Here is a 57671-nt window from a genome sequence, read left to right as displayed (position 1 = left end):
TGCACGACCAGCGACGCATCGGCAAGGACGCCTCGCTCGCGGTGCTGCGCGAACTCTTCCACGTCGTCGTCTGGGCCTCCTACCACCACTCGCCGCGGCCCGACGCGGCGCCCCTGCGCGCCGCGTTCGACCCGGCACTCGCGCGCCGCGCCGCCCCGCTCACGCGCGAGGAGGTGCTCGCCCTCGCCGCGAAGTTCACCGAGCAGGACGAGAACCATGCCCGGGCGCTCGCCGAGAAGGACGACCTGCTCGCCGAGCGCGAGGCCCAGATCGCCGAGCTCCGCGCCCGGATCGCGGCCGCGCAGGCGGGCGCCGCCCCCGACGAGCGCGACTACTCCGAGGCCGAGGCCCGGGTCGCGTTCATCGACGTGCTCCTGCGCGAGTCCGGGTGGCCGCTCGAGCACGAACGCGACCGGGAGTACGAGGTCTCGGGCATGCCGAACGCCCAGGGGCGCGGCTACGTCGACTACGTGCTGTGGGGAGCGGACGGCCTGCCGCTCGCCCTCGTCGAGGCCAAGCGGACGTCGTCCTCACCCGAGATCGGCCAGCACCAGGCGAAGCTGTACGCCGACTGCCTCGAGCACCAGTTCGGACGGCGCCCGGTCATCTTCTGCTCCAACGGGTACGAGCACCGCATCTGGGACGATGCGGGCGGCTACCCGCCGCGCGAGGTCCAGGGCTTCTACACCGCCGGCGAACTGGAGCTGCTCATCCAGCGCCGGCGCAGCCGACTCCCGCTCGCCACCGCCGCGATCGACACCGGCATCGTCGACCGCCCCTACCAGCAGCGGGCGATCAAGGCGGTCGCCGACGCGTTCGAGGGCAGGCAGCGCGAGGCGCTGCTCGTCATGGCCACCGGCTCGGGCAAGACCCGCACCACCATCGCGCTCGTCGATCTGCTCCAGCGGGCGAACTGGGCCAAACGGGTGCTCTTCCTCGCCGACCGCACCGCGCTCGTGAACCAGGCCGCGAACGCGTTTACGGCGCACCTGCCCGGATCGACCACCGTCAACCTCATGAACGAGAAGACGGCGGACGGGCGGGTGTACGTCTCCACCTACCCGACGATGATGAACCTCATCGACCGCATCGACGACGGCGAGCGGCGCTTCGGCCCCGGCTACTTCGACCTCATCGTGATCGACGAGGCACACCGTTCCGTCTACGCGAAGTACGGCGCGATCTTCGCCTATTTCGACTCCCTCCTCGTGGGCCTGACGGCCACGCCCAAGGACGAGGTGGACCACAACACCTACCGCCTGTTCCGGCTCGAGGACGGCGTACCGACCGACGACTACCCGCTCCACGAGGCCGTCGCGGAGGGCTGGCTCGTTCCTCCCAAAGGGGTGAGCACCGGCACCCGGTTCCTGCGTTCGGGGATCGCCTACGACCAGCTCTCCGAGGAGGAGAAGGACGAATGGGACGCGCTCGACTGGGGCGAGGACGGACCGCCCGACGAGGTCGGAGCCGAGGAGCTCAACCGATTCCTCTTCAACGAGGACACGGTGGACAAGGTGCTCGGCGCGCTCATGGTCCATGGCTATAAGGTGGCCGGCGGCGACCGTCTCGGCAAGACGATCGTGTTCGCCAAGAACCAGCGACACGCGGAGTTCATCGAGCAGCGCTTCAACGCCGCCTACCCCGAATTCGCGGGCCGGTTCGCGAGGGTGATCACCCATGCGGCGCCGTATGCCCAATCCCTCATCGACGCCTTCTCCGTCAAGGAGCAGGCGCCGCACATCGCGATCAGCGTCGACATGCTCGACACCGGTATCGACGTGCCCGAGGTGGTCAACCTCGTGTTCTTCAAGGCCGTGCGCTCGAAGACCAAGTTCTGGCAGATGATCGGGCGCGGCACCCGCACCTGCCGCGACCTGTTCGGCCCCGGCGAGCACAAGCGGGACTTCCTCGTGTTCGACTTCTGCGGCAACCTCGAATTCTTCGGCCAGGACCTGCCCGGCTCCCAGGGGCAGGTGCGCAAGTCCCTGACGCAGCGCCTCTTCGAGGCCCGCCTGGCGCTCGTGCGGTCGCTGGGGGAGGAGGACGGCGAGCTGCGCGCCGCGACGACCCACACGCTCCGGCAGATCGTAGCGGGCATGAACCCCGACAACTTCGTGGTCCGGCCGCACCGACGGGCGGTCGAGCGCTTCGCCGCCGCGGACGCCTGGCGCGAGCTCACCGCCACGGACGGGCCCGACCTGCTCGCCCTGGCGGGCCTGCCCTCCTCGGTCCGGGACGACGACGAGGACGCCAAGCGGTTCGACCTGCTCATCCTGCGTCGTCAATCGGCGCAACTCGAGGGCGATGCGGTGACGGCGGAACGCCTGCGCGAGGCGGTCCAGGACATCGCGGCGGCGCTCCTGGCCAAGACCGCGATCCCATCCGTCGCCGACCAGGCGGTGCTGCTCGAAGCCGTCGCCGGCGACGACTGGTGGACGGGCGTGACGCTGCCGATGCTCGAGCTCGCGCGCCTGCGCATCCGCGGTCTCGCGGGCTTCATCGAGCGCGCCTCCCGCAACCCCGTCTACACCGACGTCGAGGACGCGCTGGGAGAGTCGGTGGAGATCGACCTGCCGGGCACGACCCCGGGCACCGACTTCGAACGCTTCCGCGCCAAGGCCGAGGCCTACCTCCGGGGCCACCTCGACAACCTCACCCTGCAGCGGCTGCGCCGCAACAAGCAACTCACACCGGGCGACCTGAGCGAGCTGGAGCGGCTGCTCGTGTCCGCGGGCGGGCGCACCGTCGACATCGCGTGGGCCAGGGACCAGTCCGACGGGCTCGGGCTGTTCGTGCGCTCCCTCGTGGGCCTCGACCGGGCCGCGGTGGCGGAGGCGTTCGCGAGCTACCTCGACGGCACCCGGTTCTCGATCGACCAGCTCCGCTTCGTCAACCTCATCGTCGACGAGCTCACCCGCAACGGGGTCATGGAGCCCTCCCGGCTCTTCGAATCGCCGTATACCGATCACGCGCCGACCGGCCCGGACTACTTCTTCCCCGATACGGACATCGACGTCATCGTCGCCACCCTGGACGAGGTTCGCAGGACCGCCGATCCGCGGGAAGTGGCCTGACGGGCGGCCGGTGAGGTGGCCGGAGGGGACCCGCGCGCAGGGGAGCGCTACGTGCGGGGGGTCAGTCCACGCATGAGTTCGACGAGCACGGGCATTCCCGAGGAAGGGTCAGGGCCACACCGACAGGATCCGAGGCTGAGGTCCGCCGCACGAGCTGTGCGAATGGCGTCGTCGACACTCGCGAACGGAAAGTGTGTCGCGAGATGCTTGCCGTCCCGGAGGAGCTTGTGTTTGGACATCAGCTCGTCCAGCTGTCGAGTCGAGTGTGCGGCGCGCGACTCGGAAACGTGCCAGTAGAGCCAGGTCTCGAACTTCAACCGCGTGACCAGCAGGTCGATGCCTTCGCGCTGGGCGGTCTCGATCGCCGACTTGAGCGTCGTATGGGTGTCGACGTCGACCAGGCACACTGAACAGTCGAACGGCTTCTGCCTCTTTCGCGCCTCGTCGCGGATTCGGATGCATTCCCGAACGACCTTGAGTGGATCCCTACCGATCCCGACCGCGGTGACCGACACCGAGATCGGTCCTCGGAGGAACTGCTGCAGCCGTTCGACATACTCCTTCTCAGTCACCCGACCCTCGGTCACGACGAGGATCCGGCTACGTTCGGTCCGGAACGGCCGGCGGGGCCTGCCTCCACGTGCCATTCAGGCGTCCTTGGACCGGATAAGCGCCGTGAGGACGCTCGGAGCGAGGCGGGGCGTGCCACCGTAGCGGCCGAGAAGATACCGCCGGGCGACGTTCGCACCCTTGTTCCGAGGGAAGTCTGCCAGGCAAGAGAGTTCGGTGGCACCGTCGCGTGTTTTCTCGGTGAACCACACCTGCTCCGGCTCGAGGTCGACCTGGCTGAGCGGGGAGAGAATATAGGTGTCATGGCTCGTGAACAGAAGCTGTGCCCCCTTCGTGTTGATCTCCGGGTCGGAGAACGCGCCCAGTAAGACGTCGACGAGGTGGGGATGCAGGCTCGAGTCGATCTCGTCCACGCAGAAGACGCCGCCGCGTCGCAGGATCTCGAGCGCCGGCACGATGATCGCGAGCCACGCGATCGTGCCGTCGCTCTCGTCGCCGATCGAGAACCGTCGCTGCTCGGAGGCAGTCCCCTGGTGCGTGAAGACGAGGCTCCGGACGACGGCGTCCGACTCGTCGTCCTCGAGTGCGTTGAGCGGCGCCGGCTCGTCGCCCTCGTCTTCACGAAGTCGCTGCGTTACCTCACGCAGGATCTCGCGCAAGGTCGCGGGCACCTCGTCCTCCTGTACATCCACGTCGACGACGCCGATGTCTGCGACCTGCAGCAACGAGACGATCGTGTCGAACGTGACGTCTCGCTCCAGGAGGGACCGAGGGAGGGCTGCGAGGCGCCGCTCACGGTCCTCGTCCCTCACCGATAGCGAGTCGAAGGACCGTACGAGATCACGGGCGATCGGGCCGAGCTGCGGGTGCTCGAGCAGAAGTGCACGGCTCAGCGCCAGTTCGCGTCGGGTGATCGCCCCGAGCGGGCGGACTGAGCCATGAGTCCTGAGAGTTCCGTCGCCGGATACACGCTCGAGGAGGGTCCGCCACCGGGTCCCGGGGATGTCCCGGAGCCACTCGCGTACCACTCCGGTGTCGTCTACCTCGAAGCCGTATTCATGGCGTCGATCCGCATGCACGAAGTCGAGTCGGTACGTGCTCACCTTCTCGGGAGACTCGTCGTCGAGAGCGAACGGCACTCTCGGCATCGTGCGTGAAGCCTGCCAGATGGTTGCGGAGGAGTGGATCGCGGTGAATGTATACGTCAGGGCATCGAGGATCGCGGACTTGCCGGTGGCGTTCGCACCGAAGACCCCGGCGAGCGGATAGACATGGCTACGCCAGTCCTCACCCGCTCGCGGACGCAGCGTGCGCAGTGTCGGGCGTGTCAAGTCGATCGTCAGTTCGTCGCGGAGGCTACGGTGGTTCTGCACGGTGAAGCTGAGCAGCATCATGACGGCATCCTACCTGTTGAGCTGTTGAGTCTGAACAATTTTTGTTCAGGAGGGTTAGCTTAGTCGATCGCTGCGCTAGGAAGCTTCGCGCTTGCTCGACATCGAGCTTCGAGCAGCGGATTCGACCGCCGTGTGACCGGTGGGTCCAATCCACCGTCCGTGCAGGTGTGGGATCTGTAGGTGGCGTGGGTGGGCATGTAGCGGGCCGCCGCCGCACGCATCGGTACGATCTATGCAAACGACCCGGCCCTCATTCGATCCAAGGAGCAGCACAGTGCCCGATTCCCTGACCGTCGACGGCAACCCGACCCCACCGGTCGACGGCACGACCGGAACGGCGCTGACCGGAACGGCCCTGTACGAGTCCGACCGCGAGGTCGTCGCGATGCGGGTCAACGGCGAGCTGCGCGACCTGTTCGTATCGCTCGAGCCGGGCGACGTCGTCGAGAAGATCGTGATCGACTCGCCCGACGGCCTGGCGATCCTGCGCCACTCGGCCGCACACGTGCTCGCCCAGGCGGTGCAGCAGGTCAACCCCGACGCCAAGCTCGGCATCGGCCCGCCGATCACCGACGGCTTCTACTACGACTTCGACGTCGACGAGCCGTTCACCCCCGACGATCTCAAGGCGCTCGAGAAGGCGATGATGCGCATCGTCAAGGAGGGGCAGACCTTCGCGCGCCGCGTGGTCACCGACGAGGAGGCGCGCGCCGAGCTCGCCGGCGAGCCGTACAAGCTCGAGCTCATCGGGCTCAAGGGCGGCGGCGACGCCGAGCAGGCGGCCGAGGGCGCCTCGGTCGAGGTCGGCGGCGCCGAGCTGACGATCTACGACAACCTCCGCCGCGGCGGCGACCTCGCCTGGAAGGACCTGTGCCGCGGCCCGCACCTGCCCTCCACCCGCCTCCTCGGCAATGGCTTCTCGCTCATGCGCAGCGCCGCGGCGTACTGGCGGGGCAGTGAGAAGAACCCGCAGCTCCAGCGGGTCTACGGCACGGCCTGGCCGACCAAGGACGAGCTGACCGCATATAAGGAACGCCTCGCCGAGGCCGAGCGCCGCGACCACCGCAAGCTCGGCGCCGAACTCGACCTCTTCTCCTTCCCCGAGGAGGTCGGCTCGGGCCTGCCGATCTTCCACCCCAAGGGCGCGATGATCCGGATGGAGATGGAGGACTACTCCCGCCGCCGCCACGTCGAGTCCGGCTACTCCTTCGTCAACACCCCGCACATCACCAAGGCGAAGCTGTTCGAGACCTCCCGCCACCTCGACTGGTACTCCGAGGGCATGTACCCCCCGATGCACGTCGACGAGGTGACCGACCCGGACGGCACGGTGACCAAGGCCGGCCAGGACTACTACCTCAAGCCGATGAACTGCCCGATGCACAACCTCGTGTACAGCTCCCGGGGCCGCTCCTACCGCGAACTGCCGCTGCGGCTGTTCGAGTTCGGGCACGTGTACCGGTACGAGAAGTCCGGTGTCGTGCACGGGCTCACCCGGGCGCGCGGATTCACCCAGGACGACGCCCACATCTACTGCACCCGCGAGCAACTGCACGAGGAGCTCGCCTCGCTGCTCACCTTCGTGCTCGACCTCCTCAAGGACTACGGCCTCGAGGACTTCTACCTCGAGCTCTCCACCCGCGACCCCGAGAAGTCCGTCGGCGACGAGGTCACCTGGGAGGAGGCGACCCAGACCCTCGCGGACGTGGCCCGGGCCTCGGGCCTCGAGCTCGTTCCCGACCCGGGCGGCGCCGCGTTCTACGGGCCGAAGATCTCGGTGCAGGCCAAGGACGCGATCGGGCGCACCTGGCAGCTGTCGACGATCCAGCTCGACTTCTTCGAGCCGGAGCTCTTCGACCTCGAGTACCAGGCCTCCGACGGCTCCCGGCAGCGGCCCGTCATGATCCACCGTGCCCTGTTCGGCTCGATCGAACGCTTCTTCGGCGTGCTGCTCGAGCACTACGCCGGCGTGTTCCCGCCGTGGCTGGCGCCCGTGCAGGTCGTGTGCGTGCCCGTGGCCGACGTATTCACCGACTACCTCGACGAGGTCGCGGCGAAGCTGCGGGCGGCGGGCGTGCGGGTCGAGGTGGACACGAGCGACGACCGCTTCAACAAGAAGATCCGTACCGCCACGAAGGCGAAGGTCCCCTTCACCCTGATCGCCGGGGGAGAGGACGCCGAGGCCGGCGCCGTCTCGTTCCGCTACCGCGACGGCAGCCAGCGCAACGGCGTGCCCGTCGACGAGGCGATCGCGCTCGTCACCGAGGCGATCCGCACGAAGGCGCAGGTGTGAGCAGCCCCGACGCCGTCGGCGACCCGAGCCCCGAGGGCCCGCGCGCGACCCCGCGCACGAGCGGCCCACTCGAGGCGGCCGCCGACTTCCCCCGCATCGAGGACGGGGTGGACCGGCTGTGGACCCCACACCGGCTCGTCTACATCGACGGCGAGGCGAAGGTCACCTCGACGGCGCCCGCCGACTGCCCGTTCTGCCTCGCGCCCCGGCGGGAGGACGCCGACGCGCTCATCGTCGCCCGCGGCAGCACGTGCTACGTCATCCTCAACCTGTTCCCGTACAACCCCGGACACCTGCTCGTGTGCCCGTATCGGCACGTGGGCGACTACACGGACCTCACCCGCGAGGAGCGGTACGAGTCGGCCGACCTCGTGGCCCGGTCCATGACCGTGCTGCGCACGGCCAAGGCGCCGTCCGGCTTCAACCTCGGCATGAATCAGGGCGCCGGGGCCGGGGCGGGCGTGGCGGCGCACGCTCATCAGCACGTCGTTCCGCGATGGGACGGCGACGCGAACTTCCTGCCGGTCATCGGCCGCACGAAGGCCCTGCCGGAACTGCTCGCCGACACCCGCGACCAACTGGCGAGGGCCTGGGACCTCGTGTCGGAGCGGGAGGCCGGGGCCGAGACCGGGGGCGAGGGGCATGGTCCTCGGTAATCACGGACGCGGCGTGCAGGCCGCGCTGTTCACGCCGTTCGCCCGCCTCCTGCTGTCGCTGCGAGTGAGCCCCAACGCGGTGACGATCGCCGGCACCGTGCTCACCTCCGGGCTGGCCCTGTGGCTCCTGCCCACGGGCCACCTCGTGCTCGGTGCCCTGCTGCTCGGGTTCCTGGCGCTGGCCGACTCGGTCGACGGGGTCATGGCACGCCTGACGGGTCGGGACGGCCCGTACGGGGCGTTCCTCGACTCCACCCTCGACCGCGTGACCGACGCGGCCATCTTCGCCGGTGTGCTCTTCTGGTTCGTCGCGCACACGGACGGGGCCTGGCAGGTCGCGGGCATGGTGTCCGCGACGGCGTGCCTCGCCCTCGGATCGCTCGTCTCCTATGCCCGGGCGAAGGCGGAGGCGCTCGGGGTCCGCGCCTCCGTGGGCATCGCCGAGCGGGCCGATCGAATCATCGTCGTGCTCGCCGCCGCGCTCCTGACCGGGCTCGGGGCTCCGCCCGCCGTGCTCGCCCTCGCCCTCGCGCTGCTCGCCGCGGCCTCGCTCGTCACCGTACTGCAGCGGATGGCGGCCGTCTCCCGCCAGTTGCGGACCATCCATGGCTGACGCCGGCGCCCTGTTCGCCCTCGCCTGGCGAGTCGTCCCCCGCCTGCCCGCCGGCCTCACCCGGCGCGCCTTCGAGCTCGGCGGCGTGCTCGCGCACGCGGCCCGGATCGCAGGGGTGCGCCGGCTCGAGGCGAACCTGGCCCGCGTGGCCGACGTGCCGGACGCCGCGGCGCTGCGGCGGCTCTCCCGCCGCGCGATGCGCTCCTATATGCGCTACTACAGCGAACTGTTCCAGCTGCGTACGGTCACCCGCGACCAGCTCCGGGCGCGGGTGCGGACCATCGGGCTGCGGGACTACCGCGAGCAGGTGACCGAGCACATGGTGATCGGAGCCCTCCCGCACATGGGGAACTGGGATCTCGCGGGGGCGTGGTCCGGGCAGCACTTCGCGCACGTGACCACGGTCGCCGAGACCCTCGAACCCGAGTCGCTCTTCCGAGAGTTCCTCGACCTGCGCGAGGGACTGGGCATGACGATCTTTCCCTACCGCAAGGGGACCGGGGTGTTCCGGCAGCTGCTCGGCGAGGCCCGCACCCGCCCCGGATTCATGCCCATGCTCGCGGACCGGGACCTGGGCCGGGACGGCGTCGTCGTCCGGGTGAACGGGCACCCCATGCGGGTGGCGCCGGGGGCGGCCGCCGTGGCGCTCGCCACCAAACAGCCGTTCATCGGGGTATTCATCCACTACGAGCGCCTGCGGGGCTCCCGCCGGCGCGCCGCCGGGAGCCCCTGGGGGATCGCGATCGAGTTCACCGCGCCGATCGAGCCGCCGGCGGGAGCCGGATCCCGCGAGGCCGTGGCCGCCATGATGCAGACCTGGGCGGATCACCTGACCCGCGCCCTCGCGGATCACCCGCAGGACTGGCACATGCTCCAGAAGTGCTTCCTCGCGGACCTGGACCTCGACCGACTCCAGGGCGCCGGTGGCCGGGCGACGCCCGACGGCACGATCGCCGGGGGTGCGGACTGATGCGCATCGGGATCGTGTGTCCGTACTCCTTCGACGTGCCCGGCGGGGTGCAGTTCCACATCCGTGATCTCGCGGAACGACTGCGCCTCGAGGGCCACGACGTGAGCGTGCTCGCCCCGGCGGAGGAGGGGACGGAGGTGCCGGACTACCTCACCTCCGTCGGCTCCGCGGTTCCGGTCAAGTACAACGGCTCCGTGGCCCGTCTCGCGTACGGTCCCATGGTCTCGCGCCGCACCCAGCGCTGGCTGAGCGCGGGCGACTTCGACGTCGTGCACATCCATGAGCCGTTCGCCCCGAGCTGCTCCCTCATCGCGCTGCGCCACTCGAGCGCCCCGGTGGTCGCCACGTTCCACTCCGCCCAGGAGCAGTCCCGGGCCCTCCTCCTCGCCGCCCCGTTCATGCGGCCCGGGCTCGAACGGATCGCCGCCCGCATCGCGGTCTCCGAGGAGGCCCGCCGGACCGTCGTCGAGCACCTGGGCGGGGACGCCGTCGTCATCCCGAACGGGGTCTACGTGGACCGGATGAGGGCCGCGCCCGACCCCCGCTGGCAGGGCACCCCCGATGCGCCGACCATCGCGTTCCTCGGCCGGCTCGACGAGCCCCGCAAGGGACTGCAGGTCCTCCTCGACGCCGTCGGCGGCATCCGCGCCCATTATCCCGGCGCCCGCCTCCTCATCGCCGGCCCGGGGGACCTGCCGGCCGCATGGGCCGGGGACCCGGGCGTCACCCGGCTCGGGCCCATCTCCGACGCCGACAAGGCCGCCCTGCTCTCCTCCGTGGACGTCTACGTCGCCCCCCAGACCGGCGGCGAGTCCTTCGGGATCGTGCTGGTCGAGGCGATGAGCGCCGGCAGCCACGTCGTGGCCTCCGGCCTCGCGGCGTTCCGGGCCGTGCTCGACGACGGCGCCGCCGGGGACCTCTTCCGGGTCGGCGACCCCGCCGACCTGGCCCGCGCCGTCGTCGAGAGCCTCGACGAGCCGGACCGCACGGCGGCGAAGCGGGCATACGCGCGCTCCGCCGTCGACCGCTTCGATTGGAGCACCGTGGCCGCCCGGATCCTCGACGTGTACGAGATCGTGCAGGGCGGGGCCGGCGCGCAGCGGCGCCGGGGCCTGTTCGGCCGGCTGATCGGGGGGACGGGGTGAGTGTGGCCGAGATCGTCCTCCTGGTCATCGCGGGCGTCGCGATCGTCGCCGGGCTGCTCCTGTGGCACGCCCGCCGGCTCGACCGCCTCCATCGCCGGGTGCTCGACACCCGCGCGATCCTCGAGACCCAGCTGGGCCAGCGCTCGGAGGTCGCCGCGCAACTGGCGCACTCCGGACTGCTCGACGCCGCGAGCTCCGTCGTCGTGGCCGAGGCCGCGTGGCAGGCGGGCATCCACGCCGACCGGCTCATCCCGATCGACCCGGCCCACGGCTCGATCGGCACCCGGGCCGCCGCGCCGCTGACCGGCGGGCTCGACCGCGGGCAGGCCGAGTCGGACCTGACCGTCGCGCTGCGCGCGGCCCTCGGCGAGCCGGCGGACCGGGAGCTCATGGCCGCGACCAGCGGGGCGAGGGAACTGCTCGAGCAGGTGGAGCGGTGCTGCTATCGAGCCCAGCTCGCGCGCCGGTTCCACAACGAGGTGGTCGTGGCCGTGCTCTCGCTGCGCGGATCGTGGTTCGTCCGGTTCTTCCACCTCGCGGGCCGGGCACCGTTGCCCCGTCCCGTCGACATGGACGACGCCGTCTTCGACCAGGCCCCCCGCACGTGACCGGCCCGCCCGGTCAGCCGTGGACCTACCCGCCCGCGCACCGGCCCTCCGAACGCAGCCGCGCAAGCGGTGGCTACCCCGGAGCGCCGGCGGCACCGGCCGTGCCAGGGGCCCCGCACGCCGCGGGCCCCGCGGTGCCCATGGCCGCCGCCGCGGCGCAGCCCCGGCGGTCCCCGGTGCCGGTCGTCGGCACGATCGCCATCGTCGCCGGCCTCATCGGGGTCGTCGTCGTGCTCGGCATCGTCTGGAGCGAGACGTCGGCGGCCTCCACGTTCGTCGCCTTCCTCGCGGCCCTCGTGCCGCTGAGCGTCGTCATGGCCGCGGTGCTCTGGCTCGACCGGTGGGAGCCCGAACCGCGCCGGCTGCTCCTGCTCACGTTCCTGTGGGGCGCGGGCGTCTCCACCGCCTCGGCCCTCGGGATCAACACGTTCCTCGCGCGGGCGATCCACTCCGCCTCGGGGGACCCCGGCGTGACCCAGCTGCTCGCGGCGGTGGCGGTCGCCCCGGTCGTCGAGGAGACCCTCAAGGGTGCAGGCCTGCTCGGACTGTTCCTGCTGAGCCGACGGCTCTTCGACGGCGCGGTCGACGGGGTCGTGTACGCGGCCACGATCGCCGCCGGGTTCGCGTTCACCGAGAACGTCCTCTACTTCGCCCGCGGGGAGATGGCGGCCGCGCTCGGGCAGGTGTTCTTCGCCCGGGCGGTCGTCTCCCCGTTCGCGCACATCATCTTCACGACCTGTATGGGGCTCGCGATCGGGCTCGCGAGCGTCCGTGCCCGCCGGGTGACCGTCGCCCTGCTCGTCTTCCCGCTCGGGTGGCTCGCGGCCGTCGGATTGCACGCGCTGTGGAACGTCACCTCGTTCCTCGGCGAGGCGTTCCTGCTCGGCTATCTCGTGCTCCAGGTGCCGATCTTCCTCGCCTTCCTCGCCCTCGGCCTGTGGCTGCGCCGCCAGGAACGCAGGATGCTCGCGGCCCGCCTCGGGGACTATCTGCAGCAGGGCTGGTTCGCGCCGCACGAGGTCGCCATGCTCACCTCCCTGCGACGCCGGGCGGACGCGCTGCGGTGGGCGGGCCGCTACGGCGTCCGCGCGAAGGACGCGATGGCCCAGTTCCAGCGCAACGCCACCCGGATCGCGCTGTTGCGCAACCGGGCGGTGCACGGGCGCGCACCCGCCGACATGGAGGCGAGGGAGCGTCGTCTCCTCGCGTCGCTGAGCGAGAACCGCAGGGCGTTCGCCGCCGCATTTGCTCGATGACCGACAGCCGAGACGGCGCCGCCCGGGGCATGGGATGGCGCGGCGACGGCGGTAGGCTCGGACACATCCTGAGCATCACGCCCGTCCCGATCCCTCCGAGGAGCATCGTGAGCACCCAGCCCGCCGCAACCCCGCGCGTCAAGAGCGGCCTCGCCGACCACCTCAAGGGCGGCGTCATCATGGACGTCGTCACCGCCGAACAGGCGCGGATCGCCGCCGACGCGGGCGCCATCGCCGTCATGGCGCTCGAGCGCGTGCCCGCGGACATCCGCGCCCGGGGCGGCGTCTCCCGCATGAGCGACCCGGACATGATCGGCTCGATCGTCGAGGCCGTCTCGATCCCCGTCATGGCGAAGGTCCGCATCGGGCACTTCGTCGAAGCCCAGGTGCTCGAGAGCCTCGGCGTCGACTTCATCGACGAGTCCGAGGTGCTCACGCCCGCCGACTACGCCCACCACATCGACAAGTGGGCGTATCGGACGGGCTTCGTGTGCGGCGCGACGAACCTGGGTGAGGCGCTGCGGCGGATCAACGAGGGGGCCGCGATGATCCGCTCGAAGGGCGAGGCGGGCACCGGGGACGTCTCCAACGCCACGACCCACATGCGCCAGATCCGCCAGGAGCTGCGGCGCCTGGCGAACCTTCCGGAGGACGAGCTGTACGTCGCCGCCAAGGACCTCGCCGCGCCGTACGACCTGGTGCGGTCGGTCGCCGCCACCGGCGAGCTCCCGGTACCGCTGCTCACCGCCGGCGGGATCGCCACGCCGGCCGACGCCGCCATGATGATGCAGCTCGGCGCGCAGGGCGTGTTCGTGGGATCTGGGATCTTCAAGTCCGGCAACCCGGCCCAGCGGGCCGCGGCCGTGGTCGAGGCCACCGCACACTTCGACGACCCGGACGTCATCGCGCGGGTCTCCCGCGGCCTCGGCGAGGCCATGGTCGGCATCAACGTCGACGACGTGCCGGTGCCGCATCGCATGGCCGAACGCGGCTGGTAGGGGGCGAATCGGCGCGTTGATCCGGGAGGCGCGCACCGATCGACGACGTCGTCGCCCGGCGCGGCCGGGCGCGTTCGACTGCATGATCCCCTTCTCCTGTTGGTAGAACGCATGTAGCGTTCATGCATGACGCACCTGCAGATTCGTGACGTTCCGGACGAGATCCGCATCGTCCTCGCCGAGCGTGCGCGCGAGCGTGGGCAGTCGTTGACCATGTACCTCCGAGAGATCGTTGTGTGGGAGGCGTCGTTCGCGGGGAACCGTGCACTGATCGATGACGTCGTCGCCCGGCGCGGCCGGTCGAGCCTGACGACCGAGGACGTGCTGGCTGCCCGGGACGCCGAACGCAACCGATCGTGATCGTTCTCGACACGTCGGTCGCGGTCCTGTTGTTCGGTGATCCAGGACTGGACCCACGTGTCACAGACGCCACCGAGATGATGCGGGGCGATCCGGTAGCGGCAGGCTGAGAGGACAGCGCGGGCACGTGGTCACCCGCGGCGTGGCCGACCTCGAGCGCGATCCGCCCGGCGATGACGGCGCGCCCGCTATCCTGGCCGCTATGCACGCAGGTTCCAGGCTCGCCGCCGCGCGCGGCCGGCGTGGCCACACGGGCGAGCGCGTCCGGTGAGCTCGCTCGGTCCGGACTGGGTCCGGTGCGCGGACGGGGTGCTGTACCGCAGCGCCGCCCGCGTGCTGCTCTTCGACGACGAGGACCGGCTGCTGCTGGCTCGCGGTCACGACGCGGACGACCCCGGGCGCAGCTGGTGGTTCACGATCGGCGGCGGGATCGACCCCGGCGAGTCCCCGCGGGAGGCGGCCGTGCGCGAGGTCGACGAGGAGACCGGGATGCGGTTGGACCCGGCCGGACTGGTCGGACCGGTGCTGCGCCGCCGGGCGCGATTCGACTTCTTCGCCGAGACCGTGCGGCAGGACGAGGACTTCTTCCTCGCCCGCGCCGACGGCGAGACGACGCTGAGCCGGGCGGGCTGGACCGCGATCGAGCGCGACTTCATGGACGAACTGCGGTGGTGGCCGCTCGGGGAGCTCTCCGCCACCGCCGCCGAGGTGTTCCCGCACGGCCTGCCCACGCTCGCGGCCCGGTTGGCGCGCGGCTGGGACGGCACGCTCATCCACCTGGCCGACGACAACGACGACCAGCGCCCGGCCCCTCCGGGCGGCGAGCGGCGTCACGGGCCGTCGAACGGGTAGGATCGACGGCGGACGTCAGCCCGGCCCCCGCGCCCCTCGAGGCGGGTACCCGACCGGATCTGTGGGGCTCCGCGGGTCACCGCGAGTCGGCCCATCGATCGGTTCGGGCGCGCGGCCGGACCACGACAGCGAAGGAGATACGGCATGGCAGGTCACTCCAAGTGGGCCACGACCAAGCACAAGAAGGCGGCCATCGACGCGAAGCGCGGCAAGCTGTTCGCGAAGATGATCAAGAACATCGAGGTGGCGGCGCGCACGGGCGGCGGTGACCCGGCCGGGAACCCCACCTTGTATGACGCCATCCAGAAGGCGAAGAAGTCCTCGGTCCCGAACGACAACATCGACCGGGCCGTCAAGCGCGGCTCGGGTGCGGAGGCCGGGGGGTCCGACTACGACACGATCATGTACGAGGGCTATGCGCCCGGCGGCGTGGCGGTGCTCGTCGAATGCCTGACCGACAACCGCAACCGGGCGGCGTCCGACGTGCGCGTGGCGTTCACCCGCAACGGCGGAAACCTCGCCGACCCCGGCTCCGTCTCCTACCTCTTCCACCGCAAGGGCCTCATCGTCGTTCCGAGCGACGGCACGTCCGAGGAGGCGGTGCTCGAGGCGGTGCTCGAGGCGGGTGGCGAGGAGGTGACCGATCACGGCGAGTTCATCGAGGTCCTCACCGAGGCGACCGACGTCGTCCAGGCACGGGTCGCGCTCCAGGACGCGGGGATCGAATACGACTCCGCCGACGTCGTCTTCCACCCCTCGATGGAGGTCGAGGTCGATGCCGACGGCGCCCGGAAGGTGCTCCGCCTCATCGACACCCTCGAGGAATCGGACGACGTGCAGAACGTCTATGCCAACTTCGACGCCTCCGACGAGGTCATGGCCGAACTCGAGGCGGAGTGATCGCGCCCGGAGCGAGCACGCCCGGAGCGAGCGCGACTCGGCGGCCTCGCTCCGGCCCCCGGGCGGGCGGCCGTGGCAGGCTGGTCGAATGCGGATCCTCGGCGTCGACCCGGGCCTGACGCGCTGCGGCCTCGGCGCCGTCGAGGTGCGCGAGCGGCGGGTGCGGCTCGTCGACGTCGGGGTCGCCCGGACCACCCCCGAGATGCCGCTCGAGGAACGCCTCCTCGCCATCGCCGATGAACTGACGGCCTGGATCGCCCGACTGGAACCCGAAGCCGTCGCGATCGAGCGGGTCTATGTGGGCAACAACGTCAGTACCGTCTCGGCGACGACCCAGGTCGCCGGCCTGGCGATGGTCGCCGCCGCCCGCGCGGGCTGCGCCGTCGCCCTGCACACTCCCACCGAGGTCAAGGCGACGGTGAGCGGCTACGGCGGCGCGGGCAAGGCGCAGGTGCAGGAGATGGTCCGGCGGATCCTCGAGCTCGAGGAGCCGCCGCGGCCCGCCGACGCGGCCGACGCGCTCGCCCTCGCGATCACCCACGCGTGGCGAGGCCGGGCCGCGGCCCTCGACCGGGGCGGACACACCGCACCCGCCGTGGCCGCCGCCTCGACGATGACCCCCGCCCAACACCGGTGGGCCCGTGCGCGGGCGGCCGCCGAGCGGGCCTCCCGGCGCGCGCCGAACACATGAGCGAGCACGATCGCCGTCCGTCCGGAACCGGTGGCCGGGCGCGTCGCTTGACGCGGGCGCCCGCGACCGCGGTACGGTGTCGTACAAACGTTCGGATGAATGAGGTGCCTCGATGATCGCGTCCGTGCGCGGCGATGTCCTGCGGATCGGCCTCGACTCGGTCGATGTCGACGTCTCCGGTCTCGGCTACCGGGTCTACACCACGCCCCACACCCTCGCGCAGCTGCGGCACGGTCGGGAGGCGGTGCTCGCGACCTCCCTCGTGGTGCGCGAGGAGGCGCTCACCCTCTACGGCTTCGTGGCCGTCGAGGAGCGGGACATGTTCGAGACCCTCCAGACCGTCTCCGGGGTCGGCCCCCGGCTCGCCCTGGCGATGCTCGCCGTCCACACCCCGGACGAGGTCCGCGGCGCGATCGACCGCGAGGACACCGCCGCGCTGCGGCGGGTCCCGGGCGTGGGGGAGAAGTCCGCCAAGCGGCTCGTGCTCGAGCTGCAGGGCAAGCTCGGAGCGCCCGCCGGCGACACGGGCGGGCCCGGCCCGGCCGCCGGCGCCGCGGCCGCGGTGAGCGCGGACGTGCTCGCCGCGCTTGAGGGCCTCGGCTGGAACCCGAAGGCCGCCGAGAAGGCCATCGCCGCGGTCACCGCGGACGGCCTCGACCCGGCCGACACCGCGGGCGTGCTCCGGGCGGCGCTCCAGGCCCTGGGAGGCACCCGTGGATGAGGCCCACCTGCTCGCGGCCGAGGCCGACGAGGTCGAGCGTGCGGCGGAGTCGGCGCTGCGCCCCAAGCGGCTCTCCGAGTTCGTCGGACAGCCGGTCGTGGGCGACCAGCTGAGCCTCGTGCTCGAGGCCGCGCGGGCGCGCGGGCGCACTCCCGATCACGTCCTCCTCGCCGGTCCGCCCGGGCTCGGGAAGACGACGCTGGCCATGATCATCGCCGGCGAGGTCGGGGGCTCCCTGCGACTCACGTCCGGCCCGGCGATCACCCACGCCGGTGACCTGGCCGCGATCCTCTCCGGGGTCCAGGAGGGCGACATCCTCTTCATCGACGAGATCCATCGCCTGGCCCGACCGGCGGAGGAGATGCTCTACCTCGCGATGGAGGACTTCCGGGTCGACGTGGTCGTCGGGAAGGGCCCTGGGGCGACCTCCATCCCGCTCACGCTGCCCCCGTTCACGGTCGTCGGAGCCACGACCCGCTCCGGCCTGCTGCCCGCGCCGCTGCGCGACCGGTTCGGCTTCACCGGCCACCTGGACTTCTACTCCGCCGACGACCTGCGCACCGTGCTCACCCGATCCGCGCGGCTGCTCGGCGCCGAGCTCGACGAGCGCGCGGCCGCGGAGATCGCCACGAGGTCGCGGGGAACGCCGCGGATCGCGAACCGGCTGCTGCGGCGCGTGCAGGACTGGGCCCAGGTGCGCGGCACGGGCGTGCTCGACCTCGCCGCCGCCCAGGCGGCGCTCACCGTGTTCGAGGTGGACGCCCGCGGGCTCGACCGGCTCGACCGGTCCGTGCTGCACTCCCTGTGTCGACGCTTCGGCGGCGGGCCGGTCGGCTTGAGCACGCTGGCGGTCGCCGTGGGCGAGGAGCCCGAGACGGTCGAGACCGTCGCGGAGCCGTTCCTCGTTCGTGAGGGGCTGATCGCGCGCACCGCCCGTGGCCGCGTGGCCACCGACGCCGGCTTCGTGCACATCGGCCTCGTGCCGCCGGCCCGGGAGGGCACGCTCTTCGGTTGACGCGCCCCCGGTCGAGGCCGGGTTCCGTCCCCGAACCGCTGGCGATCCTCCTCAGCAAAGTGACGTAGACTCAGCCAGTCCGTGTTCACATCATGATGGAGTGACCAAGCCCCATGGGTCTTCATATTCTTGCCACCGCCCTTCCCAGCGCCCAGAACGGCGCGGCGACCGGAGCGGGTGCCGGCATGTTGCCGCTGCTGCTCATCGCGGTGGCCTTCATCGGCTTCATGATGTTCTCCAATCGTCGTCGGCAGAAGAAGAACGCCGACCAGCTCGCCTCGCTGCGTCCGGGGGACAAGGTGCAGCTGAGCGGCGGCATGCAGGGAACCATCGTGAGTATCGGAACGCGTGAGGCCTTCGTCGAGGTCGCGCCGGGCGTCGTCGTGACGTTCGTGCCGCAGGCGATCATGGGCAAGCTGCCCGAGCCGTCGGTGGCCGACCTGGGGGAGATCGCCGACGAGACCGACGAGCCCGAGGCCGCCGAGCGGGACGCCGCCGGCCCGGACTCACCCACGAGCCCGGACTCGGCCCCGGGCGGCGCTGACAACGAATCCCGCTGACCCGCGGACCCGATCCGCTCGGTCCTGAAAGGCATACCGTGGCTACACGCCCTCCTGCGCAGTCCCGCCCGTCCTCACGCCTCATCCTGCTCGGCGTGCTCGTCGTGCTCATCTTCGGCTCCATCTTCGGAGGAACGAAGCTGTCCGACGCGTCGTGGTCGCCCAATCTCGCGCTCGACCTCGAGGGCGGCACGCAGCTGATCCTCACCCCGCAGACCGACGACGGCTCGCAGATCACCGACAGTGACGTGCAGCAGGCGATCGAGATCATCCGGCAGCGCGTCAACTCCTCCGGCGTCTCGGAGGCGGAGATCACGAGCCAGGGCGGCACCAACATCGTCGTCGCGCTGCCCGGCGAGCCGGACGAGGACACGCTCAACCTCGTGCGTCAGAGCGCCCAACTGCGGTTCCGTGCCTTCCTCTACCAGGCGCCGCCCGGACCCATCGACCCGCAGGCGCTCGACCAGGCCCTCGCCGAGCAGGAGGAGGCGAACCCCACCGACGGTACCGAGGGGACCGACGGTTCCGCCGATACGGAGAGCGCGGCCCCCGAGGAGGGGGCGGCACCGGCCGACGAGCCCGCGACGGAGGACGACGCGCCCTCGACCGAGTCGGGAGCCGCGCCCACGACGGCTCAGATCGACGAGGCGGCCCGCAAGGCGGCCGACCTCGACGGCGACGGCGAGATCTCGGACACCCCCACGACCGAGCCGACCTCCCCGAGCGACCAGGCCTGGATCACCGAGCAGGACTGGTACGACTTCTACACCCTCAACTGCACCGATCCCGAGAACCTCATCGGCGGCGGCGGGGACGATCCCGCCAAGCCGCTCGTCACGTGCGCCACGGACGGCAGTTCGAAGTACATCGTCGGCCCGATGGAGATCCCCGGGACCGACATCGCCAGCGCCTCCTCCGGGATGGCCTACAGCCAGGCGGGCGCGCCGACCGGCGAGTACGCGGTCAACCTCAAGTTCAACGCCGAGGGCACCGCGACGTTCAAGGAGATCACCGAGCGGCTGCGTCAGCCGGAGATGGTCTCCTCCCAGCGCAACCGGTTCGCCATCGTGCTCGACTCGCTCGTCGTGAGTGCGCCGAGCGTGAACGACGTCATCCCCAACGGGGAGGCACAGATCACCGGCGGGTTCACCCGTGAGGCGGCGGCCACGATGGCCCGCCAGCTCAGCTTCGGTGCCCTGCCCATCCACTTCGAGGTGCAGTCCGAGGCGCAGATCTCGGCGACCCTCGGCTCCGAGCAGCTCCAGACCGGCCTCATCGCCGGCCTCATCGGGCTCGGCCTGGTGGTGCTCTACTCGCTGCTGCAGTACCGCGGCCTGGCGCTCGTCACGGTCACCTCCCTCACCGTGGCCGCCGGCCTGGTGTTCGGAACCATCGCCCTGCTGTCGTGGCTCATGGGGTATCGACTCTCCCTGCCCGGGGTCGCGGGGCTGATCATCGCGATCGGCATCACCGCCGACTCGTTCATCATCTACTTCGAACGCATCCGGGACGAGGTGCGCGAGGGCAGGGAGCTCTCCGCGGCCGTGGACCAGGGCTGGCTGCGTGCCCGCCGCACGGTCATCGCCTCGGACATGGTCAACCTGCTCGCGGCGGCGGTCCTCTACTTCCTCGCGGTCGGCAGCGTGCGCGGGTTCGCGTTCACGCTCGGGCTGACCACGGTCATCGACCTCGTCGTCGTGTTCCTGTTCACCCACCCGATCATGCGGGTGCTCATCCGCACCAAGTTCTTCGGAGGCGGTCACCGGTTCTCCGGACTCGACCCGGTGCACCTCGGTTCGAGCGTCACCGCCTACCGCGGGGCGGGCCGGGTGCTCAGCAGGGGTGAGCGCGAGCAGGCGTTGAGCATCGCGGAACGCAAACGTGCGGCACGCCAGCAGGAGGAGGCGATGGCGGGCGCCGTCGCCGGCTCCGACTCCGACTCCGACACGAAGGACGGTCAGTGATGGCTAGTTTCGCCCAGCTGGGGAACGACCTCTACACGGGGAAGCGCTCCTTCGACATCGTCGGCCGGCGCAAGACCTGGATGGTGGCCGCCGCCGGCCTCGTGCTGCTCTCGATCATCCTGCTCGTGACCGTCAAGCTCAATCCCGGGATCGAGTTCCGCGGCGGCTCCGAGTTCACGGTCTCGGGCGTGGCCACGACCGAGCAACAGCCGGCCTACGACGCGGTCGACTCGGTCGCCGAGGGGCAGCAGCCGCGCGTCTCCCAGGTCGGCGGCGACTCGATCCGGGTGCAGACCGAGGAGTTGACCGACGCCCAGACGACCGACCTGAAGGAGGCCCTCGCCGAGGCCTACGGGGTCGACGTCAACAGCGTGACGTCCTCGTTCGTCGGACCCGCGTGGGGCGCGGACGTGACCACCAAGGCGATTCAGGGTCTGGTCATCTTCCTCGTGCTCGTCACGCTCGTCATGGCGCTGTACTTCCGGCACTGGAAGATGGCCGTCGCGGCGCTCATCGCGCTGCTGCACGACCTCGTCGTCACGGTCGGCCTGTACGCGGGCGTGGGCTTCGAGGTGACGCCGGCGAGTGTCATCGGCTTCCTCACCATCCTCGGCTATTCCCTCTACGACACGGTCGTGGTCTTCGACAAGGTGCGCGAGAACACCGAGGGGGTGCTCGAACAGACGCGGTACACGTATGCCGAGTCGGCGAACCTCGCGGTGAACCAGACGATGGTGCGCTCCCTCAACACCTCGGTCGTGGGGCTCCTGCCGGTCGCCTCGATCCTGTTCGTCGGATCGTTCCTGCTCGGCGCGAGCACGCTGCGCGACATCGCCCTGGCGCTGTTCATCGGCCTCATCTTCTCCACCCTCTCCTCGATCTTCATCGCGACGCCGATCGAGGTCGCGCTGCGTCAGCGCGACCCGGCGATCGCGGAGCACACCGCGACCGTGCTCGCGAAGCGGGCGGCGGCCGAGAATGCCGCGGGGGAGGACGACGACGCCCCCGTGACGGTCGGCTCCTATGCCGGCGGCCTCCGCGCCGGAGCCCACCGGGGTCAGGCCGCCCAGCCGGTTCGTCGCAAGAGCCGCAGATGACCTCGAGCAGCTCCGACGCCGAGCTCGCCCAGCGGGTGCGCGGCCTCATCCGCAACGTACCCGACTTCCCCGAGCCGGGGATCGTCTTTCGCGACATCACGCCGCTGCTGGCGGACGGGCCGACGTTCGGTGAGGTGATCGAGCACCTCGCCGACCGGTACCGGGGCCGGATCGACATGGTCGCCGGCGTCGAGGCGCGGGGCTTCCTGCTCTCCGCGCCGCTGTCGGCCGTGCTCGGGGTGGGAACGATGGTCGTGCGGAAGGCGGGCAAGCTGCCGCCGCCGACCATCTCCTCCGCCTACACCCTCGAGTACGGCACCGCCGAGGTCGAGGTGGCCGCCACCGTCGTGGTCCCGGGCCAGCGCGTGCTGCTCCTGGACGACGTGCTCGCCACCGGCGGCACCGCGGGGGCCGCCGCCTCGCTGCTCGAGCAGGCCGGCCTCGAGGTCTCCGGCATCGCCATGCTCATGGAACTGAGCGAGCTCGGGGGACGGGCCGCCCTCGGCGAGCACGAGGTCTACTCCGTCGTCACCTACTGACCGGGCGCGGCGACCGACCCCGCACCCGCTCGAATGGGCCGGGCCCGGGTGGGCGCGGGCCTATCATTGAGTGGTGAGCGAGGAACACGGCAGCACCGAGACCGACCCGGTCGTGCCCGGGTCGCGGGTGCGCTCCGCCCTCGTCTGGTTCGGGTCGCGCGGCGCCCATCCGACGCCGCCGGCGATCGAGCCGCTCATGCGCGCCCTGCGCGCGAACCACCCGAAGGCCGACGTCGCGCTGCTCGAGCGCGCCTACTCGGTGGCCGAACGCGCCCATCGCGGCCAGATGCGCAAGAGCGGCGATCCGTACATCACGCACCCCGTGGCCGTGGCGACCATCCTGGCCGAGCTCGGCCTCACCCCGCCCACGCTCGCCGCCGCCCTCCTGCACGACACGGTCGAGGACACGTCCTATTCCCTCGAGAGCCTGCGACAGGACTTCGGTGAGGAGGTCGCGCTGCTGGTCGACGGCGTCACCAAGCTCGACAAGGTGACCTACGGGGAGGCTGCGCAGGCCGAGACCGTGCGCAAGATGGTCATCGCCATGGCCCGCGACATCCGGGTGCTCGTGATCAAGCTCGCCGACCGGCTCCACAATGCCCGCACGTGGAAGTACGTCTCCTCGGACTCCGCCTCCCGCAAGGCCCGCGAGACCATCGAGATCTATGCCCCGCTGGCCCACCGGCTCGGAATGAACACGCTCAAGTGGGAGCTCGAGGACCTCTCCTTCGCCACCCTGTACCCGAAGGTGTACGAGGAGATCGTCCACCTCGTGGCCGAGCGGGCCCCCGCCCGGGAGGAGTACCTCGCGGTCGTGCGGGACCGGATCAGCGAGGATCTGCGCGTGGCCAAGATCAAGGCCACGGTGACCGGGCGGCCCAAGCACTACTACTCCATCTATCAGAAGATGATCGTGCGGGGCCGCGACTTCGCCGACATCTACGACCTCGTGGGCGTGCGCGTGCTCGTCGACTCGGTCCGGGACTGCTATGCCGCGCTCGGGGAGATCCACAGCCAGTGGAACCCCGTGCCGGGCCGGTTCAAGGACTACATCGCGATGCCGAAGTTCAACATGTACCAGTCGTTGCACACGACCGTCATCGGCCCGAACGGCAAGCCGGTCGAGATCCAGATCCGCAGCTTCGACATGCACCGGCGCGCCGAGTACGGGGTCGCCGCGCACTGGAAGTACAAGGAAGCGGGCCGGGCCGCGGGCGGCAAGGGCGAGGCCGAGGCGGATTCGATGCCGTGGCTGCGCCAACTCGTGGACTGGCAGCGTGAGACCGCGGACCCCGGGGAGTTCCTCGAATCGCTCCGGTTCGAGATGTCCGGCGCGCAGGTCTTCGTCTTCACCCCCAAGGGCGACGTCATGTCACTGCCCGCGGCGGCCACGCCGATCGACTTCGCATACGCGGTGCACACCGAGGTCGGCCACCACACGGTCGGGGCCCGCGTGAACGGCCGGCTCGTGCCCCTCGACTCGACCCTCGAGAACGGCGACACGATCGAGGTCTTCACCTCCCGGTCGGAGTCGGCGGGGCCGAGCCGGGACTGGCTCGCGTTCGTCAAGAGTCCGCGCGCCCGGAACAAGATCCGGCAATGGTTCACGAAGGAGCGCCGCGACGAGGCGGTCGAGACCGGCAAGTCCCTCATCGCCAAGGCGCTGCGCAAGCAGAACCTGCCGATCCAGCGGCTCCTCAAGCCCGAGAACCTCGTCGGAATCATCCAGGAACTGCCCTACCGCGACGTCACCGGCCTCTACGCGGCCGTGGGCGAGGGGCACATCTCGGCCGCGAACGTCGTCACCCGACTCGTGGGCAGCCTCGGCGGCGAGGAGGGGGCGGAGGAGGACCTGGCCGAGGCCACGCTCCCCGGCCGCCCGAGCCCCCGCTCGAGCTCGGCGGGCCCGGCGGTGCTCGTCTCCGGCATGGACGACACGGACATGTGGGTCAAGCTCGCCCGCTGCTGCACGCCCGTGCCCGGCGACGACATCGTCGGCTTCATCACCCGCGGCTCGGGCATCTCCGTGCACCGCTCGGACTGCTCGAACGTGACGGCCCTGCGGCGGGAACCGGAGCGGTTCATCGGGGTGGAGTGGACCTCCTCGACCACGAGCGTGTTCCTCGTGAACATCCAGGTCGAGGCGCTCGACCGGAGCGGACTCCTGTCCGATGTGACGAAGGTACTCACGGAGAATCACGTGAACATCCTCTCGGCGAACGTGGCCACGAGCCGCGACCGGGTGGCGATCTCACGGTTCCTGTTCGAGATGGCCGAACCCTCGCACCTGGGTCACGTGCTGCGCGCCGTGCGCCAGATCGACGGCGTCTTCGACGTCTTCCGGCTCACCGGCGCGAAGCCGAAGGCGCTCGTTCCCCCCGAGGACTGACCACGTCCGGGGACGCCCGCTCGCGGAGCGGGCGCCCCCGGAATGTGGGCGGTGTCGGCAGGTGCCGGCTGGATTCAGCCGGCGTCCTCGGCGGCGCGGAGCACCTGTTCGAGCCACGCCTCGCGAGCGACGAGCGCGTCCTGGGCCTGGGTGATCCGGCGTTCGTCGCCGCCGGCGCGGGCCTTGTCGAGGTCGCTGCGCAGGTCGGCGATCGCGGCCTCGAGCTGGGCCGCGGCCCCCTCCGCGCGGGCCCGCATCCGCGGATCCGTGCGCTTCCACTGCGATTCGTCGGCGTCGCGGACCGCCTGCTCGACCGCGCGCATCCGCGCCTCGGTGCTCTTGAGGTCGTCGCGTGGGACCCGGCCGGCCTCCTCCCAGCGATCCTGCAGGCCGCGCAGCGCGCTCTTGGCGGCGGCGATGTCCGTGACGGGCACGAGCTTCTCCGCCTCGACGAGGATCTCCAGCTTGACCTGGAGGTTCGCCCCGTATTCGGCGTCCGTGGCCGCGTTCTGCTCCTGGCGTGCCTGGTAGAACGTGTCCTGCGCACCCCGGAACCGTGCCCAGAGGGCGTCGTCGTCCTTGCGGGAGGCGCGGCCGGCCGCCTTCCACTCGTCCATGAGGGAGCGCATCGCCGCGGACGTCGCGCCCCAGTCGGTCGAGGTCGCGAGCTCCTGTGCGCGGGCGATGAGTCGCTCCTTGGCCTCCTTGACCTGCCCGTGGCGGCGGTCGAGCTCGGCGAAGTGCTGGCGGCGATTGCGGTCGAAGGTCGAGCGTGCGGCCGAGAACCGCTTCCACAGCTCGTCCTCGGCGGCCCGGTCGAGACGGACCTCACCGCGCTGGGCGGCCTTCCACTCGTCGAGCAGGGCGCGCAGCTGTTCACCCTGGGCGCGCCACTGCACCTTCTCGGGTGCGAGCGCGGCGAGGGCCTCGGCGCGCTCGACGATCTGGGTGCGCAGCGCGTGGGCCTGGGCGCGCGCTGCCTCCCGCTCGGCGGCGAGGGCGGCCTTGCGCTCCGTCACGCGGGCGCGCAACTCCTCCACCCGGCCGCGCAGCCCCTCGAGGTCACCGACGACTGCGGGTTCGACGAGCGCCTCGACCAGGGTCTGCAGGCCCTGGTCGAGGTCGCGCGCGGAGAGCTGGTCGAGGCGGGTGGCGAACAGCGTGACCTGCGCCTCGAGATCGAGGAAGCGGCGGATGTAGAGCGCGAGGGCCTCCTCCGCCGTCACGTCCGGGTACTGTCCGATGACGCGTTCGCCCCCGGCCTCGAGCAGGCTCACGGTGCCGTCGGGTGCCACCCTGCCGAACGCGGCCGCGGCCGCGAAATCGGCGGGATCGATCCGGGTCTCGGCCTCCGACGCGGCCGACGCGGCGGCACCGGCCGGGGCGGAGGCGACGGGGGTGCCCGGGGTGGCGGTGACCGCCGGGGCGGCCGGCTTGACGGCCTTGGCCACCATCGCGGGGGTCGGCACGGCCCGCGGCGGGGCGGGGCGGGCAGCGGGAGCGACCGGCACAGCGGGCACGGCCGGTTCGGCGGCGTCGGCGAGTGGAGCGTCGGTGACCGCGGGCTGCTCGACGGCTGCGTCGGGCTCCTGCGCGGGCACGTCGGCCTCGGGCTGGGTGGCAGGGGTCTGTTCGGTCACGTGATCTCCATACTTTCAATGATGACGTCGTTCTTCGGACGCCCGTCCGAAGAACCGTCGACGGTCCCGGCCGCTCCGATCTGCCGCAACACGTCCAATCCCGAGGTGATCGTACCCATAACGGTATAACCACCGGCGGCATCGTCCGGCAACGGCGTATCCTCGAAGACCAGGAAGAACTGCGAGCCCATCGAATCCCCCTGGCCGCCGACCCGGGCCATCGCGACCGTTCCGGCCGGATAGATCTGGTCGGTGGGGGCATTCTCGATCGGACCGAAGGAATACCCGGGCCCGCCGGTGCCCGTGCCGGTGGGATCGCCGCACTGCAAGAGCGCCGAGGGCAGGAGGCGATGGCAGGAGGTGCCGTCGAAGAACCCCTCCTCGGCGAGGAACTCGAAGCTCGCGACCGCCTGCGGGGCGGCGTCCGCGTCGAGGTCGAGGGTGAGGTCGCCCTGGCTGGTCTGGACGATCACCTCGGCGTTGCGGGCCTCGGACGGCGGCGGCGGTGCGTCGTATCCCGGCGCCTCGGTCGTGGGGGCGGTGTCGGCAGTGCCGGTCGTGTCTGCAGTGTCTTCAGGGTCGGAGTAGCCGACCGCGGTCGGCGTCGGGGAGGCGCCCTCCCCGGGGCCGTCGCCGTCGAGCTGGTTCACCACGATCACGAGCGCGAGGACGACGCAGATCACCACCGCGGTCACGATCACCGTGCGTCGGCGTCGGGCACGGACGGCCCGCTCCCGCCGTTCCTCGGCCTTCTTGGCGCGCGCGCGCTGCTGAGCGCGCTCCCGTTCCTTGGACACCCGACCTCCTCGTAGCCACCTCAGCGCATCAGTCTAGGCAGTCCGCGGGTGGGTCCGAGACCGCTGCGGGTCACGGTGTGGTCACGGCGGGCCCCCGGGGCCGGGCGTGTTCCGACGGTTTCGTCGTGGTGTGGAAAGCTTGTCGCATGAGCAGAATCGCGCCCTTGTCCGGATTCCCCGAATGGTCCCCAGCCGAACGCGTCGTGGAATCCCATATCCTCGACACGCTGCGGCGGACCTTCGAGTTGCACGGATACGCCGGGATCGAGACCCGCGCGGTGGAACCGCTGGACCGGCTCCTCGCCAAGGGGGAGACCTCGAAGGAGGTCTACCTGCTGCGCCGGCTCCAGGGCGCCGACGAACCCGATGAGCCCGACGCCACGTCGGATCGGGGCACCGCCGGGGACACGCTCGGGCTCCACTTCGACCTGACGGTGCCGCTCGCACGATACGTGCTGGAGAACGCCGGCCGGCTGGCCTTTCCGTTCCGCCGCCACCAGATCCAGAAGGTGTGGCGCGGCGAGCGCCCACAGGACGGGCGCTACCGGGAGTTCTGCCAGGCGGACATCGACGTCATCGGCGACGGCACCCTGCCGTTCCATTACGAGGTCGAGATGCCGCTCGTCATCGCCGACGCGTTCGCTCGACTGCGCTCGATCGGCGTGCCTGCGATCCGGATCAGCGTGAACAACCGCAAGATCTGCCAGGGCTTCTACCAGGGCATCGGGCTCACCGACGTCGACGGCACCCTGCGCACGGTCGACAAGCTCGACAAGATCGGCCCGGACGCGGTCGGCGAGCTCCTGCGGGCGGAGCAGGGGGCGACGGCCGAGCAGGCCGAGGCCGCCCTCGCGCTGGCCGCGATCTCGGGCGCGGACACCTCGGTGGTCGATCGGGTCCGCGCGCTCGGCGTGACGAACGACCTGCTCGAGGAGGGGCTGGGAGAGCTCGCCCGGCTCATCGACGCCGCCATGGTGCGTGCCCCCGGCGTCATCGTTGCGGATCTGAAGATCGCCCGGGGCCTCGACTACTACACCGGCTCCGTCTACGAGACGACGCTCGTGGGCCACGAGGGCCTCGGGTCCATCTGTTCCGGTGGCCGATACGATTCGCTGGCCACGGACGGCAAGCGCACCTATCCCGGCGTCGGGATCTCGGTGGGCGTCACCCGGCTCGTCTCGCGCCTGCTGGGCGCGGGCCTCGTGACGGCGACCCGGTCCGTGCCGAGCGCCGTGCTCGTGTCGGTCTGGCACGAGGACTCCCGGCCCCGCAGCGAGGAGATCGCCGCGGCCCTGCGGGCGCGGGGCATCCCGTGCGAGGTCGCCCCGACCGCCGCCAAGCTCGGCAAGCAGATCCGCTTCGCCGACCGGCGGGGCATTCCGTACGTCTGGTTCCCCGCGCAGGACGCGGCCGGGACCGGCGAGGTCAAGGACATCCGCTCGGGCGACCAGCAGCCGGCCGACCCGAGCGCGTGGGAGCCGGCCGCGGCCGATCTGTGGCCCGGGGTGCGCGCCGGCGACGCCTGATCAGACGCGAATCAGTCGCGAATAAGTCACGGACCAGTCGCGAACCCACCGAATCGGTGCGGGAAGGGCCGCGGCCGGCCGCGGCGCTCGAGGAGCGCCGCGACCGGCCGCAGTGTCAGTGTCGGTCAGTGTGGGTGAGTGTCGGTCAGTGTGGGTGAGTGTGGGAACGAGCCCGACTGCTCAGCGATCCGCCCAGCTCTGGCGTCGTTCGCCGGCGCGACGCTCGCCCCCGTGAGTGTTCGGGCGACGGTTCGCCGACCAGGACTCCCGGCTCCGCTCCCGGCTTCGGGAGGAACGATCGAAGTCGCGGGGGGCGCGGCCCGTGTCCGCCCGCAGACGCAGCGGCTTGCCCGCGACCATGGCCCGGTCGAGCCGGTGGAGCTGATCGGAGTCGAGGTCGGCCGAGATCTCCACGAGCGAGAAGGTCGAGTTGATCGTGATCTTGCCCAGATCGGAGCCGCGCAGCCCGGCCTCACCGGTGACGGCCCCGACGATCCCCTCCGGCCGCACGCCGTGATTGCGTCCGACGCTCACCCGGTACACGGTGCTGCCCGCGAACCGGGTGCCGCGGTCCCGTCGATCCGGACGATCCGAGCGATCCGGGCGACTCTGCCGGTCGAAGCGCCCGCGGTCCTCGCGTCCCGAGGACGCCGATGACGCAGGGGACCGGTCGAACCGGTCCGTGCGGTCGAAGCGCTCGGTCTCGCCCGCGCGGGACTCGCGGCGGTCGTGCTCGATTCGGCGGGGACCGGAGTCGCCGACGCCGGCGGCCACGAGGGCGGCGGCGACGTCGAGCAGGTCGAGGGACGACTCGGCCACGAGGGTGGTGAGCTGCTCCCGGTAGGACTCGAGTCGGCCGGAGCCGATCCGCTCGGGCACCGCCGCGAGCACGGCGCGCGCCTTGTGGGCGCTCACCTGGGCCGGGGAGGGCACGGCGGTCTCCACCAGCTTGGAACCGGTGACCTTCTCGATCTGACGCAGCCGGTGGGCCTCCTTCGGCGTGAAGAAGGTGAAGGCGGTGCCGGCGCGGCCGGCGCGGCCGGTCCGGCCGATCCGGTGGACGTAGGCCTCGACCTCGCGCGGGACGTCGTAGTTGACCACGAGGCCGATCCGCTCGACGTCGAGTCCGCGGGCGGCGACGTCGGTCGCGACGAGCACGTCGAGGCGGCCCGACCGGAGCCGCTCGACGATGCGCTCCCGGTCGCGCTGGGCCACGTCACCGCTGATGGAGGCGGCGTTGATCCCCTGGGCGCTCAGCTGCGCGCCGACCTCGTCGGCGTCCTTGCGGGTGCGCACGAAGATGATCGCCGCCTCCGCCTCGGTCGTCTCGAGGATCCGGCCCAGGGCGCCGACCTTGTGCCGGAAGGGCACGACCGCGTACTGCTGGGTGATGGTGCGGGTCGCGGAGGTGACCGGCGAGGTGGTCACCTCGACCGGGTCGTGCATGTGGGTGCGGGCCACGCGGCGGATGGTCGCGGGCATGGTGGCGGAGAAGAGCGCCGTCTGCCGGTCGCGGGCGGCGCCGGCGAGGATCTGGTCGACGTCCTCGGCGAAGCCCATGCGCAGCATCTCGTCCGCCTCGTCGAGCACGACGTAGCGCACCGTCGACAGGTCGAGGGCGCCGCGCTCGATCATGTCGATCACGCGTCCCGGCGTGCCGACCACGACCTGCGCGCCCCCGGCGAGTCCGCGCAACTGCGGGCCGAAGGGGGAGCCGCCGTAGACGGGCAGCACCTCGATCGCGCGATCGCCGAGCTCGGCCACGGCATCGGCGACCTGCATGGCGAGCTCGCGGGTCGGCGTGAGCACGAGGGCCTGGACCTGCCGGAGGTCGGCGTCGACGCGGGCGAGGAGCGGCAGGCCGAAGGCGGCGGTCTTGCCCGTGCCCGTCTGGGCCACGCCCACGACGTCGGAGCCGGCGAGCAGCACCGGGATCGCCTGGATCTGGATATCGGTCGGAGTGGTGAAGCCGAGGGAGGCCACGCGATCGAGCGCAGCAGTGGACAAGCCGAGATCGGCGAATGTGGTCACAGGTGACACCGTTCTTATGGAGGGGGAGCGAGGACCGGAACAGGTCCAGATCCGCTAAGGCCCACACAGTTGACTGGTGACACAAGGACGGGCGAGCGGCCGGCTCCGAAGCTGTCCAAGTCTATGGGGCCGGCGGTCCGATTCCCAGGGAGGGGCGCTGTGCTGCTCGTCACCACCGGCCCGTTCGCGGCGTGAATCGGGGCCGGTGGCACACCGTAGGATGAGGCCCGGCAGATTCAGGGCACTTCGAGAGGACTCCCCGTGTACCGCACCCACGAGGCCGGCACGCTCAGTGCCGGGGACATCGGCACGACCATCACCCTCGCCGGGTGGGTGGATCGCAGGCGTGACCACGGCGGTGTGGCGTTCATCGATCTTCGGGACGCGAGCGGGATCGCCCAGGTCGTCATCCGCGACGACGAGGTGGCCCACCCGCTGCGCTCGGAGTTCGTGCTCTCCGTCACGGGCGAGGTCGCCCGCCGGCCCGAGGGGAACGAGAACCCGAACCTGCCCTCCGGGCAGATCGAGGTGATCGCGGCCGAGGTCACCGTGCTCAACACCTCCGCCGCGCTGCCCTTCCAGGTCTCCACGGCCCTGGAGGAGAACATCACCGTCGGCGAGGAGGCCCGGCTCGCCCACCGCTACCTCGACCTGCGCCGGCCCGCTCCGGCGCGCGCCCTGCGCCTGCGTGCCCGCGCGAACCGGGCGGCCCGGGCGGTGCTCGACGACGCCGGCTTCGTCGAGGTCGAGACCCCGACCCTGACCCGGTCGACGCCCGAGGGCGCCCGGGACTTCCTCGTGCCCGCCCGGCTCGCGCCCGGATCGTGGTACGCGCTGCCGCAGTCCCCGCAGCTGTTCAAGCAGCTCCTCATGGTCGCCGGCATGGAGCGCTACTACCAGATCGCCCGCTGCTACCGCGACGAGGACTTCCGCGCCGACCGCCAGCCCGAGTTCACCCAGCTCGATGTGGAGCTGAGCTTCGTGGAACAGGACGACGTGATCGAGCTGGCCGAGCAGGTGCTCGGGGCCCTGTGGGAGCTCATCGGGTACACGATCCCGACCCCGATCCCGCGGATCACGTTCGCCGACGCGATGCGCCGCTTCGGCACGGACAAGCCGGACCTGCGCTTCGACCTCGAGCTGGTCGAGCTCACCGACTACTTCGCCGACACCCCGTTCCGGGTGTTCCAGGCCCCGTACGTGGGCGCCGTCGTCATGCCCGGCGGCGCGGGCCAGCCCCGGCGCGCCTTCGACGGCTGGCAGGAGTGGGCGAAGCAGCGCGGTGCGAAGGGCCTCGCCTACGTCACCGTGGCCGAGGACGGAACCCTCGGCGGGCCCGTGGCCAAGAACCTGTCCGAGGAGGAACGGGCCGGGCTCGTGGCGGCCACCGGTGCCTCCCCGGGCGACGCGGTCTTCTTCGCCGCCGGCGGCGAGACGGCCTCCCGGGCGCTGCTCGGCGCCGCGCGGGTCGAGATCGCCGAGCGCACCGGCCTCATCGACCCCGACGCCTGGGCCTTCACCTGGGTCGTCGACGCCCCGCTGTTCAAGCCGACCGGCGAGGACGACGACGTGGCCGTGGGCGAGGGCGCGTGGACCGCGGTCCACCACGCCTTCACCTCCCCGACGCCCGAGTGGATCGACACCTTCGAGCAGGACCCGGGCGCCGCCCTGGCCTACGCCTACGACATCGTGTGCAACGGCAACGAGATCGGCGGCGGCTCCATCCGTATCCACCGCCGGGACGTGCAGGAGCGCGTGTTCGCGGTCATGGGCATCGACGCCGCGGAGGCGCAGGAGAAGTTCGGGTTCCTGCTCGAGGCCTTCGCCTTCGGCGCGCCGCCCCACGGCGGCATCGCCTTCGGCTGGGACCGCATCGTCGCCCTGCTCACCCACTCGGAGTCCATCCGCGACGTCATCGCCTTCCCCAAGTCCGGCGGCGGTTTCGATCCGCTGACCCAGGCGCCCGCGCCCATCACGGCGCAGCAGCGCCGTGAGGCCGGCGTCGACGCCCGGCCCAAGGGGGAACAGGCCGCCGCCGGCGGCGGAACCGGATCAGCCCGGGCGGGAGCGGCGAGCGCGTAGCCCGCTCGTGTTCACCCGCCTGGGCGAGGCGATCGCCCGCCGACCGAAGATCACCGCCGTCAGCTGGCTCGTGGCCACCGCGGCGCTGCTGTTGCTGGCGCTCACCGGGGTCGCCGGGCAGGGCCTGTTCGACCGACTCCACTCCGGCGAGCCGAAGGTGCCCGGGTCGGAGAGCGACATCGGTCAGGAGCTGCTCGCCGAGCACGCGACCTCCTCGGAGACCCTGACGCTGCTCACGTGGGACGTCGACCTGAGCGATCCGGCCGAGCTCGCCGGCCCGATCGGGGTCTTCCACACGAAGGTGTTCGCGCTCGAGGACGTCGTCGGCGTCGTCGACCCGTTCGTCTTCCCCGACGGCCTCGAGGATCCCCGGGCGGCCGCACTCGTCTCCGCCGACGGCTTCCTCGCGAGCGTCTCCCTCGCACCGGACCTGAGCCCGGCCGAGCAGGCCGCGGCGCACGACGAGGTCGTCGCCGAGATGGACGGACTGCTCGAGGACCTCGGCGCGCAGGGCATCGTCTCCTCGGAGTCGATCATGGTCGAGGACATCATCGGCCAGCTCCAGCAGGACCTCCAGACCGGGGAGGCCGTCGCACTGCCGATCTCCCTCGTCATCATGGTCATCGTCTTCGGCGGCTTCCTCGCGGCGGGTATGCCCCTGCTCGGGGCGCTCGCCTCGATCGCCGGCGGGCTCGGGGCGTTGTGGGGCTTCTCCTACGTGCTCGAACTCGACAGCGTCGTGGTCAACGTCGTGACCGTGCTCGGGCTCGGGCTCTCGATCGACTACGGCCTGCTCTTCGTCAGTCGATACCGTCAGGAACTCCGGGCGGCGATCGCCGGCGAGGACGGCCGGCGCCGGCGGCGGCAGGACCCGGCGGTCTCGGCCGCGATCGCCGCGACGATGGCGACGGCCGGGCGGACCGTCACGTTCTCGGCCATCACCGTGGCGATCTCGATCGCGGGCCTCATGCTGCTGAGCCCGGAGATCCTGCGCTCGCTCGGTGCGGCCGGGGTCTCGGTGGTGCTCATCGCCGTGCTCTCCTCCCTCACCCTCGTCCCGGCCGTGCTCACGCTCCTGGGCCGGCGCATGGCCCGGCCCTCGGCGCTCACCCGGGTGCCCGGGCTCGGGGCCGCGCTCGGGCGCTTCGGCGACGTGCCCCCACCCACCGGCGTCTTCTCCCGGCTCGCCGGCCTCGTGCAGCGGCGGCCCTGGTGGACCCTCGGGATCGTGACCGTCGTGCTCGCCGTGCTCGCGGCCCCGACCCTCACGATGGAGATGCGCAACTCCACCACCGAGCTCCTCCCCTCGGATTCGAGCCAACGGGAGTTCATCGACCGGATCGAGGCCGACTTCCCGGCCGCGGCGAGCCCGCAGCTCACCGTCGTCGCGGAGGCCCCGATCGCGGCCGACCTCGCCCGGGAGATCGGCGGGATCGCTCACGTCACGCGGGTCGGCGAGCCCGCGGACCTGGGGGAGGGGTACGCGACCATCGGGGTGCACCTCGACGTGACCGACGCCGGCGGCGACGAGGCGAGCGACGTCGTCCGCACGATCCGCGACCTGCGCGAGGGCCCGGTTCCCGCGTCGGCCGGTGAGTTCTGGGTCGTGGGTCAGGCGGCCAACCAGATCGACTTCAACGCCGCGCTGGCCGACGGCCTGCCCTGGGCGGTGGGCATCGTCGTGCTCGCGACGTTCCTGCTGCTGTTCCTCATGACCGGATCGCTGCTCGTGCCGGTCAAGGCGCTGGCGATCAACGTGCTCTCGCTCGGGGCGAGCCTGGGCATCACCTCGTGGATCTTCGCCGAGGGGCACCTCGAGTCCCTCCTCGGCTTCACCTCCGCCGGGGGCCTGGAATCCTATGTCGTGGCCGTCGTCGTCGCCTTCGGGTTCGGGCTCGCAATGGACTACGAGGTCTTCCTCCTCGCCGGGATCAAGGAGCTCCACGACGCCGGGGCCGACAACGACACCGCGGTCCGGGACGGGCTGCAGCGCACCGGCCGGATCATCACCTCCGCCGCCCTGGTGATCATGGTCGTCTTCGCGGGCTTCGCCTTCGGGGACCTGCTCGCGATCAAGGAGGTCGGGATCGCCCTGGCCGTCACGGTGCTCGTGGACGCGACCCTCGTGCGGATGCTGCTCGTTCCCGCCACGATGACCCTCCTGGGCGAGTGGAACTGGTGGGCCCCCGCCCCGCTGCGCCGGCTGCACGCCCGGATCGGGCTGCACCACTGAGACTCGCATAGGCTGAGCGGCGTGGATCTGTTCGAGGCCGTCGCGACCGACGACGCCGGCGTGCCCCTGGCCGACGCGCGGGCGCCGCTCGCCGTGCGGATGCGGCCCGCCGACGTGACCGAGGTCGTCGGTCAGGGGCACCTGCTCGGACCAGGATCCCCGCTGCAGCGGCTCATCGCCCGGCCGACGCCCGGGGCGCTTCCGCCCGCCTCCGTCATCCTGTGGGGCCCGCCCGGGACCGGGAAGACGACGCTGGCCTACCTCGTCGCCCGCACCTCGGGGCGCGAGTTCACGGAACTGTCCGCGGTGACCGCGGGTGTCAAGGACGTGCGTGCCGTCGTCGACGCCGCCCGGCGCCGCCTCGCCACGAGCCGGGGCGGCGCCACGGAGACGGTCCTGTTCATCGACGAGGTGCACCGCTTCTCCAAGACGCAACAGGACGCCCTCCTGCCCGCGGTCGAGAACCGCTGGGTCACGCTCGTGGCGGCCACGACCGAGAACCCGAGCTTCTCCGTCATCTCACCGCTGCTGTCCCGCTCGATCATGCTCACCCTCCAGCCCCTCACCCCGGAGGACCTCGACTCGCTCCTCACCCGGGCCGTCGCCGATGCCCGCGGGCTCGGCGGCCGGGTCGAGCTCACGGACGAGGCGCGGGCGACGCTCCTGCGACTCGCCGGCGGGGACGCACGCAAGTCGCTCACCATCCTCGAGGCGGCCGCGGGCACGGCCCTGTCCGGGGTGCCGGCGACGGCCGTATCGACCACGGCGACACCCGTGAGCACAGCGGGCGACGGCGGCACCGGTCCCGCCCCGGCCCGGATCGGCGTCGAGGACGTGGAGAAGGCGATCGACGTCGCCGCCGTGCGCTACGACCGGGCCGGGGACCAGCACTACGACGTCATCAGTGCCTTCATCAAGTCGCTGCGCGGCTCGGACGTCGACGCCTCCCTGCACTATCTCGCCCGCATGGTCGCGGCGGGGGAGGACCCCCGATTCATCGCCCGTCGGCTCGTCATCGCCGCCTCCGAGGAGGTCGGCATGGCCGACCCGACGGCCCTGCAGACCGCCGTCGCCGCCGCCCAGGCCGTCGCCCTCATCGGCATGCCCGAGGCGCGGATCGTGCTCTCGCAGGCGGTCGTGCACATCGCGACCGCGCCCAAGTCGAACGCCGCCTATCGCGCGGTCGACGCCGCCCTCGCCGACGTCCGGGCCGGCCGGAGCGAACCGGTGCCGCTCCATCTGCGCGACACCCACTATGCGGGAGCGGACGGCCTCGGCCACGGGGAGGGCTACCGGTACGCCCACGACGCCCCCCACGCCGTCGCCGAGCAGACCTACCTGCCGCCGGGCCTGGCGGACCGGCGCTACTACGAGCCGAGCGAGCGCGGCTACGAGCGCACGATCGGGGAGCGGCTCGGGCGGATCCGTTCCCTCCTGCGACCCGCCCGCGGCGGCGACGAGGTGACCAAGAACACCCCGGGTGACGGGCCTGCTCGCGGCGGGGGCGCCGTCCCCACGCGGTGATGCGGTAATCTATCGGGGTCGCCCACCTGGGCGCAGGGCCATGCGCTGTCGAACGGACGTCGACCAGCTGTCGAGCAGCCGTCGAACAGCCGTCGAACACCGCCATGGACCCCTGGGGTCTTAGCCGCTACGAGTGGACCCCACCCCGGCCCCCGGAACCACCGGGACCCGTCGCCGGGGTGACGTAGAAACGACAGAAAGCTGGAATACGTATGAGCAATCACGCTCAGAAGGCGCGCCGCCAGGTCCGCCAGTCCCGTGCCCTCGGCCTCGCCCTGACGCCGAAGGCCGCCAAGTACTTCGAGAAGCGCCCCTACCCGCCGGGCGAGCACGGCCGCGCCCGTCGCCGCACCGAGTCCGACTACGCGGTCCGACTCAAGGAGAAGCAGCGGCTGCGCGCCCAGTACGGGCTGCGCGAGGTGCAGCTGCGCCGCGTGTTCGACGAGGCCCGCCGCGAGCCGTACCTGACCGGTGAGTCCCTGGTCGAGCTGCTCGAGATGCGCCTCGACGCGCTCGTGCTGCGCGCCGGCTTCGGCCGCACCATCGCCCAGGCCCGCCAGGCCGTGACCCACCGTCACATCCTCGTCGACGGCAAGATCGTGGACCGCCCCTCCTACCGGGTCAAGGTCGGCCAGGTCGTGCAGGTCAAGCCGCGCAGCCAGACGACGGTGCCGTTCCAGGTCGCCGCCGCCGGCGCGCACGCGGGCGTCCTGCCCGAGGTGCCCGGGTACCTGCAGGTCGACCTCGAGAAGCTGCGCTTCGAGCTCGCCCGTCGCCCCAAGCGCGCCGAGGTGCCCATCACGTGCGAGGTCCAGCTCGTGGTCGAGTACTACTCGCGCTGATCCTCCTCGCGCCCGCGCCCCGGTTGCCTCGGCTGCCGGGGCGCAGGCATTCCCTCCCGGCCCGATAGGCTCGCGGTCGTACCCCGCGACGAAAGGCAGCTCATGTCCGTTGGAGATATCGCCGGCCTCCTGGCGGCGGCGGCGTTCCTCATCCTCGTCGGCGTGCTCGCCGTGCCGCTCGTCAAGCTCGGCCGCGTGCTCGACACCGCCTCCGACTCGCTCCGGGACGTGACCGAGCACACCCTGCCGGTGATCGACGAGGCCGCCCAGACCGTCACCACCGCGAACGGACAGCTCGCCAAGATCGACACGATGACCACGGCCGCGGCCGAGACGACGCAGAACATCTCGGCGATGACCTCCCTCGTCGCGGCCACGGTCGGCGCCCCGCTCGTCAAGGCGGCCGCGTTCTCCCTCGCCGTCCGCGGGTTCTTCCGCAAGGACCGGGGCCGCTGATGCGACGCCTGTTCTGGGTCGCGGTCGGGGTCGGGGTGACCGTCGTGGCACTGCGACGGCTCGAGCGTGCCTCCGGGTTCGTGCGCACCCTCGCGCCCGGCAACCTGGCCGACTCGATCGGCCGGCTCGCCGGGTCCCTCACCGAGGCGACCGCGGAGTTCAGGACCGCCATGGCCGAGGAGGAGCGCCGGCTCACCGATACGCTGCTCGCGCGCTCCGAGTCGGCCGGTGAGTCGCCCGGACAGTCGCCCGGTGCCGGGTCGCGGTCGCGGCACCGCCGCCCGGACGCACGCACCGATCGCGACACCTGGGGGTTGGACTCCGACGACCCCGACCTGTATCTCTGAACGGGCCCCTGCAACCACCTGCCACCACCGGCCACCCGCCACCACCGGCCCCGTCCCACACGCATCCCGCATTCGTCTCGCACCGAAGGAAGTCCCCATGCGCACCGCTGAGATCCGCCGCCGTTGGCTCACGTTCTTCGCCGACCGCGGCCACGCCGTGGTGCCCTCGAGCTCGGTCATCTCGCCGGATCCCTCGACGCTCTTCGTCATCGCCGGGATGGTTCCCTTCATCCCCTACATGCTCGCCGAGCAGCAGCCGCCGTGGTCGCGGGCCACGAGCGTGCAGAAGTGCGTGCGCACCGCCGACATCGACGAGGTGGGCAAGACCACCCGGCACGGCACGTTCTTCCAGATGAACGGAAACTTCTCCTTCGGGGACTACTTCAAGGAGCAGGCGATCCGGTACGCCTGGGAGTTCGTCACCGGTGCGGAGGAGGAGGGCTGCCTCGGCTTCGACCCCGCGGACGTCTGGGTGACCGTCTATACCGACGACCACGAGGCAGCCGCCTTCTGGCAGGAGATCGCGGGACTGCCCGCCGAGCGGATCCAGCGCCGCGGCATGGCCGACAACTACTGGTCCACCGGCGCCCGCGGGCCGGCCGGGCCGTGCTCCGAGATCTACATCGACCGCGGCCCCGCCTACGGAGCCGAGGGCGGTCCCGTCGTCGACGAGGACCGATACCTCGAGATCTGGAACCTCGTGTTCATGCAGTACGAGCGCGGGGACGGCGGCACGAAGGACGACTTCCCGATCCTCGGGGACCTGACCCAGAAGAACATCGACACCGGCATGGGCCTCGAGCGGGTCGCGCTGCTCAAGCAGGGCGTGGACAACCTGTACGAGATCGACCAGGTCTACCCGGTGATCGCGGCCACCGAGCGGCTCTCCGGCAAGAAGTACGGCGAGAACCACGAGGACGACGTCCGCATGCGCGTGGTCGCCGACCATGTGCGCTCGGCGCTCATGCTCATCGGCGACGGCATCCGCCCGGGCAACGAGGGGCGGGGCTACGTGCTGCGGCGGCTGCTGCGGCGCGCGATCCGCGCCGTCCGGCTCCTCGGCGTGGAGCAGGAGGCGCTGCCGGTGCTGCTGCCCACCTCCAAGGACGCCATGAAGGAGTCCTACCCCGAGCTCGACGCCGAGTTCGACCGGATCTCGCGGATCGCCTACACCGAGGAGGCCTCCTTCCGGCGCACCCTGGAGTCCGGGCTCAGCCTGCTCACCGGCGCCGTGGCCCGGCTCGAGGAGGCCGGCGTCGACGTGCTCCCCGGCGCCGACGCCTTCGCCCTGCACGACACGCACGGGTTCCCGATCGACCTCACCCTGGAGATGGCGGCCGAGCGGGGACTGAGCGTCGACGAGGCCACCTTCCGTCGTCTCATGACCGAGCAGAAGCAGCGCGCCCGCACGGACGCGCTCGCCAAACGGGCCGGCCACGCCGACACCCAGGCCTACCAGCAGCTGCGCGCCGAGCTCGATGCGCCGGTCACCTTCCTCGGCTACGACGAGTCCGAGGCCCGCTCCCGGGTCGTCGGCCTCCTCGCCGACGGGGTGCCCGTGCCCGCGGCGCACGCCCCGGCCGACGTCGAGGTCATCCTCGCCGCGACCCCGTTCTACGCCGAGGCCGGGGGCCAGCTCGCCGACCACGGCACCCTGCGCCTCGACGGCGGCGGGCTCGTCGAGGTCGACGACGTCCAGGCCCCGATCAAGGGGATGCCGCTCCACCGCGGCCGGCTCGTCGACGGCTCGATCACGCTCGACGAGGGGGCCCTCGCCGCGATCTCCACCACCCGGCGCCTCGCGATCAGCCGCGCCCACACCGCGACGCACATCGTGCACAAGGCGGTCCGGGAGGCGCTCGGGGACACCGCGACCCAGGCCGGCTCGGAGAACGCGCCCTCCCGGGTGAGGTTCGACTTCCGATCCGGCACCGGGTTGCCCGCCGGGGCGCTGAGCGAGGTCGAGGAGCGCGCCAACGCCCGGCTGATGGACGACCTCGAGGTGACCGATCAGGTCATGGACCTGGACGACGCGCGCGCGGCCGGGGCGATGGCCCTCTTCGGCGAGAAGTACGGCAGCCGCGTCCGCGTGGTCTCCGTGGGCGGCGACTGGTCCAGGGAGCTGTGCGGGGGCACCCACGTGGCCAGCTCCGGGAGGATCGGACGGATCACCCTGCTGAGCGAGGCGAGCATCGGCTCGGGCGTGCGGCGGATCGACGCCCTCGTGGGAACCGGGGCGCACGAGTTCCACGCCCGCGAGCATGCGCTCGTCGGCCAGCTGTCCCAGCTGGTCGGCGCGCGCGGGGAGGAGCTTCCCGAGCGGATCTCCGGCCTGCTCACCCGGCTCAAGGACGCCGAACGGGAGGTGGCCACGATGCGGGCCGAGCAGGTGCTCGCCCGCGCGGGCTCGCTGCTCGACGGGGCGGCTCGCATCGGGGCCCTGCGCGTGATCGTCGCGGACCTGGGTCCGGTCGGATCGGCCGACGACGTGCGCACCCTCGCCCTCGACCTGCGGGAGCGCAGCGGCGCCGAGCCCGCCGTCGTCGCCCTCGTCGGAGTCGCGGGGGAGCGGCCCGTCGTGGTCGTCGCGGTGAACCCGGCCGCGCGGGCGGCCGGCGTCAAGGCCGGTGCCCTCGTGCGTGTCGCCGCGACCCGTCTCGGCGGCGGTGGCGGCGGGAAGGACGACCTCGCCCAGGGGGGCGGGACCGATCCGGCCGCGACCGGCGCGGCCGTGGCGGCCCTGTCCGACGAGCTGGCGGCCGCCCATGGCTGACCCGCGCCCCGGCGTCCGCCTCGGCCTCGACATCGGCAGCGTGCGCATCGGCGTCGCGCGGAGCGATCCGCGCGGCACCCTCGCCACGCCCGTGAGCACGATCACGAGGCCGCGCACGGGAGCGGACCGGACCGTGGCCGAGATCGCCGGAATCGTCGCCGAGCTCGAGGCGGTCGAGGTGATCGTCGGCCTCCCCCGGACCCTCCAGGGAAAGGAGGGGGCTGCAGCCGCCGCCGCACGGGCGTATGCTGGCGACCTGGCAGCGGCCGTGACGGTCCCCGTCCGGATGGTCGATGAACGGCTGACCACGGTCAGCGCGCATCAGGCGATGCACGCCTCCGGACGCTCCGGTCGCCGCCATCGCAGTGTCGTCGACCAGGTCGCGGCGGTGATGATCCTCCAATCCGCCCTCGACCTGGAGCGCAGCACGGGCCGCCCACCCGGCGAGCACCTGCCGCCCACCCCCGTTGATCGGACGAAAGAGACCCAGGCGTGACGGATCTGTTCCACGAACCCGCCGGGGACGAGGCACCGGCCCCGCCCTCGCGCAGCCATCGCCGGGCGGCGGCGCGCCGCCGCAACCAGCGGCGCAAGAACGTCGTCTCGTTCCTGGTCATGGTGCTGGCGCTCGTGCTGCTCGTCGGCGGGGCCGTCGTCTTCATCCGGCCCCTGCTCACCCACACCCCACCCGAGAGCAACGACTTTCCCGGCCCCGGGCAGGGGAGCGTGGAGGTCGTCGTCGACGACGGCGACTCCGGCACGGCCATCGGGGAGACCCTGACCGATGCGGGCGTCGTCAAGACGGTCGAGGCGTTCACGAACGCCTACAGCGCCAACCCGAACGCCACGTCCATCCAGGCCGGGACCTACGAGCTGCAGGAGGGGATGCGGTCCGTCGACGCCGTGGCCGCGCTGCTCGACCCGGCCAGCCGAATCGACCTGCGCCTCACAGTGCCCGAGGGGTGGACCGTGGCGCAGATCTACGGGAAGATGGCCGACCTGCTCATGGTCCCGGTCGAGGACGTCGAGGCCGCGGCCGAGAAGCTCGCGGCGAGCGCCCTGCCGGAGTCGGCCGGAGGGGAACTCGAGGGCTGGCTCTTCCCGAGCACCTACACCCTGAGCCCCGACGACACTCCCGCGAGCGTGCTGGAGCGCATGCTCGACAAGATGATCTCCGAACTGGACGCCCGCGAGGTCCCCGAGAAGGAGCGCGAGGCGCTCCTCATCAAGGCCTCGATCGTCGAGAAGGAGGGGACCGAGCAGTACTGGGGCAAGATCGCCCGCGTCGTCGAGAACAGGCTCGAGGGCTGCTCCGGCGACGGCCGGCTCGGGATGGACGCCACGTACGTCTACCGACTCGGCAAGAAGGCGAACGACATCACCTCCGAGGAGTGGCGCAAGGACGACCCGTACAACGGCCGGGAGGGTCCGCCCGGACTCCCGCCCACGCCGATCGGCGCCCCCGGAACGGGCGCGATCGACGCGGTGCTCGATCCGCCGGCCGGGGACTGGTGCTACTTCGTGAGCGTCAACCTCGAGACCCAGGAGACGAAGTTCACCGACGACCTCAAGCAGCATCTGAAGAACCAGGAGGAGTACCGGCAGTGGCTCCGGGAGCAGACCTCGGCTCCCACGGAGACCGGCGAGTGAGCGCCCCGGCCCCCCGCGCCGGCGGACCCGCGCGGGCGGGGGTGCTCGGGCATCCGATCGCCCATTCGCTCTCGCCGGTGCTGCATCGGGCGGCCTACGCATCCCTCGGGCTCACGGACTGGCGGTACACGAGCCACGACGTGACCGAGGACGGCCTCGCCGGCTTCGTCGCCGGCTGCGGGCCCGAATGGGCCGGCCTCTCGCTCACGATGCCGCTCAAGCGCACCGTGCTCGGCCTGCTCGACGCGGTCGAGCCCCTGGCCGAGGCGGTCGGCGCCGTCAACACGCTGCTCTTCTCCGCCGGTGGGCTCAAGGTCGGCGCGAACACCGACGTCTACGGAATCGCCACGGCGGTCCGCCTCGCCGGCGCGGACTCCGGTTCGTCCCGGCCCACCGGCGTGATCGTCGGCGGGGGGGCCACGGCCGCCTCGGCCGTCGCCGCCCTCGGCGAGCTGGGCATCACCCGGCCGGCCGTGCTCGTGCGGTCGAAGGGCCGGGCCGGCGCCGTCATCCGCGCGGCGAACTCGATGGGGGTCGAGCCCGAGCTCGTCTCGCTCGACTCACCCCGGGCGGGCGCCCTCGTCCGCTCGGCCGACGTCGTCGTCTCGACCATCCCGGGCGGCGCCTCCGACCGGCTCGTGCCCCTCGTCGAGGGGGTGCGCCTCGGGCACGGACAGGTGCTCCTCGACGTGGTCTACGAGGGCTGGCCGACCGCCTTCCCGCTCGCCTGGCGTGGCGCCGGCGGCACGGCGGTGCCCGGATCCGACATGCTCCTGCACCAGGCCGTCGAGCAGGTCCGGCTCATGACGGGCCGGAGCCCGGCCGTGGAGCCGATGCGCACCGCCCTCGACCTGGCCCTCGCGGGGGGCTGAGCCCTGGTCGCGCTCGCGTGCGCGGCCGTCGCCGGCCTCGTCGCCCTGGGCCTGACGCCGTGGATGCGGCGCCTCGCGGACGCCGACTCGCCGTGGCTCGGATCTGGCCTGCACGCCCTCGTCGCCGCGCTCCTCGCCGCCGCGGGTACGCTCGCGGCCGGAACCTGGTCCGAGCGGGTCACCTTCACCGGGCTGGCGGTCGCCGCCGGCCTGCTCGTGACGATCGACCTCGCCGTGCACCGGCTGCCCGACCGGATCGTGCTCGCGGCGGCCGCCGTGGCCGTGACCGGCACCGCCGCGGCCGCCTGGGAGAGCGGTTCCTGGCAGCCCTGGGGCCGGGCGCTCCTCGCCGGCATCGTCGTCGGCGCGGGGTTCCTCCTGCTCGCGCTCGCCAGCCCGACCGGACTGGGCCTCGGGGACGTCAAACTCGCGGCCGTCCTCGGCACCGTGCTCGGCTGGTTCGGATGGCAGGCGGCGCTCACCGGGATCCTCGCCGGCTTCGTGTGCGGGGGAGTGGTCGCGCTCATCGGACTCGCGCTGCGGCGGACCGGGGTGCGCGATCACCTCGCGTTCGGCCCCTGGCTCATCCTCGGCTCGGTCGCCGGGATCGCGCTCACGGTCTCCGGCTCCTGACCCCGGTCCCATCCCGGCCCATCCCGGGGCCGGCGTGGGCCCGGCGCGGGACCGGCGCGGCCCGATCACGGCCCGGGGATCGCGGCACCGGCCGGACGTGACAGACTGAGGCCCATGCTCAGATGGTTGACGGCCGGAGAATCTCACGGTCAAGCGCTCGTGGGGATCATCGAGGGGATGCCGGCGGGCGTCGAGGTGGCCTCGGCCGACGTCGCCGCGGCGCTGGCCCGCCGCCGACTCGGCTACGGCCGGGGCGCCCGGATGAAGTTCGAGGCCGACGCAGTGCGGATGCTCACGGGCGTCCGCCATGGACGGACCCAGGGGGGCCCGGTCGCGATCGAGATCGGCAACTCCGAATGGCCCAAGTGGGAGGCGGTCATGTCCGCCGATCCGGTCGCCCCCGAGCTGCTCCAGGTGGACGCCGGGGTGGGTGACACCCGGGAGATCGCCCGGAATCGGCCCCTGACCCGGCCCCGCCCCGGGCACGCGGACCTCGTGGGCATGGCCAAATACGGATTCGACGAGGCCCGGCCCGTGCTCGAGCGCGCCTCGGCGCGCGAGACCGCGACCCGGGTGGCCCTGGCCACCGTCGCCGCCGCCCTGCTCGACCAGGCCGCGGGCATCCGCCTCGTGTCCCACGTCGTCTCCGTCGGCCCGGTCGCCGTGCCCGACGGCGCGCCCCTGCCCGGACCGGACGACGTGGCCGCCCTCGACGCGAACCCGATCCGCTGTCACCACGAGGCGACCGCGGCGGAGATGATCGACGAGATCGACGACGCCAAGAAGGACGGCGACACGCTCGGCGGCGTCGTCGAGGTGCTCGCCTACGGCATGCCCCCCGGCCTCGGGTCGTACGTGCACTCGGACCGCCGGCTCGATGCCCGGCTCGCGGGTGCGCTCATGGGCATCCAGGCGATCAAGGGCGTCGCGGTCGGCGACGGGTTCCTCACCGCCACCCGCCGCGGCAGCGTGGCCCACGACGAGATCGCCCGAGGCGAGGACGGGGCGATCCACCGGCTCACCAACCGCGCCGGCGGAGTCGAGGGCGGGATGAGCAACGGCGAGGTGCTCCGGGTGCGCGCGGCGCTCAAGCCGATCTCCACCGTGCCCCGGGCGCTCGCGACGATCGACGTCGCCACGGGCGAGGCCGCCACGGCCATCCATCAGCGTTCCGACGTCTGCGCGGCCGCCCCGGCCGCCGTCGTCGCCGAGGCCATGGTCGCCCTCGTGCTCGCGGAGGCGCTGCTCGAGAAGACCGGCGGCGACTCGCTCACCGAGGTCGCGCGCAACCTGGCCGCCTACACCGACGCGATCCCGGCGGCCATGCGATGACCGGCCCGCAGAATGAGCCGAGCCGGCACGGCCGGCCGAGTGATCCGGTTCAGCCGGTTCAACCGGTTCAACCGGAGGGAGGCGACCGGCTCATCGTGATCATCGGGCCGCCCGGGGCGGGCAAGTCGACCGTGGGTCGACGGCTCGCCCTCGCGCTCGACGTGCCGTTCATCGACACCGACGCCTCGATCGAGGCGACGACCGGCATGAAGATCCCCGAGATCTTCATCGACCACGGCGAGGCCTACTTCCGGGAGCGGGAACGGGCGGCGGTCATCACCGCGCTGAGCCGCGAGAGCGGGGTGGTCTCCCTCGGAGGCGGCGCGGTCCTCGATCCCGAGACCCGCCGGGATCTCGCCGCACACACCGTCGTGCTCCTCATGGCGAGCCTCGCCGCCGCCGCACCCCGGGTCGGGCTGACCGGCAGCCGGCCGCTGCTGCTCGGCAGTCCCCGGCGCGAGTGGCTGCGGCTCATGCGCGAACGCGCGCCGATCTATCGGGGCTGCGCGACGATCACCGTCGACACCGACGACGTCGAGCCCGACGGCGTGACCCGGCGGGTCCTCGATGGACTCGCGGACCTGTCCCGTCGCGGCGACCGGAAGGACGAGGACTGATGAACACCGTCTCGATCAGCGCCGAGCACGATTACGAGGTGACCATCGGGCGGGCGCTCCTGGGCGAACTCCCGCGGCTCCTCGGCGAACCGTGCAAGGTGCTCCTGCTCGCACCCCACGCGCTGGCCACGACCGCCGCAGCGGTCCGGGAGGATCTCCTGGCCCACGGCTACGAGGCGTTCATCGCCGAGGTCCCGGACGCGGAGGAGGCCAAGACCGGTCAGGTCGCCGCCTTCTGCTGGGGAGTCCTCGGCCAGGCCTCCTTCACCCGCTCCGACGCGATCGTCGGCATCGGCGGCGGCGCCACGACCGACCTCGCCGGCTTCGTGGCGGCGACCTGGCTGCGGGGGGTCCGGGTGGTCCAGATCCCGACGACGCTGCTCGGCATGGTCGACGCCGCGGTGGGCGGAAAGACGGGGATCAACACCCCGGACGGCAAGAACCTCGTGGGTGCGTTCCATTCCCCCGTGGGCGTGCTCGCCGACCTCGCCACCCTCGAGTCCCTGCCCCGCAACGAGCTGGTGGCCGGGCTGGCCGAGGTGGTCAAGGCGGGCTTCATCGCCGATCCGGCCATCCTCGACCTCATCGAGTCCGATCCGCAGGGCGCGACCGATCCGGCCTCGGACACCCTCGCCGAACTCGTGCACCGGGCCGTCCGGGTCAAGGCGGACGTCGTGAGCGCCGACCTGCGGGAGTCCCACCTGCGGGAGATCCTCAACTACGGGCACACCCTCGCCCACGCGATCGAGCTCGCGGAGCGCTACCAGTGGCGCCACGGCGCGGCCGTGAGCGTCGGGATGATGTACGTCGCCGAGCTCGCGCGCCTGGCCGGACACCTCGACGAGGAGATCGTCGAGCGGCACCGGCGCGTGCTCACGCTCCTCGGGCTGCCGACAACGTACCGGGGCGACCGCTGGCCGCAGCTGCTCGACGCGATGCGCCGCGACAAGAAGGCCCGGGGCAGCCTGTTGCGGTTCGTGGTGCTCGACGGGCTGGCACGGCCCACCCGGCTCGAGGGGCCCGACCCGACGCTCCTCGTGGCCGCGTACGCCGAGATCAGCGAGGCCGCCCCCGCGAACCGGACGGTGCTGCTGTGACGAGGCGCGTGCTCGTGCTCAACGGTCCCAACCTCGGGCGGCTCGGCTCACGCGAACCGGACGTCTACGGCCGGCTCGACCACGCCGAGATCACCCGCGCCATCGGGTCCTGGGCGGCGGAGCTCGGCCTCGAGGTCGACGTGCGCCAGACCGACTCCGAGGCCGAACTCGTGCACTGGTTGCACGAGGCCGCGGATGCGGGCTGCGACGTCGTGCTCAACCCGGCGGCCTTCACCCACTACGCCTATGCCGTGCGCGACGCGGCCGCCCAGGTGGGCACGGCCGGTGGCCGCCTCATCGAGGTGCACCTGACGAATCCCGCCACCCGTGAGCGGTTCCGACACCTCTCGGTCGTCGCGGGCGTCGCGACCGGCACGATCGCCGGCTTCGGGTCGCACTCCTATCGACTGGCCCTGAGCGCACTCGCCGACGCGGCCGCGCACCCGGCGGCCAGGGGGCTTGATCCGAAAGAATCAAGCCGATAGCCTTGACTCCATGTTCGTGATCACGGCCGATCAGCACGCGTCGCAGCGGTCGCCGGACCGCGTGCCGGCCATCCTCGAGGCGCTCGCCGCCGCCCCCGGCCTGCGCACGGTGCGCGCCTTCGAGCGCACGGTCGGCGACGAGATCCAGGGCGTGCTCGGCGACGCCGCCGACGTGATCCGCGCCGCGGCCCGGCTCAATCGGCACGGGCACTGGGCCGTCGGAATCGGGGCCGGCCCGGTGGAGGAGCTGGCCCGGACCTCGGCCGCCTCTCGCGGGCCGGTCTTCGTGGCGGCGCGCCGGGCGGTCGAGCGGGCGCGCAGCAAGGCCGTCCCCGTGCCGGTGGCGGTCGACTGGAGCCGGCCCTCCCGGGGCGCGGAGGTCGACCATGCCGAGGCGCTCATGCGACTCGTGGCCTCCATCGAGCGCCGCCGCAGCGACGCGGGCTGGGAGGTGATCGACCTGCTGCCCGGCACGACCCAGGCCGCCGTGTCGGACCGCCTCGGTATCAGCCCCGCGGCCGTGAGCCAGCGCCTGCGAGCGGCCCGATGGGCCGAGGTGCAGGCCGTCGAGCCACTCCTGCGAGAGCTGCTCATCGCGCTGCACCGCGCAGCCGACCCGCGCTCGTCCGGGGACGAACCCCTCGAGGAGGACTGAATGCCCACCCCGCTGCTCGTCGGGCTCATCGCGGTCGTCGCCCTCGTGGTATCGGGCCTGGCCGGGAGCCCGCTCGTGCGCCTCCTGCTCGCGCCGAATCGGCACCGGCGGCCGGGCGGCGGAGAGCTCGATCCCGCCGAGGTCTTGCGCGGCGGCCGGTGGATCGGAATCCTCGAGCGGGTCGCCACGACCGGCGCGATCCTCGTGGGGTATCCGGCCGCGATCGCCGTGATCGTGGCGATCAAGGGGCTCGGTCGCTTCCCCGAACTCCGCGCCGGAGCCGGCGTCTCGGAACGGTTCATCATCGGCACCCTCGCCTCGCTGCTCTGGGCCGCCGCGCTCGGGGTCGCGGGCTCGGCCGCCGTCTCGGCGGTGGTGTAGGCGTGTGGGTCGTGTGGGCTGTGGTCGGCCGCGGCGGGCCACACCGGTCGGTGTCGGTCGCCCGTGGCGCAGGAGGGTAGCCTAGAGGGAGCAGACTCCCGCGACGAAGGACGGCCAGTGGCAACCACGAATGATCTGAAGAACGGCATGGTACTCAACCTCGAAGGACAGTTGTGGTCCGTGGTCGAGTTCCTGCACGTGAAGCCGGGCAAGGGGCCGGCGTTCGTGCGCACGAAGCTCAAGGCGATCCCGAGCGGGAAGACCGTCTCGAAGACCTTCAACGCCGGCCTCAAGGTCGAGACCGCGAACGTCGACCGGCGCGACATGCAGTACCTGTACAAGGAGGGCGAGGACTTCGTCTTCATGGACACCTCCGACTACGAGCAGATCGTCGTGCCCGTCGACCTCGTCGGCGACACCGCCCACTACCTCCTCGAGGGGGCCATCGCCACGCTCGCGATGCACGACGGGCAGGTGCTCTACATCGACCTGCCGACGGCCGTGAACCTCGAGATCACCTTCACCGAACCGGGCCTGCAGGGCGACCGGTCGAACGCCGGCACCAAGCCGGCCACCGTGGAGACCGGGTACGAGCTCCAGGTGCCGCTCTTCCTCGACATCGGCACGAAGGTGCGGGTGGACACCCGCACGGGTGAGTATCTCGGACGCGCGAACGACTAGTGGCCGCTCGCACCAAGGCCCGCAAGCGGGCGATCGACCTGATCTTCGAGGCCGATCAGCGCGTCGTCACGTCCCGGCAGCCGGAGAACCCGACGGGGCGCCGCGACGACGAACCGGAGCCCGAGCCGACTCCCGGGCGACACCTCGACGAGGTCATCGTCGAGGTGCTGCGCGAGCGGATCGTGGAACCGGGACGCGAGACCGGGCTGCCGGAATACAGCGTCGAGATCGCCCAGGGCGTCAGCGCCCACCTCGCCCGCATCGACGAGGAGATCTCGACCTACTCCCACGGCTGGACCCTCGAACGCATGCCCGCGGTCGACCGCGCCATCCTGCGGGTCGGGGCGTGGGAACTGCTCTACAACGACGAGGTGCCGGACGCCGTCGCCATCGACGAGGCCGTCGCCCTGGCGGGAGACCTGTCCACGGACGAGTCGCCGGGCTTCGTCAACGGGCTGCTCGGACGGATCCTCCAACTCAAGGCCTGACGCCGGCCCCGACCCCACCGCCATGAATGAGGCTGCACGATGACGTCCCTGACCCGCGCCACCCGCCGCCTGAGCGCCGCGCCGATCGACTCCCCCAATCCGCTGCCCCCGCTGTTCAGCGGCTGGGACATCCATCAGGTCGAGGGGGCCGGGGACGCCGACGAGGAGATGCTTGCGGGCGCCCGCTACGGCCGGGTCTCGTCCGTGCTTCCCTATCTCGACCAGGACTCCTACGGCCGGGATCGCACCCCGGCCGAGGTCGACGTCGTCGTGCTGGAGAACGAGCGCCTGCGGGCCGAGTTCCTCCTGGGCATGGGCGGGCGACTGTGGTCGCTCGAGGCGACGGACCCGGCGACGGGCGTCACGACCGAGCTCCTCCACCGCAACGAGCTGCTCCAGCCCGCCCACTTCGCGCTGCGCAACGCCTGGGTCGCCGGCGGGGTCGAGTGGAACATCGGCACGATCGGCCACACGGTCCTCACCGCGGAGCCGCTCCACACCGCCCGCGTGCGGGGCCCCGACGGCGAACCCGTGATCCGGATGTACGAATACGAGCGGCTGCGCGGCGTCGTCTACCAGGTCGACGCCTGGCTGCCCGCGGGATCGGCCGTGCTCGCGGTGCATGTGCGCATCGTCAATCCCACCGACGCCGACGTGCCGATGTACTGGTGGTCGAATATCGCGGTGCCGGAGAACGACGACGTGCGCGTGCTCGCCCCGGCCGACGCCGCCTGGAAGTTCGACTACTCCGGGATCATCAACTCCGTGCCCGTACCCGTGCCCGCACCGGGGCGAGCCGACCTCACCTACTCCGCCCGGGCCCACGACGCCGCCGACTACTTCTTCGACGTCACCGCCACCTCCCGCCCGTGGATCGCGGCGGTGGACGGCACGGGGTCGGGCCTCGGACAGGTCTCCACGAGCCGGCTGCAGGGCCGCAAGCTGTTCCTGTGGGGGAGTGGCCGCGGCGGGCAGCACTGGCAGGAATGGCTCTCGGGCCCCGGCGCCCCCTACCTGGAGATCCAGGCGGGGCTCGCGCGCACCCAGCTCGAGCACCTGCGCATGCCGCCGGGGGCGAGCTGGCAGTGGGTCGAGGCCTACGGCCCGCTGCACACCGATCCCGCCGTCTCCCACGGCCGGGACTGGGCGGCCGCGCGCGAGCAGGGGGAGTCGGCGATCCAGGTCATGCTCGGGGGGATCGACCTCGAGGAGGTGCTCGAGCGCACGGCCGAATGGGTCGACGCCGAGCCGATCGAGGTGATCGAGGCCGGATCCGGCTGGGGCGCGCTGCGGCAGCGGCTCATGGGCGGAAGGGAACGGGTGGACCGGCCCGGCACCCCCTTCACCGCCGGCACGCTCGGTGCCGATCAGCGCGACTGGGTCGCCGTGCTCGAGGGCGCCCGCGACTGGTCCGGCGACCCGTCCGTGCCGCCGCGGTCCTACCAGGTCGACCAGCAGTGGGACGCCCACCTGGCCGAGATGACCGGCTGGCAGGCGCTGCTGCACCGCGGGGTGCTCGCCGCCGCGCGGGACGAGCCCGCGGCCGCCGAGGACTTCTTCCGACGCTCGCTCGAGGCCGAGCCCACCGCCTGGGCCTGGCGCCACCTCGCCCGGGTGCTCGACCATCGCGGCCGGCCCGAGGAGGCCGCCGACTGCTACCGCAGGGCGCTGGCCCTCGTGCCCGAGTTCCTCCCGCTGCTGCGGGAGGGCCTCGACGCCCTCCTCGCCGTCGGAGCCCACGACGACGCCCTCGACCGGATCGACGCGCTCCCCGCCGACCTGCGCCGGGCGGGCAGGATCCGCCTCGCCGAGGCGCGCGCCGCGGTCGGTGCCGGCCGGCTCGACCGGGCCGGCGCACTGCTCGCCGACCTCGAGGTGCCCGACCTGCAGGAGGGCGACACGGTGCTCACGGACCTGTGGATCGACTATCGACGGGCGCGCGGCGATCACGATCCCGGCGCGATCGACATCCCCCGGCACCTCGACTTCCGGATGAAGACCGACCCGGCCGGGGCCTAGCCGGGCGCCCGCCCGGGACGTGGCCCGTGTCACGTGCCCGCGCCCGGGCCGTGGCCGGATCGGCGCCCGACGAGGAGTATCGTGGTTGCTCGGCAAGCATCCCTTTAACATCGTCCAGTGAGGCGAAGAAGGAGGCAGGCCGGACATGACATCCGACCAAGGCACCCTCGTGCTCAGTGACGGCGACATCGCGCGCGCACTGACACGCATCTCCCACGAGATCATCGAACGCAACCGGGGCGCGGACGGCGTCGTCCTCCTCGGGATCCCCACCCGTGGCGTGCCCCTCGCGGCCCGCCTCGGCGAGCGCCTCCTCGCGGCCGACGGCCGCGGCGGGGACCTGAACGGGATCGTCGGCACGATCGACATCACCCTCCACCGCGACGACCTGCGCAGCCAGCCCACGCGCGCGCTGACCGCGAGCCGCATCCCCGCCGGCGGGATCGACGAGAAGATCGTCGTGCTCGTGGACGACGTCCTCTACTCCGGGCGCACGGTCCGCGCCGCACTCGACGCCGTGAGCGATCTCGGCCGACCGCGCGCCGTCCAACTCGCCGTCCTCGTCGACCGGGGCCACCGGGAGCTGCCGATCCGCGCCGACTTCATCGGCAAGAACCTGCCGACCGCCCGGACCGAGCGGGTGCAGGTGCGCCTGAGCGAACTCGACGGCGACGACCGGGTCGTGCTGCACCCATGAGGCATCTGCTCTCCGCCAAGGACCTCGACCGCGCCGAGGCCATCACGGTGCTCGACACCGCCGCCGCGATGGCCGCCACCCAGTCCCGGCAGGTGAAGAAGCTGCCCCCGCTGCTCGGCAAGACCGTGGTCAACCTCTTCTTCGAGGACTCGACCCGCACCCGCATCTCCTTCGAGGCCGCCGCCAAGCGGCTCTCGGCCGATGTCATCAACTTCGCCGCGAAGGGCTCGAGCCTGTCGAAGGGCGAGTCCCTCAAGGACACCGCCCAGACCCTGCAGGCGATGGGTGCCGACGCCGTCATCATCCGCCACTCCGCCTCCGGTGCACCGCAGCGGCTGGCGACCTCGGGCTGGATCGACGCGGGCGTCGTCAACGCCGGGGACGGCACCCACCAGCACCCCACCCAGGCCCTCCTCGACGCCTTCACCATCCGCCGCCACCTCGTCGGGTCCGGGCAGGACGCTCGCGCCACGGGGCAGGGGCTCGACGGGGTCAGGGTCGCGATCGTCGGCGACGTGCTCCACTCCCGGGTGGCCCGCTCGAACGTCGACCTCCTGCACACCCTCGGGGCGGAGGTCGTGCTCGTCGCCCCGCCGACCCTCGTGCCGGTCGGGGTCGAGACCTGGCCGTGCACCGTCTCCTACGACCTCGACGCCGTCCTGACGGACCTGCGCCCGGACGCCGTCATGATGCTGCGCATCCAGCACGAGCGGATGACCGCGGCCGGCGGCGGGTACTTCCCCTCCGCGATGGAGTACTCGCGCCGCTACGGCCTCGACGCCCGGCGCCTCGGCGCGCTGACGGATCGGGCCATCGTGCTCCACCCCGGGCCCATGAACCGCGGCCTCGAGATCTCCGCGGCCGCCGCCGACTCCGAGCGCTCCGTCGTGCTCGAGCAGGTGACCAACGGCGTCGCCGTGCGCATGGCCGTCCTCTACCTCATCCTGGCCGGTTCGGCCGAAGGGATCCCCGCGTGACCACCTACCTCATCCGTCAGACCCGACCGCTCGGCGCCGACCCCGTCGACCTCCTCCTGGACGGGGGCACGATCGCCGACCTCGCCCCGCGGATCGACCCGCCCGAGGGCGCCGTATTCGTCGACGCCGCCGGCACGATCGCCCTGCCCGGCCTCGTCGACCTGCACACCCACCTGCGGGAGCCGGGCCGCGAGGACGCCGAGACGATCCGCTCGGGCACCCGCGCCGCCGCCATGGGCGGGTTCACCTGCGTGCACGCCATGGCCAACACCTCCCCGGTCGCCGACACCGCCGGCGTCGTCGAGCAGGTGTGGCGACGCGGCCTCGAGGCCGGCTGGTGCGAGGTCCGCCCCGTCGGCGCCGTCTCCGTGGGGCTCGCGGGCAAGGAGCTCGCCGAGCTCGGCGCGATGTCCGAGTCCGACGCCGCCGTGCGCGTCTTCTCCGACGACGGCATCTGCGTGCACGACCCGGTGCTCATGCGCCGGGCGCTCGAATACGTCAAGGCGTTCGACGGCGTCATCGCCCAGCACGCACAGGAGCCGCGCCTGACCGAGGGCGCGGTGATGAACGAGGGCGTCGTCTCGGCCGACCTCGGGCTGCCGGGCTGGCCGTCGGTGGCGGAGGAGGCGATCATCGCCCGCGACGTGCTCCTCGCCGAGCACGTCGGGTCCCGGGTGCACATCTGCCACCTGTCGACCGCCGGCTCCGTGGACATCGTCCGCTGGGCCAAGGCCCGTGGCATCGACGTGACCGCCGAGGTCACCCCGCACCACCTCGTGCTCACGGACGAGGCCGTGCGCGGCTACGACCCGCAGTTCAAGGTCAACCCGCCGCTGCGCACGGCCGCCGACGTCGAGGCCGTGCGCGCGGGCCTGGCCGACGGCACGATCGACATCGTGGCCACCGACCACGCCCCGCACCCCGCCGAGGCCAAGGACTGCGAGTTCGGGGCCGCCGCGTTCGGCATGACCGGCCTCGAGACCGCCGTCTCCGTCGTCGCCGAGTCGATGATCGACAATCCCGCCCACGACTTCGACTGGGCCGACCTGGCCCGGGTCATGTCGGCCACCCCCGCCCGGATCGGCCGGGTCGCGGGCCAGGGCCGGCCGATCCGGGCCGGCGAGCCCGCCCACCTCACGCTCGTCGACCCCGGCGCGACCTGGCGCGTCGAGCCCGCGGCGCTGACGACCGCGAGCGAGAACACCCCGTTCGCCGGCCGCGACCTGCCCGCCCGCGTCCTCGCCACCTTCTACGGCGGCCGGGCCACGGTGCTCGACGGCCGCCCGGTCGACGCACCGCGCGAGGCGGGACACTGATGCCCTACGTCCTTCCCGTGCTGCTGCTCGCGGCGGCCACCGCCCTCATCCTCTCGGCCATGTACCGCAGCTGGCGCCGTCGCGCCCGCGGCGTCGTCGTGACCGACCTGCCCGCGCTGCCGGCCGGGAGCCCCGCCGCCCCCGCCGATCCGCCCGTCGAGGGCGTCTACGTCTCGACGACGATCGCCGGCCGGCCGTGGGAACGGGTGCTCGCCCAGGGCCTGGGGGCCCGCTCGGCCGTGGACATCCAGGTCCTGCCCCCGTGCGCCGGCCTCCCCGGCGGCGTCCTGCTCACCCGTCGCGGCGCGCGCGACGTCTTCATCCCGGCCGGGACCATCCACGACGTCCATCGCGCCAGCGGCATGATCGGCAAGGTCGTCGACACCGACGGTCTCGTCGTCATCACCTGGCAGGTGGGTGAGACGCTCCTCGACACCGGCCTGCGCACCCGCTACGGCGCCGACCGTGCCCGCCTGCACGACCGCATCCACTCCCTCCTCGTCGCGACCGGCGAGAATGCCAACCCGGAAGGTTAAGGACCCACATGACTGCTGCGCATGACCCAGACGCTGCGGTGCTCGTCCTCGAGGACGGCACCAGCTACCGGGGCCGGGCCTACGGCCGACGAGGCACGACCACCGGCGAGGTCGTCTTCACCACCGGGATGAGCGGCTATCAGGAGACCCTGACCGACCCCTCCTACCACCGCCAGATCGTCGTCATGACGGCCCCGCACATCGGCAACACCGGCGTCAACGACGAGGACGCCGAATCCGCCGGGCTGCAGGTCGCCGGACTCGTCGTGCGCGACCCGGCCCGACGCACCTCCAGCTGGCGTGCCACCGGAGACCTCGCGAGCGAACTGACCGAGCAGGGCGTCGTCGGCATCAGCCACCTCGACACCCGGGCGCTCACCCGCAGGCTCCGCGACGCCGGCGTCATGCGCGCCGGGATCTTCTCCGGCGACTCGCTGCCCGCCCACCTGGGCGCCGACGAGAGCGCGGCACTCCTCGCGACCGTGCTCGCCGAACCGGCCATGGCCGGGGCCGACCTCGCGCGGGAGGTGACGACACCCGAGGCCTACGTGCTCGAACCGAGCGGCTCGTTCGCGGGAACGGAACCCCGCGCCGTCGTCGTCGCGATCGACCTGGGCATGAAGGCGATGACCGCCAAGCGCCTGACCGAGCGCGGCGCCCGCGTGCACGTGCTGCCGGCGGACGCGACCTACGCCGACATCGCCGCCCTCGCACCCGACGGGGTGTTCTACTCCAACGGGCCCGGCGACCCGGCGGCCGCGACCGACGTCGTCGCCACGATCCGCGAGGTGCTCGACGCGAAGACGCCGTTCTTCGGGATCTGCTTCGGCAACCAGCTGCTCGGCCGCGCCCTGGGCTTCGACACCTACAAGCTCACCTTCGGGCACCGGGGGATCAACCAGCCGGTGCAGGACCTGGCCACCGGGAAGGTCGACATCACGAGCCACAACCACGGCTTCGCCGTCGACGTCCCGATCGGTGAGCCGGTCACCGCCCCGCACGACGGCGGCCGGTTCGGCCGGGTCGAGGTGAGCCACATCTGCCTGAACGATCGTGTCGTCGAGGGCATCCGCGCTCTCGACCTGCCCGCGTTCGCCGTTCAATACCACCCCGAGGCCGCGTCGGGACCGAATGACGCTGCCCACCTGTTCGACCAGTTCCTCACCATGATGAAGGGCGCCTGATGCCTCGCCGTACCGATATCTCCAGTGTCCTCGTCATCGGCTCGGGCCCGATCGTCATCGGTCAGGCCGCCGAGTTCGACTACTCCGGCACCCAGGCCTGCCGCGTGCTCCGGGAGGAGGGGATGAGGGTCATCCTCGTCAACTCCAACCCGGCCACGATCATGACCGACCCCGAGTTCGCCGACGCCACGTACGTCGAGCCGATCACCACCGAGGTGCTCGAGGCGATCATCGTCAAGGAGCGCCCCGACGCGCTCCTCGCCACCCTCGGCGGCCAGACCGCCCTGAACGCCGCCGTCGCGCTGCACGAGGCCGGGATCCTCGCGGCGCACGGGGTCGAGCTGATCGGGGCCAACGTCGCCGCGATCCACGCCGGCGAGGACCGGCAGGCGTTCAAGGACATCGTCGAGCGCTGCGGCGCCGAGTCCGCGCGCTCCCGGATCTGCCACAGCATGGCGGACTGCCTCGAGGCCGTCGTCGACCTCAAGTACCCGGTCGTCGTGCGCCCCTCCTTCACCATGGGCGGGCTCGGCTCGGGCATCGCCTACGACGAGGAGGACCTGCACACGATCGCGGGCGCCGGCCTGCACTACTCGCCCACGACCGAGGTGCTCCTCGAGGAGTCGATCCTCGGCTGGAAGGAGTTCGAGCTCGAGCTCATGCGCGACCGCGCCGACAACGTCGTGGTCGTGTGCTCGATCGAGAACGTCGACCCCGTGGGCGTGCACACCGGGGACTCCGTCACGATCGCCCCGGCCCTGACCCTGACCGACCGCGAGTACCAGAACCTGCGGGACATCTCGATCGCGGTCATCCGCGAGGTCGGCGTCGAGACCGGCGGCTGCAACATCCAGTTCGCCATCGAACCGACCACCGGCCGGGTCGTCGTGATCGAGATGAACCCGCGGGTCTCGCGGTCCTCCGCGCTCGCCTCCAAGGCGACCGGCTTCCCGATCGCCAAGCTCGCCGCGATGCTCGCCCTCGGCTACACGATGGACGAGGTCGCCAACGACATCACCGGCTCGACCCCCGCCTCGTTCGAGCCCGCGCTCGACTACATCGTGGCCAAGGTTCCGCGGTTCACGTTCGAGAAGTTCCCGGCCGCGGATCCCACCCTGACGACCACGATGAAGTC

52 protein-coding genes (2 of these 52 only partly in view) are annotated in these 57671 nt (G+C 72.0%); 47 read left to right on the top strand and 5 right to left on the bottom strand.

The genetic code is table 11. From position 1 onward, the window contains the following. Window positions 1-3074, top strand: the 3' portion of a protein-coding gene (locus tag GCG21_RS05075) for a DEAD/DEAH box helicase family protein (RefSeq protein ID WP_152818180.1). Its footprint begins 277 nt before the window's first position; 3074 of the gene's 3351 nt are visible here — the last part of the coding sequence; its start codon lies beyond the left edge, outside the window; the stop codon is at window positions 3072-3074. 47 nt (window positions 3075-3121) lie between these two features. On the opposite strand, the gene GCG21_RS05070 is transcribed toward GCG21_RS05075, so the two are convergent. Together GCG21_RS05070 and GCG21_RS05065 are read right to left on the bottom strand one after the other, a co-directional pair. Then, window positions 3122-3721: an RloB family protein gene (locus tag GCG21_RS05070; RefSeq protein ID WP_152818179.1), complete on the bottom strand. Its 600-nt coding sequence runs from the start codon at window positions 3719-3721 to the stop codon at window positions 3122-3124. Next, entirely contained in the window at window positions 3722-5038 is a 1317-nt protein-coding gene (locus GCG21_RS05065) for an ATP/GTP-binding protein (RefSeq protein WP_152818178.1), read from the bottom strand. Between the two features lie 232 nt (window positions 5039-5270). Between GCG21_RS05065 and thrS the strand changes: the two genes are divergently transcribed. The 19 genes from thrS (at window position 5271) to GCG21_RS04970 (ending at window position 24665) form a co-directional block, all read left to right on the top strand. Then, window positions 5271-7331, top strand: a complete 2061-nt coding sequence (gene thrS, locus GCG21_RS05060; protein ID WP_152818177.1) for a threonine--tRNA ligase — start codon at window positions 5271-5273, stop codon at window positions 7329-7331. Next, window positions 7328-7987 carry an HIT domain-containing protein gene (locus GCG21_RS05055; protein ID WP_370517292.1) on the top strand — a complete coding sequence of 220 codons (660 nt, stop codon included), beginning with the start codon at window positions 7328-7330 and terminating at the stop codon, window positions 7985-7987. Before thrS ends, GCG21_RS05055 begins: the two co-directional genes overlap by 4 nt. Then, a complete protein-coding gene (gene pgsA, locus GCG21_RS05050; protein ID WP_152818176.1) occupies window positions 7974-8600 on the top strand; it encodes a phosphatidylinositol phosphate synthase in 627 nt (208 codons plus the stop codon). The genes GCG21_RS05055 and pgsA overlap by 14 nt, the downstream gene beginning before the upstream one ends. After that, on the top strand, window positions 8593-9570 hold the full coding sequence (locus GCG21_RS05045; protein WP_152818175.1) for a phosphatidylinositol mannoside acyltransferase: 978 nt from the start codon (window positions 8593-8595) through the stop codon (window positions 9568-9570). The genes pgsA and GCG21_RS05045 overlap by 8 nt, the downstream gene beginning before the upstream one ends. Then, window positions 9570-10715: a glycosyltransferase family 4 protein gene (locus GCG21_RS05040; RefSeq protein WP_152818174.1), complete on the top strand. Its 1146-nt coding sequence runs from the start codon at window positions 9570-9572 to the stop codon at window positions 10713-10715. Before GCG21_RS05045 ends, GCG21_RS05040 begins: the two co-directional genes overlap by 1 nt. 2 nt (window positions 10716-10717) lie before the next feature. Beyond that, entirely contained in the window at window positions 10718-11323 is a 606-nt protein-coding gene (locus GCG21_RS05035; RefSeq protein ID WP_370517291.1) for a hypothetical protein, read from the top strand. 140 nt (window positions 11324-11463) lie between these two features. Then, the gene (locus GCG21_RS05030; protein ID WP_152818173.1) at window positions 11464-12579 is read left to right on the top strand and encodes a PrsW family intramembrane metalloprotease; all 1116 of its coding nucleotides are present in this window, start codon (window positions 11464-11466) and stop codon (window positions 12577-12579) included. Window positions 12580-12686: 107 nt separating this feature from the next. Continuing rightward, window positions 12687-13577: a pyridoxal 5'-phosphate synthase lyase subunit PdxS gene (pdxS, locus tag GCG21_RS05025; protein ID WP_370517290.1), complete on the top strand. Its 891-nt coding sequence runs from the start codon at window positions 12687-12689 to the stop codon at window positions 13575-13577. Window positions 13578-13703: 126 nt separating this feature from the next. Then, window positions 13704-13937 carry a hypothetical protein gene (locus GCG21_RS05020; RefSeq protein ID WP_152818172.1) on the top strand — a complete coding sequence of 78 codons (234 nt, stop codon included), beginning with the start codon at window positions 13704-13706 and terminating at the stop codon, window positions 13935-13937. Window positions 13938-14204: 267 nt separating this feature from the next. Beyond that, window positions 14205-14789, top strand: coding sequence for an NUDIX hydrolase (locus tag GCG21_RS05015; protein WP_153877916.1), 585 nt, complete (start codon window positions 14205-14207; stop codon window positions 14787-14789). Window positions 14790-14933: 144 nt separating this feature from the next. Continuing rightward, window positions 14934-15689 carry a YebC/PmpR family DNA-binding transcriptional regulator gene (locus tag GCG21_RS05010; protein WP_152818171.1) on the top strand — a complete coding sequence of 252 codons (756 nt, stop codon included), beginning with the start codon at window positions 14934-14936 and terminating at the stop codon, window positions 15687-15689. 88 nt (window positions 15690-15777) lie between these two features. Further along, on the top strand, window positions 15778-16380 hold the full coding sequence (gene ruvC / locus GCG21_RS05005) for a crossover junction endodeoxyribonuclease RuvC (protein WP_152818170.1): 603 nt from the start codon (window positions 15778-15780) through the stop codon (window positions 16378-16380). A gap of 112 nt (window positions 16381-16492) precedes the next feature. Next, window positions 16493-17101 (top strand): Holliday junction branch migration protein RuvA, encoded by a 609-nt coding sequence (gene ruvA / locus GCG21_RS05000; RefSeq protein ID WP_152818169.1) that lies wholly within the window; start codon window positions 16493-16495, stop codon window positions 17099-17101. Beyond that, on the top strand, window positions 17094-18116 hold the full coding sequence (gene ruvB, locus GCG21_RS04995) for a Holliday junction branch migration DNA helicase RuvB (protein WP_153877918.1): 1023 nt from the start codon (window positions 17094-17096) through the stop codon (window positions 18114-18116). Before ruvA ends, ruvB begins: the two co-directional genes overlap by 8 nt. 113 nt (window positions 18117-18229) lie before the next feature. Beyond that, window positions 18230-18676, top strand: a complete 447-nt coding sequence (gene yajC, locus GCG21_RS04990) for a preprotein translocase subunit YajC (RefSeq protein ID WP_152818168.1) — start codon at window positions 18230-18232, stop codon at window positions 18674-18676. 38 nt (window positions 18677-18714) lie between these two features. Beyond that, window positions 18715-20640 (top strand): protein translocase subunit SecD, encoded by a 1926-nt coding sequence (gene secD, locus GCG21_RS04985; protein WP_370517289.1) that lies wholly within the window; start codon window positions 18715-18717, stop codon window positions 20638-20640. Continuing rightward, on the top strand, window positions 20637-21737 hold the full coding sequence (gene secF / locus GCG21_RS04980; protein WP_153877920.1) for a protein translocase subunit SecF: 1101 nt from the start codon (window positions 20637-20639) through the stop codon (window positions 21735-21737). The genes secD and secF overlap by 4 nt, the downstream gene beginning before the upstream one ends. After that, the gene (locus GCG21_RS04975; RefSeq protein ID WP_152818165.1) at window positions 21734-22276 is read left to right on the top strand and encodes an adenine phosphoribosyltransferase; all 543 of its coding nucleotides are present in this window, start codon (window positions 21734-21736) and stop codon (window positions 22274-22276) included. Before secF ends, GCG21_RS04975 begins: the two co-directional genes overlap by 4 nt. A 73-nt stretch (window positions 22277-22349) precedes the next feature. Next, a complete protein-coding gene (locus GCG21_RS04970; protein ID WP_370517288.1) occupies window positions 22350-24665 on the top strand; it encodes a bifunctional (p)ppGpp synthetase/guanosine-3',5'-bis(diphosphate) 3'-pyrophosphohydrolase in 2316 nt (771 codons plus the stop codon). 74 nt (window positions 24666-24739) lie between these two features. Here GCG21_RS04970 and GCG21_RS04965 read toward each other — a convergent pair whose 3' ends face one another. Both GCG21_RS04965 and GCG21_RS04960 read right to left on the bottom strand, forming a co-directional pair. Beyond that, window positions 24740-26305 (bottom strand): DUF349 domain-containing protein, encoded by a 1566-nt coding sequence (locus tag GCG21_RS04965; protein WP_152818164.1) that lies wholly within the window; start codon window positions 26303-26305, stop codon window positions 24740-24742. Beyond that, window positions 26302-27102: a peptidylprolyl isomerase gene (locus tag GCG21_RS04960; RefSeq protein ID WP_370517287.1), complete on the bottom strand. Its 801-nt coding sequence runs from the start codon at window positions 27100-27102 to the stop codon at window positions 26302-26304. Before GCG21_RS04960 ends, GCG21_RS04965 begins: the two co-directional genes overlap by 4 nt. 146 nt (window positions 27103-27248) lie before the next feature. Here GCG21_RS04960 and hisS point away from each other — a divergent pair, with 146 nt between their 5' ends. Then, the gene (hisS, locus tag GCG21_RS04955) at window positions 27249-28628 is read left to right on the top strand and encodes a histidine--tRNA ligase (RefSeq protein ID WP_152818162.1); all 1380 of its coding nucleotides are present in this window, start codon (window positions 27249-27251) and stop codon (window positions 28626-28628) included. Window positions 28629-28808: 180 nt separating this feature from the next. Here the strand turns inward: hisS and GCG21_RS04950 are convergent, their stop codons facing one another. Next, window positions 28809-30659: a DEAD/DEAH box helicase gene (locus GCG21_RS04950; RefSeq protein WP_228760162.1), complete on the bottom strand. Its 1851-nt coding sequence runs from the start codon at window positions 30657-30659 to the stop codon at window positions 28809-28811. A gap of 261 nt (window positions 30660-30920) precedes the next feature. On the opposite strand from GCG21_RS04950, the gene aspS reads away from it, so the two are divergent. From aspS to carB, 26 genes are all read left to right on the top strand, one after another. Then, window positions 30921-32741, top strand: a complete 1821-nt coding sequence (aspS, locus tag GCG21_RS04945) for an aspartate--tRNA ligase (protein ID WP_370517286.1) — start codon at window positions 30921-30923, stop codon at window positions 32739-32741. A 7-nt stretch (window positions 32742-32748) separates the two neighbouring features. Then, complete coding sequence (locus GCG21_RS04940; RefSeq protein ID WP_370517285.1) at window positions 32749-34974, top strand: MMPL family transporter; 2226 nt, start codon at window positions 32749-32751, stop codon at window positions 34972-34974. 21 nt (window positions 34975-34995) lie between these two features. Next, window positions 34996-36498 carry a replication-associated recombination protein A gene (locus GCG21_RS04935; protein WP_153877927.1) on the top strand — a complete coding sequence of 501 codons (1503 nt, stop codon included), beginning with the start codon at window positions 34996-34998 and terminating at the stop codon, window positions 36496-36498. A gap of 212 nt (window positions 36499-36710) precedes the next feature. Then, window positions 36711-37340, top strand: coding sequence for a 30S ribosomal protein S4 (gene rpsD / locus GCG21_RS04930; protein ID WP_152818161.1), 630 nt, complete (start codon window positions 36711-36713; stop codon window positions 37338-37340). Between the two features lie 102 nt (window positions 37341-37442). Then, window positions 37443-37796 (top strand): DUF948 domain-containing protein, encoded by a 354-nt coding sequence (locus GCG21_RS04925; RefSeq protein WP_152818160.1) that lies wholly within the window; start codon window positions 37443-37445, stop codon window positions 37794-37796. Further along, window positions 37796-38143 (top strand): hypothetical protein, encoded by a 348-nt coding sequence (locus GCG21_RS04920; protein WP_152818159.1) that lies wholly within the window; start codon window positions 37796-37798, stop codon window positions 38141-38143. Before GCG21_RS04925 ends, GCG21_RS04920 begins: the two co-directional genes overlap by 1 nt. 97 nt (window positions 38144-38240) lie before the next feature. Next, entirely contained in the window at window positions 38241-40916 is a 2676-nt protein-coding gene (gene alaS, locus GCG21_RS04915) for an alanine--tRNA ligase (RefSeq protein WP_152818158.1), read from the top strand. Further along, window positions 40909-41412 carry a Holliday junction resolvase RuvX gene (gene ruvX, locus GCG21_RS04910; protein ID WP_152818157.1) on the top strand — a complete coding sequence of 168 codons (504 nt, stop codon included), beginning with the start codon at window positions 40909-40911 and terminating at the stop codon, window positions 41410-41412. The genes alaS and ruvX overlap by 8 nt, the downstream gene beginning before the upstream one ends. Next, window positions 41409-42566: an endolytic transglycosylase MltG gene (gene mltG / locus GCG21_RS16610; protein WP_152818156.1), complete on the top strand. Its 1158-nt coding sequence runs from the start codon at window positions 41409-41411 to the stop codon at window positions 42564-42566. Before ruvX ends, mltG begins: the two co-directional genes overlap by 4 nt. Next, window positions 42563-43438 (top strand): shikimate dehydrogenase, encoded by an 876-nt coding sequence (locus GCG21_RS04900; protein ID WP_370517284.1) that lies wholly within the window; start codon window positions 42563-42565, stop codon window positions 43436-43438. Before mltG ends, GCG21_RS04900 begins: the two co-directional genes overlap by 4 nt. 63 nt (window positions 43439-43501) lie before the next feature. Continuing rightward, the gene (locus GCG21_RS04895; protein WP_152818155.1) at window positions 43502-44071 is read left to right on the top strand and encodes an A24 family peptidase; all 570 of its coding nucleotides are present in this window, start codon (window positions 43502-43504) and stop codon (window positions 44069-44071) included. Window positions 44072-44185: 114 nt separating this feature from the next. Then, the gene (gene aroC / locus GCG21_RS04890) at window positions 44186-45403 is read left to right on the top strand and encodes a chorismate synthase (protein ID WP_152818154.1); all 1218 of its coding nucleotides are present in this window, start codon (window positions 44186-44188) and stop codon (window positions 45401-45403) included. Between the two features lie 95 nt (window positions 45404-45498). Next, window positions 45499-46020, top strand: a complete 522-nt coding sequence (locus GCG21_RS04885; RefSeq protein ID WP_228760163.1) for a shikimate kinase — start codon at window positions 45499-45501, stop codon at window positions 46018-46020. Further along, window positions 46020-47117: a 3-dehydroquinate synthase gene (gene aroB / locus GCG21_RS04880; RefSeq protein ID WP_152818152.1), complete on the top strand. Its 1098-nt coding sequence runs from the start codon at window positions 46020-46022 to the stop codon at window positions 47115-47117. The genes GCG21_RS04885 and aroB overlap by 1 nt, the downstream gene beginning before the upstream one ends. Beyond that, a complete protein-coding gene (locus GCG21_RS04875) occupies window positions 47114-47602 on the top strand; it encodes a type II 3-dehydroquinate dehydratase (RefSeq protein WP_370517283.1) in 489 nt (162 codons plus the stop codon). The genes aroB and GCG21_RS04875 overlap by 4 nt, the downstream gene beginning before the upstream one ends. Window positions 47603-47612: 10 nt before the next feature. Further along, a complete protein-coding gene (locus tag GCG21_RS04870) occupies window positions 47613-48257 on the top strand; it encodes a winged helix-turn-helix domain-containing protein (RefSeq protein WP_227993236.1) in 645 nt (214 codons plus the stop codon). Continuing rightward, entirely contained in the window at window positions 48258-48638 is a 381-nt protein-coding gene (locus GCG21_RS04865) for a hypothetical protein (protein WP_152818151.1), read from the top strand. A 117-nt stretch (window positions 48639-48755) separates the two neighbouring features. Beyond that, window positions 48756-49319, top strand: a complete 564-nt coding sequence (gene efp, locus GCG21_RS04860; protein WP_153877937.1) for an elongation factor P — start codon at window positions 48756-48758, stop codon at window positions 49317-49319. Next, complete coding sequence (nusB, locus tag GCG21_RS04855) at window positions 49319-49807, top strand: transcription antitermination factor NusB (RefSeq protein ID WP_370517282.1); 489 nt, start codon at window positions 49319-49321, stop codon at window positions 49805-49807. Before efp ends, nusB begins: the two co-directional genes overlap by 1 nt. 39 nt (window positions 49808-49846) lie before the next feature. Beyond that, window positions 49847-51826, top strand: coding sequence for a DUF5107 domain-containing protein (locus GCG21_RS04850; protein WP_152818150.1), 1980 nt, complete (start codon window positions 49847-49849; stop codon window positions 51824-51826). Window positions 51827-51971: 145 nt separating this feature from the next. Next, window positions 51972-52523, top strand: a complete 552-nt coding sequence (gene pyrR, locus GCG21_RS04845; protein ID WP_152818149.1) for a bifunctional pyr operon transcriptional regulator/uracil phosphoribosyltransferase PyrR — start codon at window positions 51972-51974, stop codon at window positions 52521-52523. Beyond that, window positions 52520-53500: an aspartate carbamoyltransferase catalytic subunit gene (locus tag GCG21_RS16605; protein ID WP_152818148.1), complete on the top strand. Its 981-nt coding sequence runs from the start codon at window positions 52520-52522 to the stop codon at window positions 53498-53500. The genes pyrR and GCG21_RS16605 overlap by 4 nt, the downstream gene beginning before the upstream one ends. Continuing rightward, window positions 53497-54816 (top strand): dihydroorotase, encoded by a 1320-nt coding sequence (locus tag GCG21_RS04835; protein WP_370517281.1) that lies wholly within the window; start codon window positions 53497-53499, stop codon window positions 54814-54816. Before GCG21_RS16605 ends, GCG21_RS04835 begins: the two co-directional genes overlap by 4 nt. Beyond that, window positions 54816-55352, top strand: a complete 537-nt coding sequence (locus GCG21_RS04830) for a hypothetical protein (RefSeq protein WP_152818146.1) — start codon at window positions 54816-54818, stop codon at window positions 55350-55352. Before GCG21_RS04835 ends, GCG21_RS04830 begins: the two co-directional genes overlap by 1 nt. Window positions 55353-55360: 8 nt before the next feature. Beyond that, window positions 55361-56536, top strand: coding sequence for a glutamine-hydrolyzing carbamoyl-phosphate synthase small subunit (carA, locus tag GCG21_RS04825; protein WP_152818145.1), 1176 nt, complete (start codon window positions 55361-55363; stop codon window positions 56534-56536). Continuing rightward, window positions 56536-57671, top strand: partial view of a carbamoyl-phosphate synthase large subunit gene (carB, locus tag GCG21_RS04820; protein ID WP_152818144.1) — the start only. 2284 nt of this gene lie beyond the right edge of the window; the window shows 1136 of its 3420 coding nt (coding positions 1-1136); it begins with the start codon at window positions 56536-56538; the stop codon falls past the right edge of the window. The genes carA and carB overlap by 1 nt, the downstream gene beginning before the upstream one ends.

It is taken from the genome of Pseudactinotalea sp. HY160, assembly GCF_009372055.1.
GTDB lineage: Bacteria > Actinomycetota > Actinomycetes > Actinomycetales > Beutenbergiaceae > HY158.
This window is presented reverse-complemented; position numbering and strand designations above follow the sequence as displayed.

Coding starts and splice junctions, on each gene's coding strand:
- GCG21_RS05070 (WP_152818179.1), bottom strand. CDS start 3,721: ATGGCACGTGGAGGCAGGCCCCGCCGGCCGTTCCGGACCGAACGTAGC.
- GCG21_RS05065 (WP_152818178.1), bottom strand. CDS start 5,038: ATGATGCTGCTCAGCTTCACCGTGCAGAACCACCGTAGCCTCCGCGAC.
- thrS (WP_152818177.1), top strand. CDS start 5,271: ATGCAAACGACCCGGCCCTCATTCGATCCAAGGAGCAGCACAGTGCCC.
- pgsA (WP_152818176.1), top strand. CDS start 7,974: ATGGTCCTCGGTAATCACGGACGCGGCGTGCAGGCCGCGCTGTTCACG.
- GCG21_RS05045 (WP_152818175.1), top strand. CDS start 8,593: ATGGCTGACGCCGGCGCCCTGTTCGCCCTCGCCTGGCGAGTCGTCCCC.
- GCG21_RS05040 (WP_152818174.1), top strand. CDS start 9,570: ATGCGCATCGGGATCGTGTGTCCGTACTCCTTCGACGTGCCCGGCGGG.
- GCG21_RS05030 (WP_152818173.1), top strand. CDS start 11,464: ATGGCCGCCGCCGCGGCGCAGCCCCGGCGGTCCCCGGTGCCGGTCGTC.
- GCG21_RS05020 (WP_152818172.1), top strand. CDS start 13,704: ATGACGCACCTGCAGATTCGTGACGTTCCGGACGAGATCCGCATCGTC.
- GCG21_RS05010 (WP_152818171.1), top strand. CDS start 14,934: ATGGCAGGTCACTCCAAGTGGGCCACGACCAAGCACAAGAAGGCGGCC.
- ruvC (WP_152818170.1), top strand. CDS start 15,778: ATGCGGATCCTCGGCGTCGACCCGGGCCTGACGCGCTGCGGCCTCGGC.
- ruvA (WP_152818169.1), top strand. CDS start 16,493: ATGATCGCGTCCGTGCGCGGCGATGTCCTGCGGATCGGCCTCGACTCG.
- yajC (WP_152818168.1), top strand. CDS start 18,230: ATGGGTCTTCATATTCTTGCCACCGCCCTTCCCAGCGCCCAGAACGGC.
- GCG21_RS04975 (WP_152818165.1), top strand. CDS start 21,734: ATGACCTCGAGCAGCTCCGACGCCGAGCTCGCCCAGCGGGTGCGCGGC.
- hisS (WP_152818162.1), top strand. CDS start 27,249: ATGAGCAGAATCGCGCCCTTGTCCGGATTCCCCGAATGGTCCCCAGCC.
- rpsD (WP_152818161.1), top strand. CDS start 36,711: ATGAGCAATCACGCTCAGAAGGCGCGCCGCCAGGTCCGCCAGTCCCGT.
- GCG21_RS04925 (WP_152818160.1), top strand. CDS start 37,443: ATGTCCGTTGGAGATATCGCCGGCCTCCTGGCGGCGGCGGCGTTCCTC.
- GCG21_RS04920 (WP_152818159.1), top strand. CDS start 37,796: ATGCGACGCCTGTTCTGGGTCGCGGTCGGGGTCGGGGTGACCGTCGTG.
- alaS (WP_152818158.1), top strand. CDS start 38,241: ATGCGCACCGCTGAGATCCGCCGCCGTTGGCTCACGTTCTTCGCCGAC.
- ruvX (WP_152818157.1), top strand. CDS start 40,909: ATGGCTGACCCGCGCCCCGGCGTCCGCCTCGGCCTCGACATCGGCAGC.
- GCG21_RS04895 (WP_152818155.1), top strand. CDS start 43,502: ATGCGGCGCCTCGCGGACGCCGACTCGCCGTGGCTCGGATCTGGCCTG.
- aroC (WP_152818154.1), top strand. CDS start 44,186: ATGCTCAGATGGTTGACGGCCGGAGAATCTCACGGTCAAGCGCTCGTG.
- aroB (WP_152818152.1), top strand. CDS start 46,020: ATGAACACCGTCTCGATCAGCGCCGAGCACGATTACGAGGTGACCATC.
- GCG21_RS04870 (WP_227993236.1), top strand. CDS start 47,613: ATGTTCGTGATCACGGCCGATCAGCACGCGTCGCAGCGGTCGCCGGAC.
- GCG21_RS04865 (WP_152818151.1), top strand. CDS start 48,258: ATGCCCACCCCGCTGCTCGTCGGGCTCATCGCGGTCGTCGCCCTCGTG.
- GCG21_RS04850 (WP_152818150.1), top strand. CDS start 49,847: ATGACGTCCCTGACCCGCGCCACCCGCCGCCTGAGCGCCGCGCCGATC.
- pyrR (WP_152818149.1), top strand. CDS start 51,972: ATGACATCCGACCAAGGCACCCTCGTGCTCAGTGACGGCGACATCGCG.
- GCG21_RS16605 (WP_152818148.1), top strand. CDS start 52,520: ATGAGGCATCTGCTCTCCGCCAAGGACCTCGACCGCGCCGAGGCCATC.
- GCG21_RS04830 (WP_152818146.1), top strand. CDS start 54,816: ATGCCCTACGTCCTTCCCGTGCTGCTGCTCGCGGCGGCCACCGCCCTC.
- carA (WP_152818145.1), top strand. CDS start 55,361: ATGACTGCTGCGCATGACCCAGACGCTGCGGTGCTCGTCCTCGAGGAC.